This window comes from Halioglobus sp. D3-4 (assembly GCF_055809315.1).
The window spans coordinates 2537548-2595218 of sequence record NZ_CM147907.1; the positions used below are offsets into that span (position 1 = coordinate 2537548).

At 57.2% G+C, this 57671-nt stretch carries 53 protein-coding genes (2 of these 53 only partly in view); 19 read left to right on the forward strand and 34 right to left on the reverse strand.

Annotated features, from left to right (window positions below):
* From AC0L6S_RS10875 to AC0L6S_RS10905, 7 genes are all read right to left on the reverse strand, one after another.
* Positions 1 to 419: the beginning of an efflux RND transporter permease subunit gene (locus tag AC0L6S_RS10875; protein ID WP_473428513.1), read on the reverse strand. Its footprint begins 2668 nt before the window's first position; the window shows 419 of its 3087 coding nt (coding positions 1–419); it begins with the start codon at positions 417 to 419; its stop codon lies off the left edge, out of view.
* Positions 416 to 1561 (reverse strand): efflux RND transporter periplasmic adaptor subunit, encoded by a 1146-nt coding sequence (locus tag AC0L6S_RS10880; RefSeq protein WP_473428514.1) that lies wholly within the window; start codon positions 1559 to 1561, stop codon positions 416 to 418. Before AC0L6S_RS10880 ends, AC0L6S_RS10875 begins: the two co-directional genes overlap by 4 nt.
* A 176-nt stretch (positions 1562 to 1737) precedes the next feature.
* Positions 1738 to 3156 carry an SDR family NAD(P)-dependent oxidoreductase gene (locus tag AC0L6S_RS10885; RefSeq protein ID WP_473428515.1) on the reverse strand — a complete coding sequence of 473 codons (1419 nt, stop codon included), beginning with the start codon at positions 3154 to 3156 and terminating at the stop codon, positions 1738 to 1740.
* Positions 3157 to 3159: 3 nt separating this feature from the next.
* Positions 3160 to 4596 carry a cryptochrome/photolyase family protein gene (locus AC0L6S_RS10890; RefSeq protein WP_473428516.1) on the reverse strand — a complete coding sequence of 479 codons (1437 nt, stop codon included), beginning with the start codon at positions 4594 to 4596 and terminating at the stop codon, positions 3160 to 3162.
* Between the two features lie 22 nt (positions 4597 to 4618).
* Entirely contained in the window at positions 4619 to 5875 is a 1257-nt protein-coding gene (locus AC0L6S_RS10895; protein ID WP_473428517.1) for a class I SAM-dependent methyltransferase, read from the reverse strand.
* Positions 5875 to 6648 (reverse strand): DUF1365 domain-containing protein, encoded by a 774-nt coding sequence (locus AC0L6S_RS10900; RefSeq protein WP_473428518.1) that lies wholly within the window; start codon positions 6646 to 6648, stop codon positions 5875 to 5877. Before AC0L6S_RS10900 ends, AC0L6S_RS10895 begins: the two co-directional genes overlap by 1 nt.
* Complete coding sequence (locus tag AC0L6S_RS10905) at positions 6645 to 7907, reverse strand: NAD(P)/FAD-dependent oxidoreductase (RefSeq protein WP_473428519.1); 1263 nt, start codon at positions 7905 to 7907, stop codon at positions 6645 to 6647. The genes AC0L6S_RS10900 and AC0L6S_RS10905 overlap by 4 nt, the downstream gene beginning before the upstream one ends.
* A 309-nt stretch (positions 7908 to 8216) precedes the next feature.
* Here AC0L6S_RS10905 and AC0L6S_RS10910 point away from each other — a divergent pair, with 309 nt between their 5' ends.
* Together AC0L6S_RS10910 and AC0L6S_RS10915 are read left to right on the forward strand one after the other, a co-directional pair.
* The gene (locus tag AC0L6S_RS10910) at positions 8217 to 8825 is read left to right on the forward strand and encodes a sigma-70 family RNA polymerase sigma factor (RefSeq protein ID WP_473428520.1); all 609 of its coding nucleotides are present in this window, start codon (positions 8217 to 8219) and stop codon (positions 8823 to 8825) included.
* A gap of 4 nt (positions 8826 to 8829) precedes the next feature.
* On the forward strand, positions 8830 to 9480 hold the full coding sequence (locus tag AC0L6S_RS10915; protein WP_473428521.1) for a ChrR family anti-sigma-E factor: 651 nt from the start codon (positions 8830 to 8832) through the stop codon (positions 9478 to 9480).
* Positions 9481 to 9489: 9 nt separating this feature from the next.
* Here AC0L6S_RS10915 and AC0L6S_RS10920 read toward each other — a convergent pair whose 3' ends face one another.
* The gene (locus AC0L6S_RS10920) at positions 9490 to 10266 is read right to left on the reverse strand and encodes an SDR family NAD(P)-dependent oxidoreductase (RefSeq protein WP_473428523.1); all 777 of its coding nucleotides are present in this window, start codon (positions 10264 to 10266) and stop codon (positions 9490 to 9492) included.
* Positions 10267 to 10420: 154 nt separating this feature from the next.
* Here AC0L6S_RS10920 and AC0L6S_RS10925 point away from each other — a divergent pair, with 154 nt between their 5' ends.
* Positions 10421 to 11176, forward strand: a complete 756-nt coding sequence (locus AC0L6S_RS10925) for a sulfotransferase (protein ID WP_473428524.1) — start codon at positions 10421 to 10423, stop codon at positions 11174 to 11176.
* A 14-nt stretch (positions 11177 to 11190) separates the two neighbouring features.
* Complete coding sequence (locus AC0L6S_RS10930) at positions 11191 to 11481, forward strand: 4a-hydroxytetrahydrobiopterin dehydratase (protein ID WP_473428525.1); 291 nt, start codon at positions 11191 to 11193, stop codon at positions 11479 to 11481.
* 269 nt (positions 11482 to 11750) lie between these two features.
* On the opposite strand, the gene AC0L6S_RS10935 is transcribed toward AC0L6S_RS10930, so the two are convergent.
* Positions 11751 to 17156 (reverse strand): alpha/beta fold hydrolase, encoded by a 5406-nt coding sequence (locus AC0L6S_RS10935; RefSeq protein WP_473428526.1) that lies wholly within the window; start codon positions 17154 to 17156, stop codon positions 11751 to 11753.
* A gap of 157 nt (positions 17157 to 17313) precedes the next feature.
* On the opposite strand from AC0L6S_RS10935, the gene AC0L6S_RS10940 reads away from it, so the two are divergent.
* The gene (locus AC0L6S_RS10940) at positions 17314 to 18657 is read left to right on the forward strand and encodes a sensor histidine kinase (RefSeq protein WP_473423937.1); all 1344 of its coding nucleotides are present in this window, start codon (positions 17314 to 17316) and stop codon (positions 18655 to 18657) included.
* Here the strand turns inward: AC0L6S_RS10940 and AC0L6S_RS10945 are convergent.
* The 3 genes from AC0L6S_RS10945 to AC0L6S_RS10955 form a co-directional block, all read right to left on the reverse strand.
* Positions 18650 to 19309 (reverse strand): response regulator, encoded by a 660-nt coding sequence (locus AC0L6S_RS10945; protein ID WP_473423939.1) that lies wholly within the window; start codon positions 19307 to 19309, stop codon positions 18650 to 18652. The two genes, AC0L6S_RS10940 and AC0L6S_RS10945, sit on opposite strands and share 8 nt — an antisense overlap.
* A 99-nt stretch (positions 19310 to 19408) precedes the next feature.
* The gene (locus AC0L6S_RS10950; RefSeq protein ID WP_473423940.1) at positions 19409 to 20347 is read right to left on the reverse strand and encodes a zinc-dependent alcohol dehydrogenase; all 939 of its coding nucleotides are present in this window, start codon (positions 20345 to 20347) and stop codon (positions 19409 to 19411) included.
* A 127-nt stretch (positions 20348 to 20474) separates the two neighbouring features.
* Positions 20475 to 21692, reverse strand: coding sequence for a phosphotransferase (locus tag AC0L6S_RS10955; protein ID WP_473423941.1), 1218 nt, complete (start codon positions 21690 to 21692; stop codon positions 20475 to 20477).
* Positions 21693 to 21815: 123 nt separating this feature from the next.
* Here AC0L6S_RS10955 and AC0L6S_RS10960 point away from each other — a divergent pair, with 123 nt between their 5' ends.
* A complete protein-coding gene (locus AC0L6S_RS10960; protein ID WP_473423943.1) occupies positions 21816 to 23474 on the forward strand; it encodes a phytoene desaturase family protein in 1659 nt (552 codons plus the stop codon).
* Here AC0L6S_RS10960 and AC0L6S_RS10965 read toward each other — a convergent pair.
* Positions 23434 to 24012 (reverse strand): TetR/AcrR family transcriptional regulator, encoded by a 579-nt coding sequence (locus AC0L6S_RS10965; RefSeq protein WP_473423946.1) that lies wholly within the window; start codon positions 24010 to 24012, stop codon positions 23434 to 23436. The two genes, AC0L6S_RS10960 and AC0L6S_RS10965, sit on opposite strands and share 41 nt — an antisense overlap.
* Positions 24013 to 24123: 111 nt before the next feature.
* Between AC0L6S_RS10965 and AC0L6S_RS10970 the strand changes: the two genes are divergently transcribed.
* The 6 genes from AC0L6S_RS10970 (at position 24124) to AC0L6S_RS10995 (ending at position 30563) form a co-directional block, all read left to right on the forward strand.
* Positions 24124 to 25464: a sulfotransferase family protein gene (locus tag AC0L6S_RS10970; protein ID WP_473423947.1), complete on the forward strand. Its 1341-nt coding sequence runs from the start codon at positions 24124 to 24126 to the stop codon at positions 25462 to 25464.
* Entirely contained in the window at positions 25461 to 26576 is a 1116-nt protein-coding gene (locus tag AC0L6S_RS10975; RefSeq protein WP_473423949.1) for a DUF1214 domain-containing protein, read from the forward strand. Before AC0L6S_RS10970 ends, AC0L6S_RS10975 begins: the two co-directional genes overlap by 4 nt.
* Before the next feature lies 1 nt (position 26577).
* Positions 26578 to 27816 (forward strand): sulfotransferase family protein, encoded by a 1239-nt coding sequence (locus AC0L6S_RS10980; protein WP_473423950.1) that lies wholly within the window; start codon positions 26578 to 26580, stop codon positions 27814 to 27816.
* 112 nt (positions 27817 to 27928) lie between these two features.
* Complete coding sequence (locus tag AC0L6S_RS10985) at positions 27929 to 28801, forward strand: TIGR03619 family F420-dependent LLM class oxidoreductase (protein ID WP_473423951.1); 873 nt, start codon at positions 27929 to 27931, stop codon at positions 28799 to 28801.
* Positions 28802 to 28879: 78 nt separating this feature from the next.
* Positions 28880 to 29650 (forward strand): dienelactone hydrolase family protein, encoded by a 771-nt coding sequence (locus tag AC0L6S_RS10990; protein ID WP_473423952.1) that lies wholly within the window; start codon positions 28880 to 28882, stop codon positions 29648 to 29650.
* A 40-nt stretch (positions 29651 to 29690) separates the two neighbouring features.
* Entirely contained in the window at positions 29691 to 30563 is an 873-nt protein-coding gene (locus AC0L6S_RS10995; RefSeq protein ID WP_473423953.1) for a putative RNA methyltransferase, read from the forward strand.
* 88 nt (positions 30564 to 30651) lie between these two features.
* Here the strand turns inward: AC0L6S_RS10995 and AC0L6S_RS11000 are convergent, their stop codons facing one another.
* Positions 30652 to 31905, reverse strand: a complete 1254-nt coding sequence (locus AC0L6S_RS11000) for a sulfotransferase family protein (protein ID WP_473423954.1) — start codon at positions 31903 to 31905, stop codon at positions 30652 to 30654.
* Between the two features lie 10 nt (positions 31906 to 31915).
* The gene (locus tag AC0L6S_RS11005; protein WP_473423955.1) at positions 31916 to 33103 is read right to left on the reverse strand and encodes a DUF1214 domain-containing protein; all 1188 of its coding nucleotides are present in this window, start codon (positions 33101 to 33103) and stop codon (positions 31916 to 31918) included.
* A gap of 211 nt (positions 33104 to 33314) precedes the next feature.
* Between AC0L6S_RS11005 and AC0L6S_RS11010 the strand changes: the two genes are divergently transcribed.
* A complete protein-coding gene (locus tag AC0L6S_RS11010; RefSeq protein ID WP_473423956.1) occupies positions 33315 to 34535 on the forward strand; it encodes a CaiB/BaiF CoA transferase family protein in 1221 nt (406 codons plus the stop codon).
* A 36-nt stretch (positions 34536 to 34571) separates the two neighbouring features.
* Here AC0L6S_RS11010 and AC0L6S_RS11015 read toward each other — a convergent pair whose 3' ends face one another.
* Together AC0L6S_RS11015 and AC0L6S_RS11020 are read right to left on the reverse strand one after the other, a co-directional pair.
* On the reverse strand, positions 34572 to 35126 hold the full coding sequence (locus tag AC0L6S_RS11015) for a PEP-CTERM sorting domain-containing protein (protein WP_473423957.1): 555 nt from the start codon (positions 35124 to 35126) through the stop codon (positions 34572 to 34574).
* Positions 35127 to 35260: 134 nt separating this feature from the next.
* Entirely contained in the window at positions 35261 to 36394 is a 1134-nt protein-coding gene (locus AC0L6S_RS11020; RefSeq protein ID WP_473423958.1) for a serine hydrolase domain-containing protein, read from the reverse strand.
* Positions 36395 to 36634: 240 nt separating this feature from the next.
* Between AC0L6S_RS11020 and AC0L6S_RS11025 the strand changes: the two genes are divergently transcribed.
* The 4 genes from AC0L6S_RS11025 (at position 36635) to AC0L6S_RS11040 (ending at position 40479) form a co-directional block, all read left to right on the forward strand.
* Entirely contained in the window at positions 36635 to 38884 is a 2250-nt protein-coding gene (locus AC0L6S_RS11025) for a fatty acid cis/trans isomerase (protein ID WP_473423959.1), read from the forward strand.
* A gap of 26 nt (positions 38885 to 38910) precedes the next feature.
* Positions 38911 to 39420 carry a shikimate kinase gene (locus tag AC0L6S_RS11030; RefSeq protein WP_473423962.1) on the forward strand — a complete coding sequence of 170 codons (510 nt, stop codon included), beginning with the start codon at positions 38911 to 38913 and terminating at the stop codon, positions 39418 to 39420.
* Between the two features lie 35 nt (positions 39421 to 39455).
* Positions 39456 to 39911, forward strand: a complete 456-nt coding sequence (locus tag AC0L6S_RS11035) for a protein tyrosine phosphatase family protein (protein ID WP_473423963.1) — start codon at positions 39456 to 39458, stop codon at positions 39909 to 39911.
* A gap of 133 nt (positions 39912 to 40044) precedes the next feature.
* Entirely contained in the window at positions 40045 to 40479 is a 435-nt protein-coding gene (locus AC0L6S_RS11040; protein ID WP_473423964.1) for a cupin domain-containing protein, read from the forward strand.
* Positions 40480 to 40702: 223 nt separating this feature from the next.
* On the opposite strand, the gene AC0L6S_RS11045 is transcribed toward AC0L6S_RS11040, so the two are convergent.
* The 3 genes from AC0L6S_RS11045 to AC0L6S_RS11055 form a co-directional block, all read right to left on the reverse strand.
* Positions 40703 to 42088, reverse strand: a complete 1386-nt coding sequence (locus AC0L6S_RS11045; protein WP_473423965.1) for a glycerophosphodiester phosphodiesterase family protein — start codon at positions 42086 to 42088, stop codon at positions 40703 to 40705.
* Between the two features lie 76 nt (positions 42089 to 42164).
* A complete protein-coding gene (locus AC0L6S_RS11050) occupies positions 42165 to 42920 on the reverse strand; it encodes a substrate-binding periplasmic protein (protein ID WP_473423966.1) in 756 nt (251 codons plus the stop codon).
* Positions 42921 to 43013: 93 nt separating this feature from the next.
* Complete coding sequence (locus tag AC0L6S_RS11055; RefSeq protein ID WP_473423968.1) at positions 43014 to 43550, reverse strand: DUF2058 domain-containing protein; 537 nt, start codon at positions 43548 to 43550, stop codon at positions 43014 to 43016.
* A 152-nt stretch (positions 43551 to 43702) separates the two neighbouring features.
* On the opposite strand from AC0L6S_RS11055, the gene AC0L6S_RS11060 reads away from it, so the two are divergent.
* Positions 43703 to 44641 (forward strand): tyrosine-protein phosphatase, encoded by a 939-nt coding sequence (locus AC0L6S_RS11060; RefSeq protein WP_473423969.1) that lies wholly within the window; start codon positions 43703 to 43705, stop codon positions 44639 to 44641.
* Here AC0L6S_RS11060 and AC0L6S_RS11065 read toward each other — a convergent pair.
* Positions 44613 to 45980, reverse strand: coding sequence for a sodium-dependent transporter (locus AC0L6S_RS11065; protein WP_473423970.1), 1368 nt, complete (start codon positions 45978 to 45980; stop codon positions 44613 to 44615). The genes AC0L6S_RS11060 and AC0L6S_RS11065 overlap by 29 nt on opposite strands.
* Before the next feature lie 215 nt (positions 45981 to 46195).
* Here AC0L6S_RS11065 and AC0L6S_RS11070 point away from each other — a divergent pair, with 215 nt between their 5' ends.
* A complete protein-coding gene (locus AC0L6S_RS11070) occupies positions 46196 to 46546 on the forward strand; it encodes a Rap1a family protein (protein WP_473423971.1) in 351 nt (116 codons plus the stop codon).
* Between the two features lie 14 nt (positions 46547 to 46560).
* Here AC0L6S_RS11070 and AC0L6S_RS11075 read toward each other — a convergent pair whose 3' ends face one another.
* The 13 genes from AC0L6S_RS11075 to gspD all read right to left on the reverse strand — a co-directional run.
* Positions 46561 to 48342: an aminopeptidase P family protein gene (locus tag AC0L6S_RS11075; protein WP_473423973.1), complete on the reverse strand. Its 1782-nt coding sequence runs from the start codon at positions 48340 to 48342 to the stop codon at positions 46561 to 46563.
* A 105-nt stretch (positions 48343 to 48447) separates the two neighbouring features.
* The gene (locus AC0L6S_RS11080) at positions 48448 to 48627 is read right to left on the reverse strand and encodes a rubredoxin (protein ID WP_473423974.1); all 180 of its coding nucleotides are present in this window, start codon (positions 48625 to 48627) and stop codon (positions 48448 to 48450) included.
* A gap of 36 nt (positions 48628 to 48663) precedes the next feature.
* Positions 48664 to 49413 (reverse strand): type II secretion system protein N, encoded by a 750-nt coding sequence (locus AC0L6S_RS11085; protein WP_473423975.1) that lies wholly within the window; start codon positions 49411 to 49413, stop codon positions 48664 to 48666.
* A gap of 1 nt (position 49414) precedes the next feature.
* Positions 49415 to 49888 carry a type II secretion system protein GspM gene (gene gspM, locus AC0L6S_RS11090; protein ID WP_473423977.1) on the reverse strand — a complete coding sequence of 158 codons (474 nt, stop codon included), beginning with the start codon at positions 49886 to 49888 and terminating at the stop codon, positions 49415 to 49417.
* Positions 49885 to 51087: a type II secretion system protein GspL gene (gspL, locus tag AC0L6S_RS11095; protein ID WP_473423978.1), complete on the reverse strand. Its 1203-nt coding sequence runs from the start codon at positions 51085 to 51087 to the stop codon at positions 49885 to 49887. The genes gspM and gspL overlap by 4 nt, the downstream gene beginning before the upstream one ends.
* A gap of 62 nt (positions 51088 to 51149) precedes the next feature.
* Positions 51150 to 52208: a type II secretion system minor pseudopilin GspK gene (gspK, locus tag AC0L6S_RS11100; protein WP_473423979.1), complete on the reverse strand. Its 1059-nt coding sequence runs from the start codon at positions 52206 to 52208 to the stop codon at positions 51150 to 51152.
* A complete protein-coding gene (gspJ, locus tag AC0L6S_RS11105) occupies positions 52183 to 52836 on the reverse strand; it encodes a type II secretion system minor pseudopilin GspJ (RefSeq protein ID WP_473423980.1) in 654 nt (217 codons plus the stop codon). The genes gspK and gspJ overlap by 26 nt, the downstream gene beginning before the upstream one ends.
* 38 nt (positions 52837 to 52874) lie before the next feature.
* Entirely contained in the window at positions 52875 to 53354 is a 480-nt protein-coding gene (gene gspI / locus AC0L6S_RS11110; protein WP_473423981.1) for a type II secretion system minor pseudopilin GspI, read from the reverse strand.
* Positions 53354 to 53956 (reverse strand): prepilin-type N-terminal cleavage/methylation domain-containing protein, encoded by a 603-nt coding sequence (locus AC0L6S_RS11115; protein ID WP_473423983.1) that lies wholly within the window; start codon positions 53954 to 53956, stop codon positions 53354 to 53356. The genes gspI and AC0L6S_RS11115 overlap by 1 nt, the downstream gene beginning before the upstream one ends.
* 127 nt (positions 53957 to 54083) lie before the next feature.
* Positions 54084 to 54518, reverse strand: coding sequence for a type II secretion system major pseudopilin GspG (gene gspG / locus AC0L6S_RS11120; RefSeq protein ID WP_473423987.1), 435 nt, complete (start codon positions 54516 to 54518; stop codon positions 54084 to 54086).
* Positions 54519 to 54521: 3 nt separating this feature from the next.
* A complete protein-coding gene (gspF, locus tag AC0L6S_RS11125) occupies positions 54522 to 55742 on the reverse strand; it encodes a type II secretion system inner membrane protein GspF (RefSeq protein ID WP_473423989.1) in 1221 nt (406 codons plus the stop codon).
* A 30-nt stretch (positions 55743 to 55772) separates the two neighbouring features.
* The gene (gspE, locus tag AC0L6S_RS11130; protein WP_473423990.1) at positions 55773 to 57299 is read right to left on the reverse strand and encodes a type II secretion system ATPase GspE; all 1527 of its coding nucleotides are present in this window, start codon (positions 57297 to 57299) and stop codon (positions 55773 to 55775) included.
* Positions 57296 to 57671: the final stretch of a type II secretion system secretin GspD gene (gspD, locus tag AC0L6S_RS11135; protein ID WP_473423992.1), read on the reverse strand. 1661 nt of this gene lie beyond the right edge of the window; the window shows 376 of its 2037 coding nt (coding positions 1662–2037); its start codon lies off the right edge, out of view; the stop codon is at positions 57296 to 57298. The genes gspE and gspD overlap by 4 nt, the downstream gene beginning before the upstream one ends.

Genomic DNA, 57671 nt, shown 5'->3' on the forward strand with positions numbered 1-57671 from the left:
GGTGTCACCGCCGCTGACAGCGATTCAACCAGCGGTTTTTCCAGTAGATCACTGGGCAGCCTTGTCGCTGCTCGATCCACTGCCTGCTGGATATCGCGCATAATGTCCTGTTTGTCAGCGGTGACAAGGTCCAGGTTGAGCGTGATGACAGAGAGGCTTTCCATGCTGTTGGAATACAGCTTTTTGATACCCTCGACTTCCAGTAGTTCTTCTTCCAGAGGCAGGGTGATACCCAGCTCAACTTCTTCAGGGCCGGCACCGGCCTTGATCGTCGTGATATTGACCACTGCCATATCAACATTGGGGTTATACTCATAGCGCATGTCGGCGATGGTCATATAGCCCAACGCAAAGACCATCACCATGATCATATTGACCACCAGTGGTCTGTCGACAAACCAGCCGATCAGGAACTTCACGGCTGCGGATCCGCATCACGCACAGTGACCGCATCACCGTCGAGTAACAAGGATTGCCCGGAAACGACAATCCTGTCACCGGCCTCAAGCCCGGCGAGAATTTGCAACCGGTTGCTGAACCCGGCGGCGAGCAGCGGCTCGCGCTGATGTACGACACCGTTTTCCACCACAAACACCACCCGGCGCCGGTTGCGATCCACCAGCGCAGCCTCCGGTAGCAGCAATGACTCGGGCACGGTAATGCCCTGTAACTCGGCACTGGCTGTCATACCCGGACGCAGTGCATCGGTATCACCCGAGAGAATGAGTTTTACCGGGAAATTGCCTGTTGCCGAGTCCGCGTTGACACCCACCCACTCTATCGTCGCCATAAACGTCCTGTCGGCAACGCCCGATACCGCAACCTGAGCGGGGTCACCTGCGCGCACGCGCGCAATATCGGCCTCGCTCACCCAGGTTTGCACGCGCAAGCCCTTAACAGCCTGCAATGTCACCAGGCTTGCACCGACCTGAACCGGCTCACCCACTTCCACCGCACGGACATCGACCAGTCCCTCTGTTGGACTGTAGATGCGGGTATCGGAGAGCTCGCGTTCCGCCAGTTGTGCGCTGGCAAGAGCCTGCTGGTAAGCCGCACTGGCCAAATCGACAGCCAGTTGCGCACTGTCGAGCACCTCTTTGGAAATAGTTTCCCGCTCCGCCAGATTGCGCCGCCGCTGCAGTTTCAGTTGAGCTTCTTTCAAAGCGGCTCCGGCATGCTGCACCTGCTGCCGCGCTTGTGCTAGAGCAAACTGGCGCTTCTGCGGGTCCAGTTCCAGCAGCAAATCGCCCGCCTCGACCCGGTCACCTTCATTGACATGCACGGCCGCCACCGTGCCGGACAGTTCGGCCGCAACGTTTACTTCCTCCAGCGCCTCCACCACACCAAACGTACTAACGGTGGCTTGCCAGCTCTGTGGCACAAGCTCCTGTACTGTAACCTCTGGAATATGGCTGGCAGGACCGGGCGCTATCGCCGGTTCTCGTGTGTCACCACAGGCAGCAAGCGCCAGCAGGCCGGCAACCGCGAGCACGGGTAACACAGCAGTGGAAAATTCAGCGGCGAGCGAGCACCCCCGACGTCGGTTTCTCAACAAGAGCATAATGCAGCGGATTCCTTTTGACGGTATTTTTCGCATACCGGCAGTATCCTACCGCCTGACAGCAAAGAATCCACACAATAAAAAACACCGGTGGGGCAGATTGCCATGACAGCAGCACATTTGTTGAAGCGTGCAACACCATCGGGGAAGCTAGGGAAGCGTGTCGGTCGAAGCGCTTACGCCTGCGCTTGCTTCTGCGCGATTTTCAGCCCCCGCAGCAAATCGAGCAAGCGCGTGCGCTCACCGTCGGTCTCCCGCGTTGACCCGACTAAATGCACAGGCCGCACTTCGCGGTCGAGAAACAGCTCACCCGTTGCCTCACCCGCCTCGGTAGCCACGGCCAGCCACACAATGGTATCTGCCCCCTCGGCAGCCGAGCGCAGCACACGCCGGGTAATTTTGCGAAACTGTGGCAATGCATCGCGCACACCGGGAGTATCGGCCCAACCCGGGTGCATGGCATTAACCGCAATACCTGCACCGGCCCATTCTTTAGCCCATTCCTGTGTTACTACCATCAGGGCACGCTTTTGCCGCGCGTAGGCCACGCTGCCCGAGTATTCGCTGTTATCGGGCATCTGTAATGCATCGACGTCCAGTTTCTGGCTGTACATTCCACCGGACACTACATTGATTACCCGGGGCGACGAGGCTTTGACAAGCAGCGGCTTCAGGCCTTCGGTCAAACGGTAGGGACTCAGTAGCAAAAGTGCGAAGCTCTGCTCGAAACCTTCAGCGGTCTCTGCGCGAGCATTAAACAACGCGCCGGCGTTATTGATCAGCACGTCCAATGGCTGTCCGCGCCGTTTTAGTCGCGCAACCAGCGCATCCACCTCATGCATCAGGCTCAAATCTGCGATCTCATACTGTACCCTGGTATTCCCGGTTTCGCGCTGGATGTCGGCTACGGTGTTCTGCGCTTTCTGCGGATCGCGCATCACCAGCGTCAGTTTCGCCCCGCGTCCGGCCAACTCCAGTGCTGCGGCATAGCCCAGCCCGGATGACGCACCGGTGATCAGCATATGCTTGGATTTGACGGAGGCAGACATCGGCTTGAAATGCTTGCGGCCCCTCGTGTAGCCCAGCCGTGAGAACAGGGTGACACCGGGCAGAACCAGTCGATCGGCCACGCGTGTGAAACGCGAAGTCTCCTGCAGCGCATAGTTGTCTTCGAGTGCTTCCGCCAGGCCCGCCACCGATTCTCGCCCCATATTCTGCAGCCCTTTACTGGACAGCGATGCGATTCCGGAGACCAGCGGCTTGAACTGAAACTCCGCACGGTAATCAATCAGTGTGCCAGTCGCAGTGCTGGTCAGTGCAATCGTGTCGCGCACCTCGAAAAATGTGCAGCGCCCGTTGAGGACGATGAGGGCATTTTCGTGCAGTTCCTCCACGGTATACTGCAGTGTCACACTCCCCACTGGCAGGGCGCACACCACCTCAAATTGCGTACCTTGCGCAATGGGTCCGGGCGATAACTTGCGAGCGGAGCGGGCAGTGGAATCCCACTCCTCGGTGGTCGTGAAATCGCTGATGTAGTCAAAGACCTCCTCGATAGGCCGACCCACCTCCACCACTTCATGTAAAACTGTCATAGATCACGCTCTCATATCGGCATAGGCAGCCAGTGCAGACTCCCTGGCATTTCGGTGGTCCACCACCGGTTGTGGATAGTGCACATCAAGCTCGATTCCCGCTTCCTGCAGGACCTTCTCGGGCGCCTCCCAGGGGCGGTGCAAATAACGGTCCGGCAGCGCGGCCAACTCCGGCACCCAGAGCCTGACATACTCACCCTGTTTGTCGAACTTCTCGCCCTGCGTGGTCGGGTTAAAAATGCGGAAGTACGGTGAGGCATCGGCGCCACTGCCTGCCACCCACTGCCAGCCACAGGCGTTGTTGGCCAGATCGGCATCGACCAGCGTATCCCAGAACCAGCGCTGGCCAGCACGCCAGTTCACAAGCAGGTGCTTACACAGGAAAGAAGCCACCACCATTCGCACACGGTTGTGCATGTACCCTGTCTGCCACAACTCGCGCATACCGGCATCGACGATAGGATAGCCTGTTTTACCGCGCTGCCAGGCACGCAATGCATCGGCACCGCCGACCCAGGGAAATGCTGCGAAGTCTGCCTTGAAGGGCTCCTCCGGCATCGTCGGAAAGTGAAACAGCAGATGGTGGGAGAATTCACGCCAGCCCAATTCACTCAGGAATTTATCGACTTCCTCCTGCAACTCAGGGTTAGCCAACACGGCCTGCTGTGCGAGGTGGAATACCCTTGCCGGCGCCAACTCACCGAAATGCAGATGCGCGGACAAGCGCGAGGTGGCGCGTCGCGCGGGATAGTTGCGCCCGGCATCATAATCACCAATACCGCCCTTCAAGAAGCCCTGTAGTTTGTCCTGCGCGCTGCGCTCCCCCGGCTGCCAGATATCACCCCAGCTCTTTGCCCAGTTGGGCCGCTCAGGCAGTAACCCCCAGTCGCTCAATTGATCTGTGCGTTCCGCACTGGCGGGCCAGACGGAAAAATGGGCGGGGGTATCCGGCTCCTGCGCCAGCGGAAGATCGCGGCACTTGCGCCAGAACGGCGTGAACACCTTGAACGGTGTACCTGCCTGGGTACTGACAGTTTCCGGCTCCCACAGCAGCGAACCGCCGTAGCGCTTGAACTCAATACCACGCTCGCCAAGGGCATAGTGGAGATCCTCTTCGAGTTGACATGCCCACGGTTCGTACTGGCGCGAGCAACACACCAGATCGGCGCCTGTCTGCTCTGCAAGGCGCATCAGTATTGATTGGGACCGGCCGCTGGCTAGATGTAACTGCCCACCCGCGCGCTCGATGTCTGCTGATAGCGCCGTCAGGCTGTGGTGCAACCACCAGCGACTGGCAGCTCCCATTTGCCACTGCCCCGGGCTCTCCTCGTCGAGGATGTAACAGGCCAGCACTGGCCGCCCGCTAGCGACAGCGGCGGCGAGGCCACGCAGGTCGCGCAGGCGCAGATCCTGTCGAAACCAGTAGATTACAGGATTCATGCGAATGGCCGCGGGGTTACGCTCATTTCACCCGGTAGCCGGGTTTGGCCAGGGCCAGTTGCACCGTGCTGATGATACGCTCGCGAAAGCCGCCCTCGCAGTAGCACAGGTAAAACTCCCACAGGCGCACAAATTCCTCGCTGAAACCCAGAGCGGTCACTGCATCGAGATTGTCGAGAAAGCGCTTGCGCCAGTGCGCCAGCGTGGTCGCATAGTCAGCGGTGATATCGCGCAGATGTACCACCTGCATATCGGTATCGCAGGCGATGTGATCAGCCATCACAGCCACGGACGGGAGGCAGCCGCCGGGGAAGATATAGCGTTTGATAAAATCGACGCTATCCCGGGCACTCTTGTAACGCTGGTCCGCCACAGTGATAGCCTGCAGCACCATTTTCCCTTCCGGCTTGATTAGCAGCGCACATTTCTGGAAGTAGTCCTGATAAAACTCATGCCCCACTGCTTCGATCATCTCGATAGAGACCAGTTTGTCGTACTGGCCGGTCAGGTTGCGATAATCCTCACATAGCAGGGTCACCCTGTCCTCAAGCCCCTCTTCGCGAACCCTGGCGCAGGCGTGTTCGTACTGCTCTTTGGAAATTGTGGTGGTGGTCACGCGGCAACCGAAGTACTTCGCGGCGTGTATCGCCATGCCACCCCACCCGGTGCCAATCTCCAGCAGGTGATCCTCCGGTTGCAACTCAAGCTGGTGGCAAAGCTCGTCCAGTTTCGCTTCCGAAGCCGCCTCCAGGCTCATCGCAGCATCACTGAAGATGGCCGAGGAATACATCATGGTACGGTCCAGGAACAGACGAAAAAAGTCGTTGCCCAGATCGTAATGGGCGGCGATATTTTCCTGTGAACCCCTGCGGGTATTACGGTTGAGTCGATGCGCGATTTTCAGTGCGAGCTTTACCAGCAGCGACTGCTGGGACTCTACGCCTTCCAGCACATCGAGATTGGCGCTAAACAAGCGCGTGACTTCGACCAGTTCAGGTGACGACCAGTCGCCCCTGATATACGCTTCGCCCGCCGCTATCGATCCGCCAGCGAGCATCTGCCCGTAGAGCGCGGGATTGTGCACGTGCACCTCTGCATGCGGCTGGGAGTCCTTGGCCTGCGTCCCGAACTGGTGGCGCTGCTGGCCCTCATGCAGCGTGAGTGACCCCACTTGTAGCCGCCGCAACAGGGAAAACAGTGCTTCCCTGGCAAATCTCTCACCTACTCGTGCGCGCCGTGACTGGGGTACGCGCAGTGCGCCTATGCTGACATCATTCATTATTTGGCTCCTGTAACCGGGCTATCGGGGGTGTTATTTTCAGGGTGGGAATGGACCGGCACGCCTTTCAGATACAGTCGCAGGGCCTGCCAGTAGATGGCCAGCACCACTTTCACCGTCATAAAGGGGTATCGGATAAGTAACTTGTTCATACTGGTAGCCGTCATTGGCTGCCCGGTCAGTGACAGGGTGGCATCGAATACCTTGTCGGCCCCTACACTGTTTTCCATGTGCAGCACCAACCGCTTCGAAGGTGTATTGCTGCGCCAGTGGTAACGCATATTCATCGGGTTGAAAGGTGAGACATGAAATTCCTTGTCGAAAGCCGTTTTCAGCCAACGCCCTGCGCCGGGGCCCGGCAACACGTAACTGTGGCGCTCATCCCAAGGCGTATTGTTGACCTCGGCCACGACGTACTCCAGCCGGGTTTCATCGTCATTGAAACAGTAGTAGCAGGCAATGGGGTTCATCACATAACCGAAATAACGCAAGTTGGCGAGCAAGTAAATGGGCCCGGTCTGACGCGCGCCGGTATCCTCGTAGATGCGGCGACGCACTTCGTCCTGCAACGATACCTCCGGATCACCGAGGAAATCACTGCGCCTGAACTCGGCCAGCGCCGCCCCGCTGGCAGACCAAAAGCGTTGCTTGTCGAAAATCTCCTCGACCTCATCCAGACACAGGTACACCATGGCGACCTGATAACGGAATTCGTGGTGGCGTGGCGACACGCGTCGATGTCGCAGGACGCCCTGGTAAATTCGTGACTTCACGCTACTGCCCGTTGCGTACCGGCCAATGCATCGGCAACGCGCAGGGCGCTCACCACACCGTCTTCATGAAAGCCGTTGTGCCAATAGGCGCCGCAATACCAGGTTCGCTCTGCGCCGTTGATCTCCCCCCAACGCTGTTGCGCGCGCATCCCGCCCAGCGAGAACACCGGGTGGTCGTATTGGAACCGACCGAGGATCATGTTTGGATTGATTGCTGCAGTATTATTGAGCGTCACACAAAAGGTTTCCGGTGCTTCAATACCCTGCAGGATATTCATATTGTATGTGACTACCGCGCGCTCGTTAGCCTGGCCGAGTGTGTAGTTCCAACTCGACCACGCTTTGGTGTTCCTCGGCAACATGCGCACATCGGTATGCAACACAACATCATTCTTCTGATAAGGAATAGCACCGAGTATTTCGCGCTCTGCCTGGGTGGGGGTGTCCAATAGCGCCAGCGCCTGATCTGAATGGGTTGCAAATACGACCTGATCAAACATCTCCTGTTGGCCGTCAGCCAAACACAGTGCAACGCCCCGGCTCGGGTGCCTGACCACCTTCTGCACCGCGTTTCCGGTGGAGATGCGTTGCGAAAAACGTCCGCACAGCGGGCGCAGGTACTCACGCGAACCACCTTTGATCACGCGCCATTGCGGGCGATCGGCAATCGACAGCAGGCCGTGATTCTTGAAGAACCGCACAAAGAAACTGACCGGAAATGCCAGAATCGTCTCACAGTCCGCAGACCAGATCGCCGAACCCATCGCCGCGAGATAATGCCGGATAAACTTGTCGCTATAACCTTTGCGGGCAAGATACACACCCAGTGTCTCTGCATCGCCAACTGCGCCGACCTCGAGATCGGCAATCGCCTCGCGATTGAAGCGCAGAATATCCCTAATCATGCGAATGAAGGACGGAGAAAACAGGTTGCGACGCTGCGCGAACAGGGTGTCTAGATTGGTCCCCGAATACTCAAGGCCGGAGTGTGGGTCACGCACGCTGAAGCCCATCTCGGTAGGCTTGCTGGCCACCCCCAACTCATCCATCAGCGCGATAAAATTCGGATAGGTCCAATCGTTGAAGACAATAAAGCCGGTATCGATCGCATAGCGCTGCGCGCCCAATTGCACGTCCACCGTCGCCGTGTGGCCGCCGATCCTGTTACTGGCTTCGTAGACCCACACCTCGTGGTCAACGCTCAAGTAATGCGCACACGCTAGACCAGAGATGCCCGAACCGATCACGGCTATTTTCATACCACTTACCCTCTATACTCACCGCCTCTGACAACAGAGGTCCCCTGGACATTATTGTCCTTTGACCCGATATACGCAGCGACGGGACGTCTGGATCATTCTTCTGGATAGCCCCATTCTTACTATAGATTATCAACCCCAGTTACACATCTTTGTCGCCAAGGGCAACCCTGCGGCACACTCTCAGACAGAGCACAGCTTTCGGGCAGAATGAGGCCCGACAGGGCCTGACAAACGATTTTTTGATCGAATCGAGTGATCCAACACTGAAATCCTGCGTATACTCTCAAAACATACGCGGAAAAGAGCATGTTGATTGTGGCAGACACCACTGATGGCGAAGGCGGACCGTTAATCGATGCAGACGGCAAGCGCATTGATGAATGGAGTGAATGCCTGACGCTGATAGCGAAAAACCAGGACAGAGCGGCCTTCACGCGACTGTTTCGGCACTTTGCACCATTAATGAAGGCATTCGCCCTGTCCGGCTCCACTTTGTCGGCGAACCATGCCGACGAGCTGGTGCAGGAAGTGATGTTGAAGGTCTGGCAGAAGGCCGGCGCCTTCAATGCCGAAAAAGCTGCCGCCAGCACCTGGATTTATACCATCGCGCGCAACTGCCGCACCGACCTCTACCGCCGGCTGCAGAAGTTCGACACCCCGCTGTCGGCAGAGGACGTTTCCGATTCACAGGAGAGTGAAGAAGCGTTCGTTTTGCTGCACCAGAAGCGCAGCCGCGACCGAATTCGGAACTTGATCAAAGAGCTTCCCAACGACCAGGCACAAATTCTGGGCAAAGTGTACATGGAGGGTAAGACCCACTCAGAGGTATCCGGCGAGCTGAATGTTCCGCTTGGAACAGTAAAATCCCGTGTACGCCTGGCCCTTCAAAAACTGCAAATCCAACTTGAAAGATAACGCCATGACCAACTTCCATCCAGACCTCGAACTTATCACTGAATACACCGCTGGTTCGCTGCCATTGGCTCAGGCGGCCTGTGTCTCAGTCCATGTGAATCAATGCCAGCGCTGTCAGCGCACGGCCGAGCAACTCTCCGAGCTCGGTGCGAGCTTATTTGAGGCCCTTGAGCCCGTGCCGGTAGGCGATGACCTGCTGAATCTGGTGCTGGAAAAGCTGGATGATGAAAAGCCGCTGGAGTACGCCAAGCCACAGAACAGCAACGGCACGCCGGCACTCCTGCAGCGCCTTATGCGCGGCGATTTCAGCGATCTGAACTGGCGAAATATAGGCTCAACCCTGCGTATCAGTCACCTCAAGACCGGCGACCCGAACCACGAGTTCGCGCTCTACCACATTCGTGCCGGTGGCCGCATCCCGGAACATACCCACCGGGGCACGGAGATGACCCTGATTCTGGAAGGCGGCTTCTCTGACGCCAACGGCAGCTACCACAAGGGAGACTTCCTGATCCGCAGGCCGGGTGATGTGCACGCACCCACAGCACTGCAGTCCGAAGATTGCATCTGCCTGGCGGTACTCGATGCGCCGCTGCGGTTCACCGACTGGAAATTTCGCTGGATGAATCCTTTCCTGAAGCTGCACACTGCCTGAGGTGCACGCTCAGTTCCCGAAAGCGGTGCCGCCATCCACCTTGATAACTGCACCGTTGGTGTAGCTCGAGGCATCGGACGCCAGGTACAGCGCAGCTCCGACTATTTCTTCCGGCTCGCCGGCGCGCCCCATCGACACCCGCGAGACCAGTTGAGCGCGTAGTTCCTCCGTCCACGCCTGTGAAATATCGGTCAAAAACGGCCCCGGCATGATGCAATTGCAACGCACGTTTGGGCCCAGCGAATGCGCAAGGCCCTCCGTTAAATTGTTCAAACCCGCCTTGGCCGCCGCATAGGGCAGTTCAGCGGCGCCGGGAGCAACAGCAGCGATACTGCTGATATTAATAATCGACCCTCCATTGCCACGCGCCATCTGCTCTCCGACAATGGCCGAGAGCCGAAAGGGTCCCGCCAGGTTCACCCCGATGACTTTGTCAAATAACTCGCGACTGACTGTCGAGGGCGACTCGTACAGCGGCGACATCCCGGCGTTATTCACCAGCACATCAATGCGGCCATATTCTGCATTGACGGCATCCACCAGCGCGTCGCAAGCCTCCCAATTACCCACATGACACGGTATTGCCAAGCAGGCCCGGCCAGTCTCGTGTTCTATGCGCTGCGCCGCACCCTCACAGCCCTCGGCTTTGCGCGAGCTGACAACCACGCGCGCGCCAGCCTGGGCAAAGGCCAGTGACATCGCATAGCCCAACCCACGACTCCCACCGGTAACGATAATCACTTTGTCAGTGAGATCAAAATACCCGGCCACTCTATCGATTTGCATAATATTCACTCCCGTAGCGCCTTCAGAGTACAAAATATCGGATGCTCTGTCAGGCAAAAAGCAAGGACGGGAGGCCGGTCCAATCTGGACTTGATCCACAGGCCTGCTATAAGCTGGTGTATTACATCGGGTAACACAGGTATGCACCATTAAATTGAATACCTCTTTTGTGATAGTGGGAGCACCACGCACCGGCAGTACGCTACTGGTCAAGACGCTCAACACACTGGACGGCGTCTGCTGTCACGGTGAACTGTTGGGCGAGGATCAGGTACGCGGCTATGAGGATGGCGTCGACCTGATCAACATCAGCCAGCAGGCGCGCAAGAGTCGCGTCCAGCGCCTGTTGCAGGAGCGCGACGCGCACCCGATAGACTTTATCAAACGCGCGCTTAGCACCAACGGCTCAGCGGCGGGGTTCAAAGCCTTATATAGTGCTTTTCTCAACCCCAGATGGAGCGCTGTTGTAAATTGGCTACAACGTCTGGAGGACGTGCGATTCATCCATCTGACACGCAGCAACAGCTTACGACGCTTTGTGTCAGAGCAGATTTTGCTGCAGGGTGGCCCCAATCATTCAGGAGCCGGCGGCAGGAGCGAAATACCGATGGAAATACACTTCGATATAGACCTGTATCTGAGCAGAACCCAGGAGCTAGATACACAGGCCGCTGAGATCAACATGCTGCTTTCACAGCAGCGCGTGCTGCCGTTGAGCTATGAAGCGCTGGCCGCAGATACCAGCGCAGCGGTGCAGCAGGTGTGTCTTTTTCTGGGGCTGGACAATGTGGCATCGACCATAGAGCCCGCGCTGAGGAAAGTCGGTGCTGCTGACTTGAGAGATACCGTCACCAACTATGAGCAACTGCTGGACCACCCTGCCACGCGGGAATTGGCACTTGCAGATTAAGAGAGGTACGTAACGTGAATAGTGAAAAACTGTCGCCAGCCAGCGTCAACAAGAAATTGCTGGAGCTGGAGCACTGGTGCCTGAGCGACAATAAACTGCAGCGAGCGTTCGTATTTGGAGACTTCGTCGAGGCGTTTGGCTTTATGAGCCGCGTAGCGCTGCTGGCAGAAGCGATGAACCATCACCCGGAGTGGTCAAATGTCTACAATCGCGTAGAAATCTATCTCACCACGCACGATGCGTCAGGTATTACTGATCTGGATTTTACGCTGGCGGGAAAAATAAACCGGCTGCTGTCGGAATAGAATTTGCGAAGATAGGAAAAATCACGTCCTTGTGAATTCATATCCCTATGAATGGGTTTCCCGGTCTTCCGTGTGAACCTGGATGCCTCTACCCTGAGAGAGAATATATGCTGCAACGCTCTCAGTTGAGTTAATATTGACAGGTTTGACGGTTTCTACAATAGAACTGAAGACTAGACCAAAAGTTTAGGTGTGAGAGGCAGCTTCTCATCTCCCCGCCTCCCGTGCAGACAGCTTTAAGGGAGTACACAACCCGGCTACGATATGCGTCAGAGCTCAATGCACTTCTGGGCAAGCACGGTGTTGTGGTGGTCGCGGCAGATCACGCGGACGGCACTGTCGCTGGCATCAACCTGCACAAACTGGGAGTAAGCATCAGATAGCAGGGTATTAGTACAGGTAATTGACAGCTGTGTTTTCACGTGCGCGGGCACCGAGTGGGCGACATCCCAGCGGTAATCCTCGACATGCGAATTGGCGAAGGGCATCGGGGCGTAGAGACCTGAACTGACAATCTGCCAGACATCGATCGCCTCATGTCCCGGCAACTTTACCCGCAACCTGGCAACCGCCGACAAGTGTGCATCGCCACCGATGAAGAACACATGTCTGATCCCGTTAGCAACGATATAGTGCAGCACTGCCTCCAGCGTCTCGGGATAACCCGCCCAGCCGTCCAGTCGCCGCCAGGTCATCCCTAGTTCACAGTAGGCTTCCGGTAAGGGCGCCACGATACTCCCGGACACAATAAATTTGGGAGAGTCGGCGGCGCTGTCAGCCGCCTGCTGCAACCAGGCTGTCAACGCCCGAAACTGGGGATCATCCATAAGCAGGCAATCTATTTTGTCGCTGCGACTGCGCAGCTGGCGCTGCGAGCGAGTGTCTGTCACAAAAACAGGAAAATCGCTCTCCCCGGGGCACGCCAGAGGATAGTAGAACGGACCGCTGGTCGTTGTCGTACCCGCGGGTCCCACGGCCACCTGATTCCGCACCGAACTCATATAACACGCTGCCATTTCCCGCGCGTATTGCCAGCGCAGCTGTTCGTCGCGCGATGCCCCCTCGTGCAAGCCCGAGAAGTTGTCGTCAAATTCGTGGTCATCCAGTGCGAAATGCGTGGGAACCTGCCGAACCAGCGCACTGAAATGGGGCGAATCCACCGCTCCGAACGCGCGACGGTAACGGTCAGTAAACCGCGAATTCAGCGAATCGACTTCAAACAGCTGGTCTGTGGCATCGGCGTAAATCTGGTCGCCGACCAGGAACAGCAACTGCGCGCCGGCGGCCCCGTCGATATGCTCACGCATAGCACGGTACACCCCGTCGGACAGCTCGTTATCAATGACAGAACCCGGGAAACGGCAGGAACCCACCAAAAAGCACAAGTGCTTGCGCGCATCGGCCTCGCTATCTCGCAGCCGTGTAAGCCACGCTTCATCCCGGTAGTGCAGCGCGGCGCCACTGTTCACATCGAGGTCTGGGAATTCAGAGCAAATCTGTAGTGCAATCTCGCGGTTTGCCAGCTCACTCTGGACATCGACATACTGATAGTGGGGCCGCGGCTGTACGTGCGGGAAGGGCAGCACAACGCCACCGCGATCAGCACCCTGGATATTGTCACCGCTGACCACCAGGCCCTCAGGCGGGTCGATGGTATCGCCGCGAAGCTCCGCCGTGTAACGTAAATGTATGCGCCCACCTTCGAGCCAGGCAGCGCGCAGTATGGGGCCTATCAATGGTTTTTCACGATGTAACTCAGGCCAGTCATCGGCATTTATCGGATTATTGACGGCGCGGGGTTGACGCAGAAACTCCACGTAATCCGGGAAGCACCTGCGATACGCATCTTTGCCGAAAACAACATCCATGTGGCCATAGCCGGGGTAAATCTGATAGCCGATGACAGGGGTATTCTCACCTGTGCGCTGCTGTAGGTAATCACTGAGCCGCTTCGCCGACCGTCGTGCCGAGTGCGGGTTAAAGACCAGGCTATCACCGCCGTGAACAAACAGGGTGTCGATGTTCCAGTTGCGCTCAATATTGCTGCGCTCCAGATAGATGTTTTCACCCTGTTCACTGGTGATACGCCGCAGTTGTGTGAAGTAGTAAAGGTGTTGATAAACCCGCACTGGTGACGGCCCGAGCATTTGTTCAAAGGATTCATGCGTCGTGTGATGCAGATTTTCATGGTTCCACATGCGGCCATAGAGAAACGTCATGCGATCACATATGCCATTGACCAGCGCGCTGCCACCGTAGCAGACGTGATCGTCTCCCACCTCGCGCATCCGCGCCAGACTGAATGCCACCCGGTCGATCAGGCGGTGCACAGCCGCATTTTCCTTGCGCGGCACAGGATCGAGCAGATCATCTGTAATCCAGTCACGCGAGACATTGCCCAGTTTTGCGCGAAAGCGATTGCCGGGAGACGGCATCACCCAGGGGTGAATCGCATTCGTCACCGCCGCGTGTATTTTATCACTGAGGCCACGATCGCTAAGTACAGCCATCGCCAGCGAACAGGCACCCACGCAATGCGCAAAGATGGCGACTTTTTGCCCGCCAGTTGCGGCATACACCGCATCGATTGCCAGCGGGATATCGAAGCGCGCAATTTCATCGATACTCCACGCCTGATCCATCAGCTTAGGCAGCACGCGATTACTGAGCCGATAATCCAATAGCCACACATCGAAATTCTGTTCGTAGAAATAGCGTGCCATATTGGTGATGCCCTGCGTCCAGAAAATTTCTGAACCTTGGGCAAGACCGTGCAGTAGCAGCACCGGTTGCGCACCTTTGCGACGATAATTACTTAACTCAAGATTGATATATTCTTCCGGTTTACAACCGGGTCGGATCGGCACAGGCAGTGTATGGTTGCGCGCGGGCACAGGGCCTTCGTCCGTCTTCAAATCAGGGAGTGGATTTTCCTCTCGCTCATTCCTGGCAGGCGCCGGCCCCTGTCCTTTCCCGGTGTACTCCAGCCCGCCGAATTCCCAGAAATTGGTCACCACCAATGAGCGCAGAGCGAAAGCTGTCAACCCGCCGGCAAACAGCAGGCTTTGCGGCAGGTGGGGTGATTCGGTTATGGCAACCAGACCAGGCTCGAGCAATGCGTCGGTATTCACTTTCATCCTGGCGTGTGCGCGACGCATATAGCCAGCATCAACTTGTAGATCGAGATTGAACAATCCATCCCACAGCCTGGGAAGCCCACAGCTGTAACCCAACACTTTCTCACCAGTGATCGCTATCGCTTTATCCGCCGACTTGAAATCGTAGCGCAGGCGTCTGCGGCGACTCTGCAAAATACCAATATTGAAAAAGGTGCAAACCTGGTCGCGGATACCCCCCAATGACAGGGTGCCGGAACTCCCTTTTAATAGCCCGCGCAGGCCACGCCATCCACGCCGCCTGACGTAGGTTAGCACTGCCTTCAAACCACCCCAGCTATCGCTGATTGCACTGTGGCGATCCTCTGCAAAAAGGGTGAACGTTCCACGCAAGGACAAAAATGCACCATCCGGATAATGCTCCTTCAGTTGTTGTGCTGTGACACCCACAGGTCGAAAAGTCTCGACTGCGTCAGTCGTGAACGGATTGACATACAAATCAATCTCGGCCTTCAGCGGCGACTTTGCGGCGTTGTCCAGCCAGCCAAGCGCATCCGGACTGGACGCTCTCACCTCCACCACGAGGCCAGCGCTTTGTTCAAGGCGGCAGCATTGCGCTGGCGTAAGCGTCGCAAGCTTTCCAAACACACTGTGTGCGTGACTCAGCGCGCCGGTCAACTGCTCACGAATGACAAACCCTGTAGGGTCTGGGCGTTGGCGCTGACGCGCTGGAACCTCACCGACCTCACTGTATGGCGAGCTCACAAGCGTTCGCGAGGACTCTGCGGCCCCCTCCTTCTCCAGGATCAGCCCCGCATTGCGCCAAGCCAGCGCCGCGATGGTGAGAAACGGGTTCACCTCCAGCGCCGCCGGAATGATCGCCCCGTCGAACACATACAGCCCTTCATGCACGCCACCGGCCAGGTCGAATACCCGGCCCGCATCATCGACGACACCACTGGCAACATCATCGCCCATTGCGCAGCCACCCAGGGGATGAACGGTCAGCACACGTCCATCGGGCAAGTCGCCGAGGATTTTGCTGGCTTTGGGGGGGAGCAACTGCCACAAGGGGTTGGGTACATATTGCCCGCCGTCCAGACCTTCACCGCGATCCTGCTCCTTGAGCAAAGAATCGGCCTTCATCAGAGCCTCGTTGTCCTTGCTTGCCGGAAAAGAGACAAAGATTCTGTCACGTTGCCCGGACAGGCTGAGCTCACCTGCGGCACCATCATCACCCATCACTAGTAATGCCTGGCAGTGGTCAGCCACGTCCATAGAAGCCGCCAGAGGGTCCTGCTCGCCGCCCTTCAGGCTGTCCGGCAACTTGCGATCAGAGAGGCGCTGTAGCATCGCGCCGGTTGTCACCAGCTCAGAGAAGACGCGGGCCAGAGAAGCCGGTATGCCCGCCTCCTCAATAGTGATTTGCTCTGTCTGTACAATCCCGGTGATGGTTGGCCCGATCGCTTGCTGCGGCTGACGTTGCTCTGCGGCAGCGATGGCGCTCACAGGTTTATTCTGGGCATAGCTCATCGCAAGGCCGTCGCCATTGGTCGAGAAACGTTGGCCCAGGACACTTGAGAACTGCGGCGTTTCCCGGGATTCAGAGCGCAGCAATATTTCGGTACTGCCAAGCGTCCCGGCAGCGAGAATCACATTGTGGGCCAGAATCTGGTAGATGTCCGGCTTTATGCCCTTCGACGGCTGCACTGTGGCATGCACATTAACCGACCAGCGATATGCCGCATTTTTAAGCGGCTCAATCGTGTGTACTGTCGCGCCGGTATAAAAGTGTGCCCCGCGGGACTTTGCCAGCGGCAGCAGATTCCGGTCGAGCGTGTTCTTCGCGCCAACATTGCAACCTGTCACACAATTGCCGCAATCCGTACACGGATTCTGTTGCACGCCGACCTTGTTGCGTTCGCTCCCGGTGGTAATGGCGATACAGGCTGGCCGCGCAGTGGCGCCAAGTGACCCACCCAACTGGCGCAGCGCGCGGTACTTCGGGAATTCCCCTGCACTGCCGCCGGTATGTGTGGTGACCCCGAGGTATTCGCGCACGGCATCAAACTCAGCGGCGAGCGGGTTCGGGGTATTGCGGAAGAACCCTGGCCAGGCCGGCTTTTTGAAAACGTGCTCCTTGGGCTCCTCGGCCACATTGGCATTAATCAGGGACGTGCCCCCCAGGCCGCTACCAACCAGCACATCCGTCGCAGCGGGCCGGCGGTGACCGCCTTCGGGATCTATGCTCCCGACATGGATATTGAACAATGCATCGCTATAGCCACTGGCCCCGTTGTCGGCATCACTGCGTAGTATTCGCACATGTGAGGGAATATCTTCGATATCGTAGGGAAAGTCACCCAGACCATACTCACGTCCGCGCTCCAGTACGGCCACGCTACGCGCAGCTCCATCAGCGCCATCGCTGGCTAACCGCATGGCGGCGACCGCACCGCCATAACCCGAGCCGACAATCAGGTAATCGACTTCCAGCAGCTTGCTACCCGCAGCGTGATGCTTGATGAGCGCCTCAATAGGGGAGGAAATCCGTTTCATGCGATACCTCTTCGTTGTACCATTGGGTGTGCATGGTCAGCGTAGTTGTGACGATTCGCTTTGGAACCTCAGCACCTTTCGAATGTAGCAGAAACAACGACACCTGGCGGAGATACCCGTAAATAATCCTATGCTACAGACTTTGAATCATGGCGATATGATTGTTTTGCGCGAATCCATTCGCGCGCGGATCACCGTGGCGCCGGTTTCTATTTTTTCCACGGCATTTGCGATTTTACTGTTCATTCCTTTTCTTCTCGCCCACGGCGCATCGTATGGCGCTATTGCGCTTTGGGCGACCCCCATCCTCACGCTGGTAGCGACGAGAAGCTATGCCTCCAGACGCATTAAGCCGAAGCTGGATACGCTCTCTGCGATGGCGCTGCGCAAGACAGATTGGGCACTGAGGATCAGCAGCATCGTGAATCAGGCGATGGTAGGATTGGGTATCTGGATTATGCAGCCCACAGCGGAAGATCCGTTTATACTGCCCCTGTTCATGACGCTGATTGTGGTCATCTGGTCAATCGGCGTGATGTCCAACCTGTTCTCTGACTTTCCCAGCTTCATCCTCTCCATGACCGTTATGATCGGCGAGGTAGCAGTATTCTGGCTGCTTCAAGGTGGTATCGGCATTTCGATAGGGGTCAGTATGCTACTCGCGATGTCGTTAATGGTCTTACTGGTACTTCAGGGGTCACGCATATTTCGCGACAGTGTGCTGATGCGCTTCGAAAAAGACCAGTTGCTGGAACAGCTGAAAACTGAACAGGACAACACCCGGCAGGCGTTACTCGACGCACAAACCGCGAACGATGCCAAGGCCTACTTCATGGCTGCAGCCAGTCACGACATCAAGCAGCCGCTGTATGCCCTGGGCATTCTCACCGACACGCTGTTAATGTCAGAACCTCCCGAATCCATCGCCGCTGTGTTACGCAACCAGCGGGACAACATCAACCAGATGTCAGAGCATTTCGATGCCCTGATGGACATGGAAAAATTTCCGGGCGGTCGCTTTGAGCTCAACCCGACCACGTTCTGTCTGGCCGAATTCTCCCGGCGGATCGATAATGAGTTCTCTCAGCAATGCAAAAACCGCAACCTTGACTGGCAGCTTACGGTGGATGCCGTCACTGTCAGGACCGACGCTGATCTACTGCTGCGCTTACTGCGCAACCTGCTGGCCAACGCGGTGCACTATACCGACTATGGCGCAGTTCGCTGTTGTGCGTCCGCAGTAGGGGAGCGCGTTGAGTTCAAGATATCGGATACCGGCAGAGGCATCGCGCCAGAACATCAAAAGACTGTTTTTGAACAGTTTGTGCGCCTTCAGCAGACTGACTCCGATATCGCCGGCAGAGGCATGGGACTGTCCATTGTCGATAGAATCAATACGGCCCTTGGCCTAGACCTGCAGATGACTTCAATAGTGGGCAAGGGCACTGAGTTCACCTTTCATCTACCCGTCGTACCCGCCGGTGACCAGGCGCTCACTTGATAATTTGAAGTTGTTGCGCGCGTAGTATTGCCTGCGCGCGATTGCCAACCCGCAGCAGCTGGTAGATGCCGTGCAAATGCGTTTTTACCGTCCCCTCGGCCATATTCAGACGCCTGGCGATCACCTTATTGGGAACACCCTGTATCAGTTGTTCGAACACCTCCTGCTGTTTGGGGGTGAAACGAACCTGTTCCTGTTCCTGTGTCGGCAACAGCTCGGCATCGGCGGTCTGATTGGACTCGAACCCCATCAGGCTTGCAGCCGAGGGCGGGATATAGGTGCTTCCCGCCAATACGATGCGAATAGCGCTGACAAAAACCTGCATGGGAGAATTTTTCGATACGAACCCGTGTACACCATTCTCAAAGCACTGCGCTACGATGTCGACACCGTCGTTACCAGAGAAAATAACCACCGGCAGTGCCGGATAGTGTTCGCGAATGTACAGCATGCCATCAGCACCGGAGACATCGGTCAGACTGAGATCGAGTACCAGTAACTGATACTCTTCATCACGCTCCAGTTTTTCCAGCAGTTCCTGAAAGGATGCCGCCGTTTCGACGCTATCGAATATGCGCAGAGAGACCAGCGATGCCACAAGGGCATCGCGTATGATTGGGTGGTCATCGACGATAAGAATTCTGCTGGGCATCACTGCTTCCTTGTATACCTTGAATACCTTTTACGTCAGCGAGTACATAATAGCAAAGAAATGAGAATCAATTTCTGAGTCACATCAACAATTATGCATTCACGGCTCCAGCACAACCTTGATCGCTCCCGCCTCCCGGTTCGCGGCGATCACAAATGCCTCTGCAGCCGCATCCAGCGGCAGGCGATGAGTAATCATAATATCTGGTAATTCGGGACGCTGTGCGAGTAACTGAGCGGCAATATCAACATCGCGCACCAAGCCGTGCCGGCCGTACATAAAGGACGCGACAATCTTCAATGCCTTCATGGACACTTCAAAGGCCGGGAGTGTGACGCCCTCCCAGTAGGTGGCCAACAGCAAAATGGTCGCGCCCGGCTTACACAAACGCGCCGCCTGTTCCAGCGCGGCGGAATTTCCCGCGCACTCCACGACAAAGTCATACTCACCAGAGGGACCGAGCCCCGCCCCGATGCGCTCTGCAGCCACCATTTGGGTCGCGTGCCGGGCAGCGATATCCACGGTATCGACATGCGGCGTCAGGCAGGCAGCCGCCGCCAGTCCTACCGCTCCCGCGCCAATGATTGCAACCCTGCTGGTGGGATTGATGTTCAGCATTCGCAGGCCATGTGCGGCCACCGCCAGGGGCTCCACCAAACAGGCATCGGATGCACTGACATTGTCCGGCAACGGCACGATACAGCGTGAGGGCACTATGATCTGCTCGGCCATGCCGCCATCGCGGCCGACGCCGTAAACCATACCCGCACTGAGCCGACACAGACTGTAATCTCCCAACAAGCACATATCGCAGTGACCGCAGGGCGCTACAGGCTCCAGCGCTACCGCGCGGCCATCACGCAGCACGCCCGCCACTTCATGCCCCAGCGTAGAGGGCAGATCAAAGCCAGCGTTCACCATGTGCAGATCGGAGCCACAAATACCTGCCGAGCGCATAGCGACAATGACACCCTCCCCGTCGGGTGTCGGTACATCCACCACTCGAACTTGCTTGTCACAACAACGTACCGCTTTCATGCATCGGGCTCCTGAATTGAAAATCCGTGCTTACCAGCCACTCCGGACATCACAGTGTGTGATCATTTAAACAAAATGCCGACCGCAACGCACACCAGCGCCGTCTGGCATGCAGGCACGGGAAAAGTCAGTGCTTCCCGGCGGCGAGGTAGTCTGCTAGCCAGCCGGCGTAGTCGACTCGCTGCACTGCTGCCACAGTACGTCGCAGGACTTCGGCCATCAATTGATCCTGCTCGGAATTGAGTGCCCCAAAACCGATGGACACGGCGATGGTCATCAGGGAGTGAAAGGTGAAACTGCGGTATTCCTGCCACGTCTGTTCCGGGTCTATCGCCTCACCATAATGCGCTCGCCGTTGCACATAGTACGCCACAAGATCCTGCTCGTTGACTGCCAATGTTTCAGCGGGCAGAGAATCAATCAGGAAATACTGCACATCGCGGATACCCTTGCCCCAGTGAGCTGCCTGCCAATCCAGCATGCCCATGTCGTCACCGGATACAAAAAAATTGCCCAGATGGCTGTCACCATGCAGCAGCGACAGCGGACCGGAAAACCAGAACTGCAGCAGTGCATCCCAGTTCTCCATGGAGCGTTTATAAGCCTGTTCCACCTCTGGCGGAATAAAGCCCGGCAGCTTTTTCATGGTGGGCTGCAGTGCCAACCGGTTTAACATACGGGCTGCAAGCCCCATACGTGGCGACAGAAACAGATGATATCGCAGAGGCAGAAGCTTCTCGCGCTCCGTCGCACTCAACCCGTAGTGGCAGGCGTGCAGACGCGCGAAGGCATCGAGGCAGCGATAGGCGAGGTCCAGCGGGGCGCCGGCCATCATATCGGGATTGGTGAAAAGTTGTACGCCCGGGTCCTCACGCAGGTTTTCCTGTATCAGGTAAAAACGCGTTCCCTGACAGCGGGTGGCATAGGTGACAGGCGTGCGCAAAGGCTGGGTGTGCGCGACGTGGCGAAAGAAATGAGATTCTAGCTGCCAGGCATTGATGACGGTAAAGAACCAGCGGGTCAGCAGTGACGCCATAGGGATTTTGACAAACAGGCTGCGCGGCAGCATTTGCTCTCCCTCCTGCTCGACAGTGAGCAACAGGTTCTCGCAGTTGCTGCTCACCGACGGAATGGGCAGGCGTTCAACATGACGGATAGTCACGGGCTGCGTTCCCGCAGACAATGCACCACTATTGATAAGCTGCGCCAACACTGCGGGTTGCGCCACCTGCGATGCCCTGTACGGCAAACTCGTACCGACAACGTCTCCCAGCGCATCTCGCAGCAGCCGTAAACCGCCGACTGTAACGATGCCAGCCATCCTCGCCCCATCGACTACACCCATACCAACCCCTTGTGAACAGACTGACAATGCGAACCAGACACGCTTGCCCGGATAGGACATTTTTAATAATATGTCCGATGACGCGGCTGTACAAGTCACCGCCCTGATTGCGGAGAGAAGGGTATGACCAGGCACACTGAACCGTTTTCCAATACCGGGCGTTCACCCGGGGAATTTGACTGCATTATCGTGGGTGCCGGCCACAATGGCCTGGCAACGGCTCTGGTACTGGCCCGCGAAGGACGACGCGTACTGGTGCTGGAAAAGAACAACTTTGTCGGCGGCATGGGGGGCACCCGCGAGATACTCAAGGGCTGCCGCAATGAAGTGGGTGCCAGCTGCCTGTTTCCACTGTCCGCCGAGATCAAACACTACTTCGATTTCGAATCGCACGGCGTGGAGCTTATTCCGCTACCGGTCATGGCCGTGAACCTTGTCGGTGCTGACGGGCGCCCCCTGATTATCTTCAAGAACCCACTGCGCCTGTCATTCAACCTGCTGCGGACCTTCGGAGTGGGCGGCATGCTGGGCTTTATCAGGTTTTTGAAGTTCTGCCAGTACCCGGCACGCGTGCTGGACCGCTTCACCGCGCGCCAGGCGCCGCGCAAACTTGAAGACCTGATCGCCGAGGCCAAAACGCCACAACAGCGTAAGCATCTGGAACTGGCCTTCAACGGTTCTGCGATGGACATCCTCGACAAGTTTTTCCCCGATGCGGTCAAATACCGTGAGCTACGCGCCAGTATGGCCTTTGCTGCGGTGCAGGCGACCTACAAGGGGCCCTACTCCCCAGGTTCGGGACTGTGCCTGATCTACACCATGGCACAGGAGGGATCTGAGGGCCTGATGCAACGCGTAAAAGGTGGTATCGGGCGCCTGTCAGATTGCCTGGCGGAGCAGATCAATACACTGGGCGGGGAGGTGCGCCTGAAACAGGCAGTGGTGAAAATTTTGGTGGAGAACAATCGTGCCGTGGGCGTAGAGCTCAAAAATGGCGAACAACTCTACGCTGATACAGTGGTATCCAACCTCGATAAACAGGCTACTTTCAACCGGCTATTGGAAGAACATGCACTCACAGCAGTTGAGCAGCAGAAAGTGGACGCTTTCTCGCATCGCGGAGCCTTTGTACACATGCTGTTCAAGTTGCGCGGCCTGCCGACCTATTCCCCCCATCTTGACAAACTCAACGGCATTGAGGGTGCCCGCTTCGGCGGTGCCATCGTACTGGACCCAGAACAACTGCAACGCAGTTATGAAACCTGCCGGCGCGGGGAATTACCGGAGCATATTCCGCTGGCGTTCCAGATACCAACGGTGGTGGACAGCAGTTTGGCGCCTTCGGGACACCATATCGCCAGTGCCTATGGCTTCTATTTCCCCTGTGAGGCGGAGAAAGCCAGACGCGGTAAACTGCGCGACCAGATGGCCGAGAAAATAATCGAGCATATCTGCGTGCATATGCCCGACTTCAGATCACTGATCGTTGATCAGGCGATTTTTTCCTCCGACCACTTTGCCAGCATGCAGGGCGTAACCAATGGCGACTGGACCCACGGCCTGCTCCACCCGAACCAGATGATTGGTGAACGCTGCCTGATCGATGGCACCGGCCACACCACACCGGTGGCTGGCCTGTACCTGTGCGGCGCATCCTGTCACCCCGGGCCTGGCGTCACATTTCTGCCCGGCTACAACTGTGCGCATGAAATCATTGCGGCCGCTACAGCAGCGGGTACGGCTACCTCAACAGCACCGGCACCAGCAGCGCGCGCAGCGTAGCGCGCAGCTGTGCATCGGTGCGAATCCAGTTACTCGGCAGCGTCAGGAAGGACAGCAGCAGGCGATACACCCATTCAACAAGGACTTCCGGGCGCACGGCATCCTGCAACAACCCGGCGTCCCTGGCCGGGGTGATAACGTGATCCATCAACTCCTCGCCAAAACGGACAATGACATCGGAATTCCAGATCGCACGGCGCGCGCGGCTATCCTCATCAGAGGCAAAGACAGCCCGCAGCAAGGGTCGTCTGGGCACCTCCTTGATCGCCGCTATCATACCCTCCACCACCTGATCCGCCGGGTCTGGGTACTTCGACAAGCGCTTGCGCAGCACCTCATTCAGCTGCTCCATCTCGCACTTGATCGTCGCGACCAGCAGGTCATCGCGGCCGGGGAAATAACGGTAAACGGTGGACCTGGCAACGCCGGCGTGATCAGCCACCTCCTGCATGCCGGTGGCCGCAATACCGCTCGCGAGGTAGCAACTTCGGGCTGCATCGACAATTAATTGCACGGGATCTGCCCGGGGTTCAGTCATTTGACCTGACAAGCCTTGAGTACTCAGCGGAAGAATGAGACATTTTCGACTAAATGCCCAATAGCGTAAAGCGCCCATCCACAGTGGAACAATAACAAGGAATACACGATCTTGAGCGGCACAGCACATCTGCAGGCTACCGACTACCACCGCACCCCCATCCGCGTGCTGAATACAGCGCTGCGCAGCGTGAACAAACTGGGGTTGGCAAAAATTTCGCTGGATCGGGACACCCTGATCGCCGCGGCTCGCAAAGCTACTGGCCTGCGTGATTTTGGCGACGAGAGCTTCCTCGAGCCGATGCAGTTGCTGATTACTGCGCTGGAGGAAGAGGCTGACCTGAACCCGCTCGGTCGCTATATGAACCGCACCAATATCCTGCGGCTACTCAAGCACCGCCTGTACGCACACGAATTGCTCACTCGCCACCCGGAAATTCTCGAACGCCGCATTGTCGAGCCCGTGGTGATTGTCGGTCTCGGCCGCTCCGGCACCACCCGCCTGCACCGCTTGCTGGCCAGCGACCCGCACTTCCTGCACCTTGAGTCCTGGGAATCGGTATTCCCTGTGCCCTACCCGGTGTGTTTCACCGCCCGCAATGAGGGCCGTACTGACCCGCGCATCACCTCACTCGATCAGGGATTGAAGGCAGTGCTATACATGAGCCCGCAGGTAGCCGCAACGCATCCACTGGGTACGTTCGAAGTAGAGGAAGAAGTCGGTCTGCTGCAGCACGCCTTTTCCAGCCAGATCTTTGAAATCCAGGCGAAGATTCCCTCCTTCGCCGAATGGCTGATGACACACGACCAGCACGCGGCCTACGAGTATATGGTAGTGCTGATGAAAATTATCTCCTGGTTTCGCGACGACCCGCACGATAAACCCTGGGTGCTCAAAACGCCCCAGCATATGCAGGACCTCGATGCGCTGATGCACGTATTTCCCGATGCCAAACTGGTGTGCTCACACCGCGACCCGATCAAATGTGTCGGCTCGATCTGCTCCACGGCCTGGAATGCGATGGTACGCGACAGCGACAGCATCACGCCGCAGTGGCTGGGGCCGGAGTGGCTCAGCAAAACTGAACGCATGCTGCATAAGACGCTACAGGTACGCGAAGAGATGGTGGCGCAGCAGAACCAGTACGATATCCAGTACGCCGACATCACAGCCGACTGGCGTAGCGCAATGGAGGGCGTTTACGACTTCCTTGGCATGCCCTTGAGCAGTGAGGCACAGCGCGGAATGCAGGCATGGCTGGATCGCAACCGACAGCACAAACACGGCGCACATAAGTACAGCCTTGCCGATTTCGGTGTGGACGAACAACAGGTCGATAAGCGCTTGATGTTCTACCGCCAGCGCTTCGATATTCCCTATGAAAGAACCAACCCGCATCTGGCTGCAGCAGCTGCCCACAACCCCGATGCCAACGCCACGGAGAAACCATGAGCATACAAACTGAAAGTCGTACGGCACTGGCCGAACTCATCGCCCTGCTGCAGGAAATCGATGCGCGCTGGTCGGGGCCCGAGTGGAATCTCAATTCCCCGGAGGATATCGTCGCCTCACACCGCTCCCTGATGCATACACTGGAGACGGCGCTGGTGGGATACTTCGAACAGGACGCCTCGCGACCGGACTTCCGTCGCATCGTCACACCCAGCCGGAAATTGACTGGTGACAACTCCGATGCGATCTATTTTGACGCGCCGATCAGCGGCGACCACGCCTATATTATCCACGGCAGCATGCACGGTGCGGTCTACTTTTCGCTGACCATTGAAGAAGGCGCCGAAGACGGCCTAATGGCGAGCAACACCGCCGGTGTGATTAACGACGAACAACTGGAACTGGACAGCAACGGTAATTTCACCGTCTATCTCGGTGGCGAGCCGCGCGAGCGCAACTGGCTCGCGCTGACACCGGGCGCTTCGCGCGTGACAACACGCCACTATTTTGAACAGGCCGTGTGCGCCGCCAAAGACCCGGCGATGGAACCGCGTATACGTATCGAGTGCCTCACCGCCAAGGGGCTTCCCGAGCCGCCCTGTGATGCCAGTGTTGCCGCCGGCATCCGTCGCGTAGGAAATGCAGTGCGCAGCCGCACACTGGGCATGCCCCCGATGGCCAATGGACCACTGCCGCCGTTTGTTGCTCTCACACCCAACGAATTCCCGACACCGATACCGCCCGGAGACTTCGGGCTGGCGGCCTACGATGCCCACTATTCCATGGCGCCTTTCTTCATCGGGCCGGACGAGGCACTGGTGATTACCGGCCGCTGGCCCGAGTGTCGCTTCGGCAACGTCTGCTTGTGGAACCGCTTCCAGCAGACACTGGATTATCGCAGCCGCAGTGTATCGCTGAACCGCGCGCAAACTGAACTGGAAGCCGATGGCAGCTTCAGGATGATTCTGTCGCACAGCGATCCCGGCCAACCCAACTGGCTGGACACGGAGGGGAATCCGTTCGGGATGGTGTTCTGGCGGTTTTTTCTGGTCACCGGTGAGGTGGAGGCTCCGCAGGCAAAAGTCGTGAAATTGGCCGACCTGACAAACTGAGATGAGCAGCCCTCTGCCGCTACCCGTGCGCCTGATGAACCTCGTAGGGCGGGGTGCGAACACTATCGGCATCCAACCGGTCGACCTCAGCCTCGACAGGCTGTTACAGACCGCAGTGAAAAACACCGGCCTTAGGGATTTTGGTGAAGAGGACTTTCGCCAACCACTGGCACTGCTGCTAGAGAGCCTGGAGAGAGAAGCCGACTTGTCTCTGCTGGGCCGAGTGATTGCCAGAGGAGATCTTATACGAACACTGGAAAACCGGCTCGGCTTTGTCGAGCTGTTCAAACAGCACCCCGAAATCGCCGAACAAACAATAGAACGCCCCATTTTTGTCGTCGGCCCACCCCGTTCCGGCACCACCATTTTTCACGATCTGCTGGTGATGGACCAGGACAACCGCGTCCCCCTGACGTGGGAGACGGCCAGGCCGCTGCCGCCACCGGAAGCAGCGACCTATCGCACCGATGCGCGCATCGCACAGGCGCAGGCCGATCTCGATCAGGTCGACAAGCTGTTACCGGACTTCAAGAAGATGCATCCCATGGGCGCAGAGCGAGCTCAGGAATGCGTGACCATGACAAGCCACGATTTCACCTCGATGATTTACTTCGTGCAGTTTTTTGTACCCAGCTACGACCGCTGGGTGATAGAAAGCGATATGCGCTCTGCCCTGAAGTGGCATCGCCGCTTTCTACAGATACTACAGTGGAAAGCACCGGGTAAACGTTGGGCGCTGAAGTCGCCACAACACCTGTGGCACCTGCAGCACATCCATCGGGAATACCCCGATGCCCTGTTTGTGCAGACCCACCGCGACCCGGTGAAGATCGTCATATCCACCAGTAATCTCGCCGCCCACCTGCAGGGCATGGCCAGTGATCACGCCGATATCGGCAGGGTCACTCGCTATTATGCGAAGGCGCTGGCGCAGGGCTACAACAACACGGTGGCCTATCGCAAATCGGGCCTGCTGCCTGACAACCAGATAGTCGATTTATACTTTCGCGATTTCATGACCGACCAGGTCGGCACAGTACGGCGTGCTTACGAGCACTTTGGCATGACCTTACCCGACAGTGCTGCCACCGCGATGCAGGCCTTTCTCGACGACAACCCGGCGGACAAACACGGCAAACATGTGTACAGCCTGACCAACACCGGTATGCAAGAGGATGAACTGCGGGCGCTATTCAGCGACTACGAAGCGTATTTTAATGTGCCGCGAGAGCCACTTTAGTGCGTACACGGCGACGAGAGGAAGAGCGCCCCAATGATGGGCGCGAAGCGGCTCTTGCCAACGGCTGCAAAGGGGCGGGATAGTTTCGGGCTGGCACCGACATGGAGGCACAATGAAATTCTGGCAGGCCATCACCTGGGCCGAAACCGATCAACTGATCGAAATAGCACGCTTCGCCGAGGAGGTCGGTTTTCACGGCTTGATGAGCGGTGACCATGCGGTGTACCCGGAATCGATTGCACCCGATTATCCGTACTCGGACAACGGCATGCCGCCGATGCAGCCCAGCGATGAATACCCCGACCAGACCGCCATCTTCGCCGCGATGGCTGCGGTTACCCAGAAACTGCACTTCACCTGCGGCGTCTATGTGTTGCCGCTGCGCAATCCCCATGAGGTTGCGCGCGCGGCTGCCACGCTGGCAGTTCTCAGTAACGATCGCTTTATACTCGGCGTTGGCGTGGGCTGGATGAAGGAGGAGTTCGACATTTACGGTGTCGACTTCCACCGTCGCGGAAAAATAACCGATGAGATGATTGAAGTAATGCACACCCTCTGGAGCGGCGAGATGGTGGAATACCACGGGCAGTGTTTCGATTTTCCGCGCGTGCAGTTGAGCCCGGCACCGAAGACAAATCCACCTATTTACATCGGCGGCAGTAGCGACATCGCTCTGCGCCGAGCTGCGCGCATCGGCGAGGGCTACATCGGCGCGGGGACAGCACCCGAAGAGGTCGCGCCGCTACTGCAAAAACTCGATAGCCTGAGACAAGAGTACGACCGCGGTCACCTCCCCTTTGAAGCGATGCTGGGAATTACAGCGGCGCCGGACAGGGATCTGTTTATGCGGTTGTCGGGTGACGGCCTGCAAAGTACGGTGGCGCCGCCGTTTCAGTATGCGCTGGGCAAAAAACACTCCACACTCGATGAGAAAAAGCGGTTTATGGAGCACTTTAGCAATACGATAATTCTTCGTATGCAATAAAGCCTGCCCGGCGGCAGCCGCCGGGTACGCAACACGCTATACTTTCGCCACACCCAGACCATCGCCCGAGGTACGCCCATGAGTGTGGCATTTACCCCCATCGCCGACTACCGCCGCTCACGCTTTACCGCCAGCACCTCAACCGGCAAGCGTATCAGCCACGATGTCTACCAGCGCGGCAGCGGCGCCGCCGTGGTAATCATTCAGGAGCTGCCCGGCATCGGCCCGGAAACCCTGCGGCTGGCGGATGAGTTTGTCGCCAACGGTTTCGAAGTCGTGCTGCCGCACCTGTTCGGTCCGCTGGAAAAAATCAGCATGGCCGGCAATCTGGTGAGAGTGTTCTGTATGCGCAAGGAGCTCAGCCTGTTTGAGGCAAATCGCTCCAGTCCCATTGTCGACTGGTTGAAAGCGCTGTACCGTGACGTGAAAGCGCAGGGTGGCCACCGGGGTGTGGGCGTGATCGGTATGTGCCTCACAGGCAACTTCGCTATTTCCCTTATGGGTGACGACAGTGTGCTCGCCGCAGTAAGTTCACAGCCCTCCATGCCCCTGATGAAATCCAGCGAGCTGCATATGTCAGCCAACGATATCGCAGGGATTCGCCAGCGCATTGATGCCACCGCCCCCATCCACGCCTATCGCTTTGAAGGCGACCCGCTGTGCAACGCTGCCAAGTACACCGCAATCGAGCGAGCGTTTAACGAGGACGGCAACCAGCGCATCCACACCCACACGCTGCCGGGTAAAGGCCACTCTGTCCTCACGATCGATTTTGTCGATCAGCAGGGCCACCCAACGCGAGAGGCTCTGGACGATATCCTGGGGTATTTTTCGGCTCAGCTACAGTGACTAGTCACACCCTCGACAACCCCGCACGGCACCGTACCCGATGAATTTTAAACACAGTGACAAGCTCCGCTGCCCACTGGATCAGGCGGTGCTGGAGTTAAGCGACAAACAGTTGCGCTGTGCCAACGGGCACAGTTTTGACATCGCCCGCCAGGGGTATGTCAACCTGCTGGGCGCGCAGGACAAACGCAGCCGTGACCCCGGCGACAGCAAAGCCATGGTGATAGCGCGGCGCGACTTCCTGAACCAGGGCCACTACCAGCCCATCGCGGCGCAACTCGCAGCTATCGTAGCACCGCTACTGGGCACCGGCGCAGTCATCGCCGATGCCGGCTGTGGCGAGGGTTACTACCTGCAACAACTGCGCGACCGTCTGGAGCCGAAGACCGCCGTCACGACAGAAATGATCGGCTTCGATATATCCAAATGGGCAGCACAGGCTGCCACGCGTCGACTGGAAGCCAGCTGGCTTGTCGCCAGCAATCGCAATATACCGCTGGCAACGGGCAGCGTTGACTGCTTGCTCAGCGTGTTCGGATTCCCTGTTTTTGAGTCGTTCAATACCGTGCTGAAACCCGGTGGCACACTACTGCTTGCAAGCGCGGGGCCACAACACCTGATTGAACTGCGCAAGGTGCTCTACCCCAGTATCAAACAAGCTGACTCCGCGCTTGTGAGGCATGCGGTGGCCGCGGGCTTCGCCGAGGGTAATGCCTCGACACTGGAATTCACCACGGCCCCACTGGGCCAGCAGGAAATCCGTCAGCTGCTGTCAATGACACCACACCTATTTCGCGCCAGCTATGACGGAAAGGAACGGGTGTCACAATTACAACACTTTCCCGTCACAGTACAGGTGCAATTTCAGGTGATGCATAAGCCCGGGCTACCGGCTGACCGTCCGATCCAGTGAGTTTGGAACGGCGGTGATGGTCCGGGGTTCGGTACTTACGGGGTTCATGTGTCAGGAGTTTGCGGGGCTTTGACATCCAGAAGCCAAACTACAATTCGTCCGGAACGTTGTACAGGGTCTGATAGCGCTTAAACAGCGGCCTATCCCCGGCTTTACCTGCATCCACCTGATAATTGTGCTGACCAAATTTTCCCTGCGGTTTGTCCCGCAGGTAGTCCAGCATGCGTTGGCGGGCCTCAACGGACAGAGTCATCCCAAAGTGAGCGTAGATATCGGCGATACAGGCCATCGGATCATCCATCAGATCCTGATAGCGCGAGTCGGCGATATTGGCTGCAGGTACGATGCCCCACTCCCGTTGCTCTATGACATGCTCCAGGCGCTGGGCTGTCGCGCCTCCCATAATGATATTGTCGAACATCTCGGCATTGAATGGCTGGTCGCTGCGCATGTAATACAGCGTACCCATAAGGCTGGTAGTCGAGGCCATGCATTTAATCGGATCACGGTGGGTCTGCACGATGCGGGCATCGGGGTAAACCTGTAACAGGGTATCGAGATGCATTTGGTGTTCCGGCGCCTTCAGCAGCCAGCGTCCACGCGGATTTTTCCACTGCAGTATTTGCAACACGGTTTTGTGGTATTCGTACACCCGCCGATAGTCCGCCTCCATACACCAGGCGCTGTAGCTCCCGGTCTGGTGGAGTGAAGCGCAGTGGTCGCTGATAAACGTACCGGCCATCAACAAACCACACTCCGCAGGTATATCGCCACGCATTTCATGCATACTGGCGAATTCGGGTGCCACACGCTGCCACTGCGTGAACAAATTGTGCGCCTGTTCAATTCGTGGATCACTGGTGTAGGTGCTGGCTTCGGGTGGGGGACAGGGCTGCAGTGCCTCCCACATCAGGGGCACACCGACCTCAGGGTCCTGCGACAGCAACTCATACAAAATCGACGTGCCCGAGCGCGGCAGGCCCACAATGACCATGGGTGCGGTAATTTCTTCATCCAGAATCTGCGGGTGTTGCTTCAGGGTCTCCGTCACCTGCAGTCGGGTACTCAACCACAGGATAAGGTCGCTTCTGGCCATCAGGCGGCCCATCAGCGTAAGCTGTGCCTCCTCCTCCAGTGATTTAATGAGCACCCGAAACGGCTCACGCCACATATCATCGCCGAAATCATTGAGTGCTGTAGCACGACACGCATGATGCAGCAGCGATGATTCATCCAACGGCACCACGGCCTCGAGATTGAGGTAGCTGCCTTCGCGGTTCATTGCCACCAGCCAATCGGGATGTGGCTGCGGCGTCCACAGCGGGCTGTCGGAATCGCTCATCGTCAAACCCTCAGTGGCCAAAGCGCTTGATCACGCCGCGTCGACGCGCCGCAAGTTGCTCCTCACGCTGGGCAGCGGCGATGGTACGCACATTGGCGGGCAGGTACGCAGCAAGGTCCGACTGCTTCATCTGCGTACACTGCGGCACAGGGTAGTCAGTAGCACCGATCCAGCGCACAGTGATATAACCCTCCTGATGACCAGAGGGGTCCAGCCAGTTAGGTAAACCGGGGTCATCGTGGGCAACCACCAGTAACAATTCTCCATCGGCTTCCAATTGGGCAAGATGGCAATTGGTACTGCACAGCCGGTAGCGGTAATCCATCGTTTCCCACCAGTAGTTACCGAACTCCACCGCCCAATAATTGGCCACAGGAGGAGTGACCCGCACCACCAGCACTTCGTCTTCCGGCACCTGCCAATAGCAGATAAGGGGCTCTCCGCCGGGAGTGGCATCGATGGCGTTGTCATCGAGCTGACGATAGGAGAGAAAATGGTTGGGTTGCGCTTTCCACTTGTCGAGCATCTGCGCCCAGTATCGGGTGGAATCCTGTATCCAGGCCACGGCATCCGCCAGCCCGACTGTAAGCTCGTTCACACTCAATACCGGACTGGGTTGCAACTCACCAAGGCGATCGATACGGGCCACCATCGGCGCTTCATTTTCCCAGTCGGCAAAGAATTGCCGGACGGTTACTCGCCAGCTCCCGGGAGTCGTCTTTATCCAGTTTCCAGCATGCTCATGCGGACTCAGGAAAATTTCGAAACTTCCGTCTGCCGCCACCTTGATATCGCTGTCAATCAGGTTTCCCGCCACTCCTCCGCCCCAAGGCGTCGCGCCGTTCTCAACAACAGTAACGGCAAAGTAGCGCGCAGTGCCACGCGTACCGCTGATACGGTAGGTGTGCTCACCATTGATCGGTGCACCCACATACAGCGCATCGGAGTTATCCCCACCCTGCTTGCGCAGCGGATCAAAGTAATGCAGCAACTCGGGGAAATCGGGATCGTTGTTTTCGAGGTGAAACTGCAGCGCTAGAGAGACATTCCTGGCCAGCAGGCGCAACCCCTTCGCGCGATCGATATCATGCGCCGGCGCTCCATCCCTGAACACGAGGTCGCCCGCACTTTTCAACTGATCGCAGAATTCATCCCAGCTCGCACGCAGCGCTGTGTCGTTGGGGTTATCGCCAAACATAGGCCTCTCGCTCGACTGATTTATTATTACAAACTACAAATCCAGTATGCAGAACACCCCATTAAAGGCAAACAGATTCTTCGATCTATACGATGCGGTTTAATTACTCAGCGCTCTCAAGCCCAAACTCCGCACTGTAACGTTGTATGCTCTTCGCAAGACCATGCAACAGCGTGTAAGATCGACGGACAATAAAACGAGGCACATCTCCATGGATATCAAGTTGTCAGACACACCGCAGGGCCCGCTGCAGGGTATCCGCGTTATCGATATAACCTCTATGATCACCGGACCACTGTGCAGTCAGCAGCTCGGTGACCTGGGCGCTGACGTTATCAAGATCGAGCCGACACACGGCGAGATTTCGCGCTGGATGTCACCGCCCCAGAAAGCCGGTCTTACCGGCTTCTACACGCAGATGAACCGCAACAAACGCAGCCTCGCACTGGACCTGAAAAATCCGGAAGGCATCGCCATTGTCAAAAAGCTGGCGGCCACAGCTGATATTCTGGTGGAGAACTTTCGCGGCGGTGTGCCGGACAGACTGGGCATAGGCTACGAGGACCTGCGTAAGCTTAACGAGAAATTGATCTATGTCTCCATTACCGGCTTTGGCCCCACCGGGCCCTACTCCCACAAACCGGCCTATGACCCCATCGCGCAGGGCCTGGTCGGCATGATGCACATTCAGGGCATGCCATTTGGTGGCAAGCCACAGCTGATACAATCTGCCATTGTCGACAAAACGACTGGAACCACTGCTGCCGGGGTGGCCATGGCGGCGCTGTACGCGCGCGACCGTCCCGGTGGCACCGGCAGGGGGCAGCGTGTGGATGTACCGATGATAGACGCCTGGGCAACCAACGCGCTGGCAGATATGATGCCGGTAGACAGCTTTGTGCCCAACGATTTGCGGGATCCAACACCGCTGGCGGTATTGCGCACTTTCGAGACAAGCGACGGTTTTGTCGTGGGTATGGCTTTGCAGGACAACCACTTCACTAATCTGTGCACTGCGTTGGAATGTACTGAGTTGCTAGAGCGCGAAGGCATGCGCAATCTCGGCGAGCGTATCAGTGACTTCGACACCTGGCTGGATGCCATAGGTGAGGTGATGAAACGCTTTACCACCAGTGAGTTACTTTCGCGGCTGGATGCCGCTGGTGTGCCGTTCGGGCCAGTAAAAACGGTGCGCGAATTTGCCGATGACCCACAGGCGAAACACAACCGCACCATCTTCGATGCCGAACATCCGGAGGCGGGGACGCTCAGGTATATACGCTATCCGGGACATCTGTCGGAGACACCCGCTGCGCTGTACCGCCACCCGCCCAGACTTGGAGAACACAGCGAGGCGATTCTGCAAGAGGCGGGCTACGACGACGCAGAGATACAGGCGTTACTCAACGCAAATGTGATCGGCACCCACTAAAAAGCTGAAAACGCCAACGGGCCCGAACCGATGCCGTCACGCGGCTAGTTTGGCACGACGCCTCATGGTGACAACGCCACCGAGCGCAAGCAGGAACATCGATAGCATGGTGGGCTCGGGTACTGCGTCATAAACAGTACTCCCATCGTCCTTGAATACGTAGTTGCGCGCGGCCCCCTGTACAAGGTTATCACGCACGTAAGCCGAGGCAGCATTGGATAAATCAGAAACATTGAAACCCGCTGTTGGGCCGTAATACTGACCTAGGTACTTGTTGGAGTAATCTTCTGCAAATATATGGCCGCCATAGCCAATGATATCGTACCAGGCCATATTGTTGATATTTGCGACAGTATCGTCGACGGTTGAGATCGAGTACTCAGAGGCATTGCCACCGAACAGCAGAGCTGCGGCCTCCTGACCTGTGTATGCCAATGGTCCGTTGGGGGGAGTATCGGACCAGAGCGGCGCATTGGGATCGGCGACATCCCAATAGCCTACATACATCAAGGCAGCATTTGCGGAGTTTACAAACGGGAGTGCTGCCAGTGCAATCACCGCGAAATACCGTTTTATCGAGGCCGTCATCATCGCCATACCCTGTTTGTATGAATAACATGATATTCTGATGCGATATTTATGCCAGCATTATTTTATCCTTATAAATCAATGAAATAGAAAGAATCTCAAGCTTCCAACTGTTGGCATGTAAAGAAAGCGGACGGTCAGGGCCGCCAACAGGCTGCGGCGCGATTGCTAGCGGCCGCACACAGTTGCGCGCTGCGCAGGGGGTTTGCATCCAACCCATTGGTCAACAGGCAGAACGAAATACCACTGACCGGGTCTCCCCAAGCCACCTGCCCACCCACACCCTGATGCCCGAAAGCACGCCCGGAGACCCGGTTTCCCAGCCCCCGATACGGCTGGTAGCGGTCCGTTCCGGCGATCACCACACCGAGGCTGCGATTGGCCGGCGCGCCCGTCATGGGATCGGGGAAATCGACGCGCACCGTACCGATGGCATCGGCCAGAATCTCCGGCTGCCATAGCTCTGCGCTGTTGCGCATGACACCCTGATAAAACAGCGCCACGTCCGCCGCAGTAGACACAGCGCCCCCTCCCGGCACACCCAACGCCCGCACCGCGGGATCGTTGAACATCAATAGCGAGTGATCCACCGTATTGGGCCACTCGATCGCCGCCCCAAAAAGTTCCCGGATCTGCTCAGACGACGGCGGTTCACCGACGTGTTGCACGGTGGTGATATCAGACTGTTCGGACTCGGGGACACCCAGACACAACTGTTGCAGGCCAAGCGGTGCAATGATATTGGCCTGCAGATAGCGCCGGTAGTCGACCCCGCTGACAGTCTCAATCAATTCCGCCAGCACCCAGTGTGCCGACAGCGGGTGATACTCCATTCGGCTACCCGGTTCCCAGTTAAGGTGCCAGTTGCGCATTGCATCAAGGCGAGATGCCCGTGTCCACCACGCTGGCGCGGACAGCGGTGCGCGCGGGAAACCCGCCGTATGGCACAGTACGTGCTCGATCGTGATGTGCTGTTTGCCGTTCTCTGCAAAGGCCGGAATATACTCCGCGACAGGCTTATCGATCAGGATCAGGCGCTCACCCATCAGGCGCCATATCGCAGAGGCCACGACAGGCTTGGTACAGGAAAATATGTTGTAGCGGTTGCTGTTATCGGCGCGACCCAGTGTTTCGAAATGTACCAGGTCTCCATCTTTGGCCAGCGCGAATTGCAGCGATGGCAGCGGTCCTTTTTCGATGGCGTGCTGCAGGCGCCCCCGCAGTTTCCCAATGGCGGCACTGGAAAGCGCTATGTCGTCGTTCTTACTCACTTACACCTCAGCTATCGCGCCACGCGTGACTGCGGATTGTAAAATAGCCACTGCGGAGTCAGTTATTGATCTTGGATACGGCCACCCCGATACCTCCGCTAAGATATCACACCCGGAATCCTGCCCCATTTAAAAACCAGGTGCCTCTGCTGCCATCCTGAGTGCATGCCGCGCGAATACACTGCCTCTACAGGCCTTTGTCTGCTTGCATTCAACAGGTCAAACCCGCAGAATTCCGCCATGAAAATATTCCCCCGATTTGCCCTCCTCCTGTTGGCCATATTGCTCTCACCGGCAAGCTTCGCAGATAGTGATTATCCGCCCGCAGTCAAACCTATTATCGAGCAGCGATGCATGGTCTGCCACGGTTGTTATGACGCCCCCTGCCAGCTGAAACTGGATGCCTGGGCGGGTTTACAGCGCGGTGCCAGTAAGGAACAGGTGTACTCTCTGCGCTTGAAAGCAGCGCCACCGACCCGACTTTTCGAGGATGCACAGACCGTCGAGGAATGGCGCGACAAGGGATTTTACCCAATGATCAATGCGCCATCACCCGAGCAGGGCGTAATGGCGCGTATGCTGGCATTGAAACAGCTGCACCCTTTGCCACAGGGCAACACACTACCCGATACCATTACACTGGGGCTTGATCGCGAGCAGCAGTGCACCAAACCCGAGAATTTTGACACCTTCGCGGCGAATAATCCTCTGTGGGGGATGCCCTACGGGTTGCCGGGACTGAGCCATCAAGAACACAAGACGCTGACCGAATGGCTGCAGCAGGGCGCACAGGGCGTGCCCGTTGCCGCGCCCTCCAAGGCGGCGATGAGTGAGCTGCAGCGCTGGGAGACTTTTTTCAACGGCAACAGCCTGAAACAACAGCTGATGGCGCGATACATGTATGAGCACTTGTTCATCGCCAACCTGTATTTCTCTGACCTAGGCGAAGGCGGCCTGTATTACACACTGGTGCGATCACGCACCCCGCCGGGCCAGCCCATCGACATTATCGCCACGCGGCGTCCGTTCGACGACCCCGGTCAGGCACGGATCTACTACCGTCTGCAAGCCTTGCGCACGGCGGTGCTGGACAAGCGGCACATGCCCTATGCCCTTAATGCGCAGCGTATGGAGCGCTGGCAGCAATTGTTCCTCGAACCCGAGTACAAGATCACAGCGCTGCCCTCCTATGACCCCGCCGTGGCGTCCAACCCGTTTATTGCATACCGCGAACTGCCACAGACTGCACGCTACAAGTTTATGCTGGACGAAGCACAATTCACCATCATGGGCTTCATCAAGGGCCCGGTGTGTCGCGGCCAGGTAGCATTGAACGTAATCGATGATCATTTCTGGGTGGCGTTTCTCGATCCGGACCGCCAGGGCATTCAGGAGAATGCAGAGTTTCTCGCCGCAGAGAGCAAGAACCTGCGCCTGCCGGCCGACAAGGTTGGCGGCGCTCTGGTAACCATCGTTGAATGGCGTAACTACTCGCGCGAGCAACTGAAGTTCCTGAAAGCCAAATTCGAGTATATCCAGAGAATGACAGGCCCTGACGGCACCAAGGTCAATCTCGATCTGATCTGGGACGGTTATGGTGAGAACGACAATGCCGCCCTGACGATCTTCCGTCACTCCAACAGCGCCTCTGTGGTGAAGGGTTTTGTTGGGCAGCAGCCCAAAACAGCATGGGTAATAGATTATTCTTTACTCGAGCGGATTCACTACCTGCTGGTTGCCGGCTATGACGTATTCGGGAATGTCGCTCACCAGCTCGAAACCCGTCTCTACATGGATTTCCTGCGCATGGAAGGCGAGCAAAATTTTCTCTTCTTCCTGCCGCCGCATGAGCGAATCGTGCTGCGCGATTTCTGGTATCGCCAGGCAGAGAAAGAAGCGCAGCAGTTCATGATGACGGACTCTGTCGCATTCGATCGCACATCCGATATTCAGTACAAGACGGACAACCCCAAGAAAGAACTGCTGGATATGCTGAAGAAGCACATACCCGGTTCGGCGGCCAAGCGCTACCAACCCGTGAGCTCGCAATTCGATACGTTGCAACAACTGCAGGGGCCGCCCTTCAGCCTGCTGCCGGAGGTCTCTTTTGTGCAGGTGATCGAAGCGGAGCCCGAGGAATACAGCTACTACACCATCGTACACAATGATGGCTATTTGAATAATGCACAAATGTTCCACGAAGACAAACGTCGCGTTCCCGAGGAAGATTACCTGACCGTGGTCAGGGGTTTCATCGGTTCTTACCCGAATGTCTTCTTTCAGGTAGCGGAAAGTGAACTGGACGATTTCGTCACCGCGCTCAAATCCATGCGCGACGAAACCGATTACGCGACGCTGGTGTCTGTCTACGGTGTTCGGCGTAACCAGGCCGCGTTCTGGCCTCTGTCGGACGCGCTGTATAAGCACTACCTTGCAACGTACCCAAGGGAAGCCGGCCTGTTTGATGTCAACCGCTATGAAAACCGCTGACAGTCGAGCATAGAGAGCAATAACACATGCCTGCAACAAAGCCGAACATCGTACTCATCGGCATGCCCGGCTCCGGCAAGAGCACGGTCGGGGTGGTGCTGGCGAAAATGCTTTCCTACGACTTTCTCGATACCGATTTACTGATCCAGTCTTCGCAGCAGCGCCCACTGCAGGATATCGTCGATAGCGACGGTCACCTTGCCCTGCGAAACATTGAAGAAGAAGTGCTGCTTTCCATCGATGTTGAGCGCACTGTCATTGCTACCGGAGGCAGCGCGGTTTACAGCGGCCGTGCAATGGCTCACCTGTCATCCATAGGGACCATCGTGTTTCTGGAAATTGGCCTGCCTGCTCTTCAGAAGCGCATTCACAACTTTGGTTCCCGCGGTCTGGCCAAGCGTCCCGAGCAGAGCCTGGCGGACCTTTTCACAGAGCGCGAGGCCCTGTACAAGCAGTTCGCTGAGATCACTGTGGATTGCAGCGGCTTGACGCAGGAGGACCTATGCGCACGAATCGTCGACAGAATCACAACCTGAACCTGGTCTGATATTGCCGGAGTGAGGACACGCTCATGAGTGTAACGGACGCTTTTAACTATAAAAAAGTCAGCGAGACCATCGCCACAGCGGGGGTATTGAACAGACAGCAGCTTGAAGCACTCCGACAGGAAGGCTTCAGGGCCGTGATAAACCTGCTGCCTGACGATAGTGAGTACGCACAGCCAGAGGAGCAAACGTGTATTGAACAGCAGGGGCTGAGCTACCACTATATCCCGGTTGACTTCAAGGCACCGCTAGAGAGCGATTATCATACGTTTGCGGCTGCAATGACTGCCCTGCAGGGTCAGAAGCTGATTGTGCACTGCGCGGCGAATTATCGGGTCTCTGCGTTTTACGCAATATTTGCACACCGCAACCTGGGCTGGTCTGAGGAAGAGGCCCGTGCGCACATTGCCTCCCTTTGGAACCCGAGCGAGCACCAACCCTGGGAAGTGTTTATTTCAGTTATGCTGAAGGACGACAAATAATAACAACAGGGCTCGCGAACCATCAGGGTGTGGGATCGGCTCCCGATGCTCCGCTGGAGTTAACGGGCACCGTCCCATACTATCAAGTGCTAGCGAAGGTCTGAAAACTCGCTTATCTGAACGGGGAAATACTATGAAAATAATTAACACATTACTGATCGGCGTGGCGTTGTCTTCAATATCCCAGCTGACACTCGCTATCGAGGCTACTGCAGACGTCAAAGTTACGCCATTATTGAAAACACAGGAAAGCTGGGATGGTGTACCGATTAACTACCCTGCGGGGGTTGCAGAGGTCACCATTGTTGAGGTTGAGGTAGCACCGGGCGGCGAGACCGGCTGGCATCTACACCCGGTAGCCTCGTTCGGCGTGGTGCTGCAAGGCGAGCTAGAGGTGGAACTCCAAACGGGTGAAACCCTGAACCTGAAAACCGGTGATGCCGCCGCTGAAACGGTCAATGTACTGCACAACGGCCGCAATACAGGCACGGTGCCGGTCAAGATGGTGGTATTGTACACCGGTAACTCCGAGAGCGTATTAACAATCAAAGAAACCGCTGCAGACTGATACTGCATCGATTAACGTCCTTTGTCTTTTTTACTCTAGATCATCAGGGGCGGCACTGCGCCAGAGGTGGCGACAAACCGGAATGACAATGCTCCGGCTTTTGGGGAGACATCGGCCGCGTAATTGGGCCATAGTCTAATCTGGTTGCCTCTTTGCTCAATCGCCAAGACGCGCGAATATCAAAGGGCCCTGATGCACTCAGCGCCAATCAAACGGCCCAAACTCAATCACAACTTCGCTCGCCACGCGGTTGCGACAGCAAAGACTCCAATAACAGTGGCCGGTCGGTCATAATGCCGTCAACGCCCATATCTATCATGCGCAGCATTTCCTCGCAGGTATTGATGGTCCATACCTGCACCGCTGTATTGACATCGTGAATGGCCTTAACTAACTCGGGAGAGACAATGGGGATGGGTTCATCACCGGGAATCTGATCCCCTATCTGGCTGGTATCAGGTGGCACCTGCGCGGTGATATGTTCCGGTAAATCGGGAACCGTGCCGGTAATCAGGTATTGGGTAAAGATCTGCAGGCCCTGTCCCAGTGGCAGATAGCTGTAGACGCACGGAGCCACTGCCTTGAAGTTCATGGTGGCCTCGTCGATGAAGGAGCCTGCGATCAGATCCGTATAGCGCCCGTAGCGCTGCAGCAGGTTCGCCATCTGCTGCTCATAGCCTCCAGCACCATCCAGATCAGGTTTGAGTTCCAGATTGATCAGGTTGTGGGGAAAGCGGGCAAGGGCCTCTTCCAGCGTGGGAATACGGAAATCCTCAGCGCTGTAGCCTTCTGGCGGCGGCTTGTCGCCTGTAGCAATCCCACGGAAGACATAATCCTCCTCTGGCCGGTCGTGTGGCGTTCCCGCACCGGGTACGAACCAGTAGGCGGCGTCCAGCGCCTGCAATTCGGCCAACGTCATGCTCGCCACATCTCCCTTGCCGTTCGTGGTTCGATCCACGTCCAGGTCATGCAGAATCACCAGTTCGTTATCGCTGGTCTGGTATACATCCATCTCCAGTACATCGGCACCGGCCAGGGCCGCCTGAGAATACGCGTACAGCGTATTCTCAGGAAAGTCGGTCACGCCGCCGCGATGGGCGAAGTTCAGCGGGTCGGCTCCGTTCATAAGCCAGGGGTTGGGATCCTTGGAAAAGGGCGCATCGCACACCGAGTCATCATTGGCAATGGTACCGGTGATCGCGGTGGCCGTGGGCACCGCATTGTCACTGACGCTAATATTGAGTGCGAAAGTCTCAGCAGTCTCCTCCTGCGCATCGCCAATCATATCAACCGAAATCACGCCTTCGATTTCACCCGCAGGTATGGACACTTCCCCAGCTGTGTCTAGATAGTCTTGTCCCGCGGTGGCGGTCTCGGCGCTGGTGTTATAGGAGATGTTCACCGCACTGGATTGCGGGGCTGTCATAGTCACCCTGAATGATAGGGAGCGCATTTCACCGGGTGCACCTTCAGGTGCCGCTGTCGGTACCACGGTTAGCGAGGAGGGTGTTGAGGCGGCCGCATATTGGCCGGCGCTGTCGGAGCCATCAGAGCACGCCTGCAGCAGTAGCAGCGTGGTCAGGGAAATTGCGAGGTAAGCCTTATTCATACTGTAGGTATCCATAGCAGTTGCGCTGTGATCTTATAGGGTTTTAATGACAGCGAATCGACTTCAGGGCTTCAGCTTATTCGATCCCGCCGTAACGCTCATCCCACTTCTTAGTAATAGCGTCCAGAGAACCGTCCTTTTGACGGGCTGCGAGGGCGCGATTGAATGCGGCAATCATCGCCTCTCCCTCCGGCCATGCGCGGCTTGCAGCCACATGCCGCTCCACGGGGGGCAGCGCTATCTCCGTCACAGCAAACTGCGTGATCTGGTCGCCAAAATATTCATGCAACTGCATAGCCGCCGTACGCTGGTCCGCGATGACAAAATCCACTTTCCCATCAAGGAGGTTTAGAAGGTTTGACACCAACTGATCCTGCTGTACCAGCGTCAAATCGGGGATCGCGGAAAAGTCCACACCGTAGGCGTAATCTGTTCTCACGCCCAAGCGACTGCCTGCCAGCTGATCGAGAGTTACATACTGTCCCTGGTTGGAGCGCAGCTTGAGAATGAGCAGTTCACTGCGCAAATACGGCTTGCTGAACAACAGGGTCTTTTCCCGGTCTTTGGAGTACCACACGGCCGCCAGCGCATCGTAGACATCCACCTCGGTGCCCTCCAGCGCTCTGGACCAGTTTTCTATCGTAATGACGGGTGTGAAGTCAGTGTCTGCAAATACTGTCTTGACCAGTTCCAGCGCCAGCCCCTGATCCGGCAATTTCGCATCCGCGTAGGGCGGCGACGGGTTAGCCATCAGGCGGAATTCCTCATCCGCCTGCACAGCAGCACTACAGAAAATCACCGCGACTAGCGCCGGTAGCATCCATTTCAACATTGCCAAACTCCTTATCCGTAACAATAAATTAAACCTGTTTCATATCATGGCAACCCGGACAGCAGTCGCTATCCCCTTCCTCCGTGCCACTGCTTACCACATCAGATCATCTGGAATCTTGTAATCTGCATACGGGTCGTCCTCATCCACCTCGACCGGCTCATACTGGTTTAACAACACGATCACCTCAGGGTCACGCTGTGCGATTTTGGCCGCCGCTGATGCGGGCAGCAACGCGTAATCATCCGCCAGCTTGGCAATCGCCAAGCGGCCATTGATCAGGTCTGTCTGGATTTTTGGCGTCACATAAATCTTTTTAATCCGGGTGCCGTCTTTAAACTGGTACGCCACATCGCCACCTTCGCGAGCAACACGATTCATTGTAATCAGCTGGACGATCTGCGCGGCTATGGCTTTCTTCTCGGCCTCAGCCTGTTGCGCCTTATTCAGCTGTCGATCTCGCGCGGCCTTTTCCAGTTGCGCACGCCGGGCCAGTTCTTTGGTCTCGTCGATCTGGACCTGGCCTTTCTGACGACCTTTAGCCTGCTTGCGGCTCTCCTGCTTCAACTGTTTAGCCTTCTTCTTATCAACGAGGCCAGATTGGAGGAGTTGGTCTTGCAGCGAAGCCATGGGTTTGCCTGTTTGAAGATTCCGGGTCGCCAATTATGGTTAATCGCATCCCCGCTGGCAAATGCGACCGCAATGGCAGCAGCGGCCACTCTTGTCGGAGGTCATGCAGGTGATATGCTATCAGCTTACAGCGCTCAAACCCGAGGTCTCCCTTGCACAAGAAAACGCTTTTCTGGTCCTTTGTTACTGTGGCGATCGTCGCCATTGGAGCTATTCAGTTTATACCCGCGCCGGCGCTGGTAGTGCCGGCAGAGATCCCAGCGGATCAACGCGATGCCCACCGCCTCCTGAACTTTGAGGGTATTGCCAACTTCCGTGACCTCGGAGGCTACCCTACTGTCGATGGCCGGCAGGTGAAGTGGGGTGTGCTTTACCGGGCAGGCACGCTGGCCGAAAGCTCCAACGCCGATCTGCAAAGCCTGCAAAAACTCAATATCGATGCGCTGATAGATTTCCGTTCGAACTCCGAGAAAGAGGCCGAGCCCAATCGCCTCCCCGAGCCCACCACCATCACTGTGGTTGAAATACCGACACTGGATGATGGGAATCAGGCCATGGTGGAGGAAATCATGGGGCGTATCGAGCGCAGTGATTTCGACGGTTTTGATCCTAACGAACTGATGCTGGAGGGCAATCGGCAGTTCGCCAGCACCTTCACCCCGCAGTTTCGTCAGTTTATCCGCACCGTACTTGAGTCCGGTGGCGCGCCCACGTTATGGCACTGCAGTGCAGGCAAGGATCGTACGGGGTTCGCCTCAGCGATTCTTTTACGTATTCTCGGAGTGCCGCAGGACGTCGTGCTGCAGGATTATATGGCCAGCAAACAGAACGCGCTCGATGCCCGCAGATCGCAAATTATGCTGCTGCGTTTGTTCAAGGGAGATGAAGCAGCCGACAAACTATCGGTCATGCTAGGGGTGGATGAAGCCTGGCTGAAGGCTGCATTCGAGCAGATTGATGACACCTGGGGCAGCTTCGACAACTATGTTCACAGTGGCCTCGAACTGAGCGATGCTGACATCGCACAGTTAAAGGCCAACTTACTGAATCCGGCTGTGAGTGTTACGCAAAAACGCCCATCACAAAGATAACCAATATCGCTGGAGGCACGACGAAACGGATCAGGAAATACCAGATAGCGTGGTCGTTTCCGGCACCTCCCAATTCGTCCTGTGAGGCCTCCCGATTCATAAACCAACCAGCAAAAATGGCTATCAGCAATCCGCCCACAGGCAACAGTATCTGGTTGGAAAAATAATCCATGCTGTCGTTAAAGTTTTTACCATTCAACGTCCAGTGGTCCATGACGTTGTAGGACAGAATGGACAGCACACTAAACACGGCGATAGACCCCACCAGTAGCAGCGCACTCTTATGCCGCGGTATCTCGAAACGATCTTCAACCCAGGCATTTACCGCTTCCACCAGACCAACCATGGAGGTGATCCCCGCGACCGCCAGCATCAGAAAAAACAGTACGCTAAAACCGTGGCCGCCGGGCATCTGCGCAAAGCCCACGGGCAGCGTCTTGAAGATCAGACCGGCCCCGGCTGCGGGGTCCATACCATTGGAAAAGACCACCGGGAAGACCACCAGGCCCGCGAGCAGCGCGACACCGGTATCGAGACTGACGATAATCAGTACGGACCGTGTGATAGACACGGTTTTAGGCAGGTAGGAGCCGTAGACCATCATGCCGGCCATTGCTGCGCTGAGTGAAAAGAACGCCTGGCCCACGGCCGCGAGCACGCTGGCAAAATTGATCTTGCTAAAATCCGGGGTAAACAACCAGGTAAGCGCCCGAGAGAAGCCATGACCCTGCGAAGCGGCCGCGGGCGCAAAGTAATTGTATACAGCCAGCCCCACCAGCAACAGGAACAGCAGCGGCATCAGAACGGTGACCGCACGCTCGATTCCATCTTTCACTCCCGCGTAGATTATCACCCCTGTGATCGCCAGCCCCACAAGTGTCCACCACAGCATGCCGAGGTTATTATCCAGTACCGCCGCAAATTCGGCATTGGCAGAGACATTGTCAAAGCCGACAAACCCGGTCGTCACTGCCTTGAATAAGTACCACAGGACCCACCCCACAACCACCGCATAAACAATCTCAATGGTGTACGCGGCGAGCAGTCCCATACCGCCAACGAGTTGCCAGTGTTTGGAGCGGCCACTCTCCAGTGCGACTGCGGTCATCGACTCCGTCGGGCTGCCCTGACCGCGGCGGCCAATCAGTATTTCCGCTATCAGAATGGGAGCGCCGATACCGAACACACAGGCGAGGTAAATCAGCACAAATGCCGCGCCGCCGTTTTCGCCGGCGATATAAGGGAACCGCCAAATGTTACCCAGCCCAACAGCGAACCCCACTGAGGCCATCAAAAAACCGAACCGCGAAGACCAGTGCGCGCCGCCCACCGCTGCCATATCCCACTCCTGTTGCCGCTGTTATCTATGCAGTCTACACAAATTCACTCGCAGGTGACGAGTCTGCATTACCGTGCACATAATTTTCATCACAAGCGACGCCAAGCCACGGACGGCACATCGCCCGGTGCACGCTGGACATACAGGCACTCATTCTCTATGGTGCTGGAAAATAAGCTTGATCCTCAATGACACTCGATACAGGAAATACTCCAATGAAAGCCCTTGTCACCGCCGTTTTATTCATCGTCAGCATGATAACGACCAGTGCCGCGATGAGCATGATGTCGATCACCGAGTTTACGGCGAACAAAGGCGACAACCAGAAGTGGGGAGCGACCGTAATCTACCTTAACGGAGTCGGTGTGGGTGCGACGGTGGCGGCCGCGACGTTGATTAAACAGAACAAGCCCACGCTATTTTGCCAGCCGGAAGAGATCGTTCTGGGGCAGAAAGATTACATCAAGCTGATCAATGTCTTTATCTCAAAAAACGAACTACCTGATGAAACACCAGTGGAGACAGCACTTATGATGGCGCTGATTACCGCATTCCCCTGCAGTTGAATTGGGGAGAATTCCTATAGAGGGCGCGTTGCCTGACTGAGCCAATCGGCGTCAGCACCGCGCAGCAGCGGGCCGATAGTCTGGGCAACGCGCTGGTGATAGCGGTTCAACCAATCAATTTCTGCGGCATCCATCAGGGCGGGCTCTATCAGGCGTGCATCAAATGGCACCAGCGTGAGTGTTTCAAACTCCAGCATTGGTGTCTCGCCAATGTCACCCATACATTCGCGGACCACTTGCAGATTCTCGCAACGCATACCGAACTTGCCATCGCGATAGTAACCGGGCTCATTACTGACGATCATGCCCGGACGCAATGCCACAGCATTGTAAACCTTGGATATCCGCTGCGGCCCCTCGTGCACACTGAGAAATGCGCCCACGCCGTGTCCGGTACCGTGATCGTAATCAAAGCCCTCACGCCACAAAAACTGCCGCGCCAGTACGTCCAGTTGCGTACCGGTAGTACCGCGAGGAAAACGTACCCGCGCCAACGCGATGTTCCCCTTTAACACCAGCGTGTACAGGCGCCGCACCTCGGGGCCCGGATCGCCAATCGGCACGGTACGCGTAATATCGGTAGTGCCATCGGTATACTGCGCACCGCTGTCGACCAGATAGAGGCTGTCAGGCGACAGGCGCGCCGGTACGGCATTGAGGTGATTGTAATGGCACATGGCTGCATTGGCGCCGGCGGCAGAAATCGTACTGAAAGAGACTGCGTGAAAGTATTGTCCCTGCTGCCGAAAACTGAGCAGTTTATCCGACAGCGCAGCCTCATCATGCCATTGACCGGCAGCCACCTGTGCATCCAGCCAGGCCAGAAAACGCACTTCGGCCACAGCATCGCGGCAGTGGGCATTGCGCGCACCCGCCAGTTCAACAACATTTTTACAGGCTTTTTCGAGCTGCACCGGGTCTTCACCGTCAACCAGAATGGCATCGAGGCGGGATAGTTCCAGTTGTATCCAGGCACTTGCATTTTTCGCATCGGCCAGTACACGGCGTGAGGTATAAGCCCCGAGTGCACCGCAGGCATCAGCCTCACCGAGCACGCGCACCCCCTCTCCCACGTGCGCATCAAAACCGTCGGGCAGTCGGCGCGCGTCGACAAACAGCGTTACGTCCCCCGTGTCCTCCAGCATCGCGAAACTCTGTACTACCGGAAGCTGTGGCAGGTCCGTGCCACGTATATTGAGCAGCCAGCTGACAGAGTCGGGGGCAAAAATCAGCGCAGCATCACACCCGCGCGCTGCGACCATTGCGGCGATACGCCGACGTTTGTCACGGCTGGATTCACCGGTGAACGCCTCGTCCAACAGCAACGCCGGGCGGCAAACCGCCTCTGGCCGGTCCTGCCAGCAACGATCAATCAGGTTGTCAGTGTCGGCAACCAATGCAATGCCCGCATCGGCCAGGGTACTCTCTGTATCGCGGTACCACTGCAGGCTATGCAGGCGGGAATCACAGGCTACAGTGGCTCCGCGTGGCAGGGCTGCCGCCAGCCATTCTGCCGCCGGCTCGTCAACCAGGTGGTGATAGGCATAGAGCTCGGCAGGCACCTCGTTGCGCACCTGCACGGTGTAACGCCCGTCGACGAAGATTGCAGCCTGCTCCTGCAGCACCAGCGCCGCTCCAGCCGAGCCGGTAAACCCGCTGATCCAGCGCAGTCGTTCCTTATTCTCGGGGATATATTCGCCGAGGTACTCATCTGCCCGGGGCACGACCAACGCATCGTAGCCAGCCTGGGCCATCAGTTCCCTCACGGCGGTCAGGCGTGCGCGCGTGGTCGTCATAGTGTGTCCCTGTGTACCTTTACCAGCGGTGCTTGGCTGGCGCTAATGCAGCCACCACCCGTTCGCTATATAACACCGGGGAGGCTGAAGGCATCGGAGCCGGCGCTACTCTAAGTATAAATCGAAATCGGCTTTGGAGATTCCGCAATCCGGGCACTCCCAGTCCTCGGGAATGTCGTCCCAGCGAGTGCCTGGAGGAATACCGTCATCGGGCAGGCCCTCGGCCTCATCGTAAATAAAACCGCAAATTACACACTCGTATTTTTTGTAATCGGAACCACTCATTTGCCAATCTCTCAGGTAAAAATAGTCTCAAATAAATTACACGTCACCCGCCAGGGTAAGACGGAAGCCCGCTCCATCAGGTTGCGCAATCAGGGACAGCATCTGCTTGACCTGCTCATCCAGCGACGTATCACTGCTGAGCTGAACATCGACTTCATAGCGACGCTGCTGTAACTGCAATATGCCGCTAGCTTGCAGTGGGCCCGACAACGTCAGGACATCACCTGTCACCGCGCCGCCTTCCGGTTGCTGGAAATCCAGCGCATAGCTCCCCAGCGGCACCAAACCGCGCGGGGAATTCCAGCCCGCATTCTGCCACACCAGACGACCTTTGCCACTGTAGGGCATACCATCGCGCAATTGCAGGTGCTGCGCTTGCAAACTGAAAAATCCGTCGACTGCCACTGGTGCAAAACGGCCCAACAGATTCGCCGCGACCTGTACTTCCAGATCGAGCAGATCCAGATCCCGCTGGCCGCGCAAAATAATATCGCCCGCCAATGTTTGCTTTCCCCAATGGCTGCTCAGGGTAAGATGAGGCGACAGCGTTAGCAGGGACAGAGGATGCAGCGACCAATTCACCGCGCCCAGCTGGAAGTAGCCTTGCGGCAAACGCAGCAGAACCCCGCTAGCACTGCCATTCCACACAGTGCCGGACAAACCGCGAAGCACTACCATCTCACCTGGCACAAACAGGTAGAACAGGCGTGCGGGGGCGCTTACCAGCAGCGTTATAACAAGCAGTAGTGCCAGAGCAGCAGCGCCGACGAGGCGGGTCAATTTCATGCTATCCCGCCTCTGCGATTCGCGCTGTGACGTTGACGAGGCCAGCTTTATTGGCCTGGGTCAGGGACACCTCACGCACCAGCATATGCTCGGTGTATTCCATCTGGTAGAGCCACTGCAGCACATCGTCAAAAGCCGCGTTCTCCAATCTCACCTGTATCTCGCCACGGCTATTGGGCTGCAGCCGAATGACAGGCAATTGCCAGCGTCCGGTTGATTCGTTGATCACAGACGTCAGGTTGCGCCGGGTGCCGGTCTTAGCCCCACTTTTGCGCAACTGCATCAACTCGGACACCATCGCATCAACCCGGACCTGGGATTCCGCGATGGCTGCATTCTGCAGCGCCAATTGCTCGCGCTGTTCGTCTAGCGGGGACCAGACGAATATATACAATAGATACAACACCAGAGCCAGACCCAGTGCCAGCAGGCTCATCTGCTCACGCTGATTGAGTTGTGCAAACCACTCCTTCATGATCGCTCCGTCACCCGCAGACGGGCACTGACCCGCTCACCCTGCGTGGTACTACTTTCCATAATGGCGTCCAACCCGGCCTCACTCATACGACTGCGCAACTGCTCCACGCCTTCGAAATCCGCCGCTACAATATTGAGGCGCATCTCGTTCCCCTTGTCGTTGTAATTGATACTGGCGATGCTGGTGTCGGGCATACCGGCAACCGCACCACCGACACGCTCGATGAGCCCGATAAAACCGCTGGCCTGCCCGGTCCCCCCAAGCACATCCAACTGTCGCCGCAACTGCTTTTCAGCATCCACGACAGCGCCCTGGGGCATTGCGCGCCGATAGCTCTCCTCTATAGCGCCGCGCAGTGCCAGATTCTGTGCCGACAGGTTGCGATAGTCTGCGTAGATGCCCGCCAGTTGAATAATGCAGGCCGCAGCAAAGACCGCGGCCACTGCCCGCCACTGCCGCCACCACAACTCCAACGGCAGGCGCGGTGCGTAGTCTCCCTGCAACAAGTTGACCTTGACCTCCGGTAATTCGCTGAGCAGGAGTGCCGCGCACAAGCTGCCGCGCCGCCATTGCACCCGGTCGCGCAAGGCCTCCGGGAGCAACTGCGTGTCCGCGTCCTGATCCGTGCCATACAGGATGACAGCCTCGGGCTCATCGTTATCAGCGAGTACGCTCTGCAGCAGGGTCACCACCAGATCGCGCTCGACCGTAAAGCCCTCACACTGCCCTGTGCGCACAATCGCCTTATCGCCCTCCAATACCAGACTCCACTCACCGGCATGCCAGGGCAACACCATGGGTTCAGGCAACCATAGCTGTATGCCCGGAAAATCGGCCAGAAGTGCCTGCCATTCCTCCATCTTCGACCTGGCAGCTATTGCAATGGCATAAGTATCCGCTTCCAGCGGGCTATAGGCGAAGTGCAGGTTGTCGACATCGGCAGCGACCTGCTCCTCCAGCATGTAAGGCAGCGATTGATTGAGGTGTTTCTTCTCCTCCGGCGCGACGGTCAGGGTCAGCAGGCGAGCATCCGCACCGGGTGCAGCGAAACACACTTTGATGCGCCGCTGAGCCAGGGTGGCGTGCAGGCTATCGCGCGCGCTCTCTTCATCCAGCCACTGCGGCTCGGCACCCGCGCCGGGCGGATACCAGGCGAGGCGACCCTCGACCAGACGGACTACAGCAGATTCGCGCAAAACGGTGTCTTCCTCACTGGGTAATTCTCACTGCGACTCTCATTTGTCATATAAATAACCAATTACAGACTGCCACTGGCTCTGACAAGGGTTTCGATCTGGCGATTATGGCGATGGAGCACACTGTACAAGCGCAGGTTCCTGTCGGCAACCTCCGCTGTGGCATCCAGCAGAAAGTACTCGCTGCTTTGCCCCAGTTGGTCCCTGACGCCGGTCATGGTCTCCCGCCTTCCCTCAAATAGGGCATTGGAGAGAAAATCATTGATATCCTTGAACCCTACCTCATCCCGGAACTCAACCAGTGACAGGCCTTCCGCCGCGCTCAACGGGCTGAGATTCTTGTCGGAATTCAGGGTGCGCAGTACCATTGCCGGTGCCGTGTGTATATTGATCGGTTTCGGCTCCTGCGGCCAGACGGTCACATAGGGCACCAGTGCCTCGTAGATTTCAGGCGTCATGTAGGCCACAGCGCGCAACTCGCTGACACTGCCCATGGCGCGATTGGCAGCGCGATAGGACGGCGTCTGTCCGTAATAGTAATCGTCTTCCACGCCATTCGCCGAGGGCACGGTATCGGTGTCCAGCCAGTCGCTCACCGATTCGGTAATGGCCCTGGCCTCCTGTTCGCTGACGACCGGCTCTTCCAGTGCCTGTAACAGCCGAATAAATTGCTCCTGTGCTGCGGTATAGGAGGTGGTCGCTCCCGTTTGATCGGACTCGCGCGCGCGCACGCCCAGTGCATTCAGGTTGAATCGCCCCTGCAAATCCTCGATCGAACCGCGCATCCAGCCGATGTCATCCAGCGGATAGTCGGTCGCTTCCTGCGCCCACAATTCCTGCAAATCATCGCGAACCAAACCTTCAGACTTATCTTCGTCGTAGTCCATGATCAGCACCATGGCGGCCAGATCCTCCGCCCCGCGCAGATAGGCGTGCGCCTGCTCATCAAACAGCAGGTTAACGCTGCGTTGGAAAAAACGATCGAAATCACCTTTCATCGCCACCACCAGTGCTGTCGCCAGGGCAAACACCAACATAGCGACAATCAGCGCTGCGCCACCCTGGGTGCGCCGCGCATGGATTGCAGCGCCTGAATTACAGCGGAGGCAATGTATAGACACGCTTCATTTCTCCCCAGTCCTGCAGCATCAAGGTCATTTCGAGAGCCACTGGCGGCACCAGCTCCTCATCCGGCGCACCGCTATCTGCGACCCAGTTTTCCTGCCAGTTAGCGGTATCGATAGAGGAGCCGCCGGTCTGCACTTGCAACAACTCCAGTGTTGGCAGAAATGTCAGGCGCAGATCATCCACGTCATCCAGCAGCAGCACCGTCTGCGGCTCTGTATCTGCTGCGCGGTCCAGCACAGCGTAGGAATCCCGCCACAAGCCATTGTCTTCGAGGCGATAATTGATCCGCTGCAGATTGCTGCGCGGATGGTCGTTGGGATTATGCCAGCCAGTGCGGGTAAAACTGAGCGTAAAACGCGCCAGCATGCCGCCTGTCATCGCCGGCTCCACCTCGCCGAACTCATCGCGTACCGGCCGGTTGGTGAACTGCCGCAGATCGCGCGAAATAATCATCAGGGCGCGGTTCACCTCGTAGATGCGGTCGGTATTCTCACGCAGGCTCTCGACACCCGACATCACTGTAGACAAACTGGTATAGGCGATCATAGACACAAAGGCGGTAATCGCCATCGCGATCAGAACTTCGATCAGGGTGAAGCCTGTGGACGCTTTAGTCGCCATCAGGCACGCAGTCTTTTTGGCTGGATGTTGGCAAAGTGTCATGCGTCCGATACCCCCGGAGACGGATCGGGATCGGGGTCGGGATCTGGATCAGGGTCTGGGTCTCCCTGGGACTGATCCTCCAGCCCATCGGGATCAATCGTCAGATCGCCGAATATAAACGCCGACAGCTTGTACAGTGGTTGCTCCCGCCGCTCCTCACTGAGCGCCACGCTGAGTTCCACACGGTAGAAATTCGCGACTTCGGTGGTTTTTGTCTCGACCCACCAGTACCAGTCACGATCGACAAACATCGCCTCGCCGTTGTCCTTACCGGCCTTGATACTGCGCGTGGCGGCAACCACCAGCCTCATCTCGGCCAGTCTATTCACCGCCACCATCTCGGCCAGGGTTTTATCGCGTAGATAGGCAGCATCATCCACCTGCTGGTAGAGCGCCATCAGCAGGGCCGGCAGTGTAATTGCAACGATGGCCAGTGCCACCATCACTTCCACCAGTGTGAAACCGCGAGCGCGCACTACTGGTAGTCCTCCTCATCTGCGGGCTGACCGCGCCGCAACAGTTTGAAACGTCCCAGCAGATCCCATTCTATACGCCACAGCAGATCACCGCTCTCCACTCGGCGCACATTGATCGCGCCCACCGTGGTTTCACCGCTTGAGTAAAAAACAATCTGCGGACGGACGCGATCCTCGTCCTCTTCATAGTCGTTGTCTTCCAGCGACAACTCCACTACAGGCGCATCCTCCAGCTCCAGTTCTAACTCGACGCCCGGCACAAACTCCTGCGAGGCAAACATGTCGCCGCCCCGTGTCGGCTCTTCCCACCCATCGAGCTGACGTTCCAACCAGTGATAACTGTAGACTGTCTCGCTCGATCCCTCCTCTTCCTGCAGCAGCAGCCCGTAATCAATACCCGACATCTGCGCTTCATCCAGTGCGTAACTGGCCACGTCAGCCAGGCCGCGAACCTGTGCTTCGAGCTGGATATCCTGGCCGCCGGAGCTGACAGAAAGGTTCACCAGAGTGGTCACCAATACGACAACCATCAGGGCCACCAGCAGTTCCAGCAGGCTGAAACCGCGTTGACGCGCGCCCGACGAAGCGCCGGCCCACGTCATGGAAGATTGCGGCATACGATCACAGTGCGTAACAGCACTGCCTATAGCCTGGAGTTAGCGGGAAACTGCTTGCGTCGCGGCCCTGCACAACGGCTCGAAAGTCCAGCGTGGCTAGGAGCCATTGCTGTCAGCCCTCTGATTTCCAGTTGCCGATGTCGGCGGCTTGACCTTCACCACCGGAAAGACCGTCAGCACCCAGCGAATAGATATCCACCTCGCCGTGCTCACCCGGACTCAGGTAAAGATAAGGGCGACCCCAAGGGTCTATCGGCAGTTCCGAGAGATAGCCGCCCTCCTTGAAATTACGCGGCTCGGGGCTGAGCGTACTGGCTTCCACCAACGCTTCGAGGCCCTGCTCGGTAGTCGGGTAGACGTAGTTATCCAGACGGTAAATCTTCAACGCGGTCTCTATCGCCTTGAAATCCGCCTGCGCCTTTTGCACACGGGCTTCGTCGGCGCGATTGAGCACCGTGGGTGCAACCACGCTGATCAACAGACCCATAATTACCAGTACCACCAGAATTTCCACCAGGGAGAACCCGGCATTGCTTCGTTGTTTCATTATTCAATTCACCATTGTATTCAGATCAAATATCGGTAGCAGAATCGCCAGCACGATTGTGAGCACCATGCCGCCCATGAACACTACCATCAGCGGTTCAAACAGACTCATCAAAGTACCCATGGTCATTTCCAACTCACGCTCCTGGTTCGTCGCCGAGCGCTCCAGCATGCTTTCCAACTCCCCACTGGCCTCACCGCTGGCCACCATATGCACCATCATTGGCGGAAAGCGGCCACTTTCCTTCAGTGCCCGGTTCAGGCTACTGCCCTCCTGCACATGCGCTGCCACGGCGACACTGTCCTCCCGCAACACCAGATTAGTCAATACCTGGCCGGCGATACGCAGTGATTCCAGTAGCGGCACACCACTGGCCATCAGTATGCTGAGCGTGGATGCGAAACGGGCGGTATCCATCGCTGTCACCACGCGCGATACGCCCGGCACGCGCAGCAAAAAACGGTGCCAGCGCTTTTTGCGTGCCGGGTTGCGCAACAGGTGCTGGATCGCAAAATAAACCACCAGTAACCCACCCAGCAGCCAGAGGCCATACTCCTGAAAAAAATCACTCGTGGCAATTAGACCGCGCGTCAGGGCCGGCAGTTCCCGGTGACTGTGCGCGAAAATACCAACCAGTTCCGGCACCACAAACACCAGCAACAGCAGCACTACCGCTATCGCGACACCGAGCAGTATAAAAGGGTAGATCATCGCCATTTTCAGCTTCTGTCCAGTGTACTGGCGCTGTTCTGTGTAATCGGCCAACTGCTGCAATACTGGACCCAGAAAACCCGCGTGCTCACCGGCGTTGACCATGGCACGATACATTTCATTGAAAACGCGCGGAAATTCACCCATCGCGTAGGCCAGCGTATGGCCCTCGGCGACTCGCGATCGCACCTGTAACAACATGCCCTTGATCCGGTTGCTGCGACTCTGCTCGGCTGCGGCCTGCAGGGCCTCGTCCAGCGGGAGATTAGCCTCCACCAGCGTCGCCATCTGGCGGGTAATCAGCGCCAGATCGCTGATGCTGATACGTGAAAAGAGGTTGGTCGGACGAAAACCCGGCGCACTGGACTCGGCCTTGTTGGCCTGCGCAACCTCCACCGGGCGCAACTCCTGCCCGCGCAACTGGGTACGGATCTGGCGCTCGGAGTCCCCCTCGAGCACGCCCTTGACGATTTTCCCCTGGGGGTTCAACGCCCGATAACGATACGCCGTCACGATTCAACCCTCGACATCGGCAACACGGGCTCAGACGATGGAAGTCACACGCATGACTTCCTCGATACTGGTCTCACCGGCCAGAATGCGGCGCCGGCCATCGCTCTCGATACCCGGGTACTTGATACGCGCGACTTTCAAAATATCCTGTTCGTTGGCGCTCTCGTATACCATCTGGCGCACGTCATCATCGATTTCCACCATTTCGTAGATGCCGGTACGCCCGTGATAGCCGGTATATTTACATTTCTCGCAGCCCTTGGCGTGGTATATGCTCACCGCCCTCGCGTCATCACCCAGGCGCAGCAATTCGCGCTCTGCCGAGTTGGGCTCGGCCTGTTCCTTGCAATGACTGCACAACAGCCGCACCAGACGCTGAGCCATCACAGCTATCAGACTGGAGGACAACAGGAAGGGCTCTATGCCCATGTCTTTCAGCCGGGTGATCGCACCCACTGCTGTATTAGTGTGCAGTGTCGACAACACCAAGTGCCCGGTGAGGGATGCCTGTACCGCAATTTCTGCAGTCTCCAGATCGCGAATCTCGCCCACCATCACCACGTCCGGGTCCTGGCGCAGTATCGCGCGCAGGCCGCGCGCAAAGGTCATATCGACCTTGGAATTGACCTGCGTCTGGCCGATTCCCGGCAACATATATTCAACGGGGTCTTCTATCGTGAGGATGTTGCGGGAGGTCTCGTTGATCTCCCCCAACCCGGCGTACAAGGTAGTGGTTTTACCCGAACCCGTTGGGCCGGTCACAAGGATGATGCCATGGGGGCTGTGCAGGTGTTTGGTAAAGGCTGCCAGCACCTGCTTGTTCATCGCCAACTGAGCCAACTGCAACTGCCCCGCCGCTGTATCCAATAATCGCAACACCACGCGTTCGCCGTGCGCGGAGGGGATAGTCGACATACGGATATCCACCGCGTGCCCGGCAATTTTCACCGAAATCCGGCCATCCTGTGGCACTCGCTTTTCTGCGATATCCAGCCTCGCCATCACCTTCAAGCGCGACACCAACAACGGCGCCAGCATGCGTTTGGGCGACAGCACTTCGGAGAGCACACCGTCGATGCGGTAGCGCACACTGAGCCGATCCTCGAAAGTCTCAATATGAATATCCGATGCCTGCTCCCGCACTGCCTGTGACAGTATCGCGTTGATCAGTCTGATGATGGGCGCATCATCTTCCGTGTCCATCAGATCTGCAGCATCGGGGATGGCGTCAGCGAGACGGCTCAGATCACTGTCCGCGCCGATATCCTCAGCCATCTGCACCGCTTCGTTGTTGTTGCGCTGGTAGGCCAGCGTAAGGCGCCGTTTGAAATCTCCCTCGGGAACGGCCTGCAGGACAAAGGGCGCTCCGAGCAGGCGGCGCAGCTCGGTCAACACCGCGGTTCTTGGCTCGCCCTGATGCACCACCAGCGGGGCACCTTCATCGGTGGCATCCAGCAGCACGCCGTGCTGCTGGGCAAACGTAAACGGTATGGCCGGCCTGGCAGGGGCACTTGCTACAGGCGCCTCTGCTGCCACCAGTTCAGTAGACTCAGTCACCGGCCATCCACCGGCGGAGCCGGCGCACCCGGGCCGTAACTGCCAGATTGGACTTCCTTGAGCGAATCCAGCTCTTTCAGCGTCTCCTCCCACTCGTCCATCACAGGCAAATTGGCATCGTCGAGATACGTCAGCCCCCTATCCTTACGCAGTGCCTGTTGGTCGCGAATGTAACGATATTTCTCGGCGGATGCGCCGGCCAGCGCCGCGTTATCCCTGATGATTGTGGTGCGGATAAATATCATCAGGTTTTGCTTGGTGACCTTTTCTGCATCGCTGCGAAACAACCTGCCCAGATAGGGGATATCGCCCAACAGCGGTACCTTCTGTTGGGCGTCTTGTACATCGTCCTTGATCAAGCCACCCAACACG

Excerpts from the sequence above, each read along its gene's own strand:
- AC0L6S_RS10880 (WP_473428514.1), bottom strand. The coding sequence starts at position 1,561 with ATGCTCTTGTTGAGAAACCGACGTCGGGGGTGCTCGCTCGCCGCTGAA.
- AC0L6S_RS10885 (WP_473428515.1), bottom strand. The coding sequence starts at position 3,156 with ATGACAGTTTTACATGAAGTGGTGGAGGTGGGTCGGCCTATCGAGGAG.
- AC0L6S_RS10890 (WP_473428516.1), bottom strand. The coding sequence starts at position 4,596 with ATGAATCCTGTAATCTACTGGTTTCGACAGGATCTGCGCCTGCGCGAC.
- AC0L6S_RS10895 (WP_473428517.1), bottom strand. The coding sequence starts at position 5,875 with ATGAATGATGTCAGCATAGGCGCACTGCGCGTACCCCAGTCACGGCGC.
- AC0L6S_RS10905 (WP_473428519.1), bottom strand. The coding sequence starts at position 7,907 with ATGAAAATAGCCGTGATCGGTTCGGGCATCTCTGGTCTAGCGTGTGCG.
- AC0L6S_RS10910 (WP_473428520.1), top strand. The coding sequence starts at position 8,217 with ATGTTGATTGTGGCAGACACCACTGATGGCGAAGGCGGACCGTTAATC.
- AC0L6S_RS10915 (WP_473428521.1), top strand. The coding sequence starts at position 8,830 with ATGACCAACTTCCATCCAGACCTCGAACTTATCACTGAATACACCGCT.
- AC0L6S_RS10920 (WP_473428523.1), bottom strand. The coding sequence starts at position 10,266 with ATGCAAATCGATAGAGTGGCCGGGTATTTTGATCTCACTGACAAAGTG.
- AC0L6S_RS10935 (WP_473428526.1), bottom strand. The coding sequence starts at position 17,156 with ATGAAACGGATTTCCTCCCCTATTGAGGCGCTCATCAAGCATCACGCT.
- AC0L6S_RS10940 (WP_473423937.1), top strand. The coding sequence starts at position 17,314 with ATGATTGTTTTGCGCGAATCCATTCGCGCGCGGATCACCGTGGCGCCG.
- AC0L6S_RS10945 (WP_473423939.1), bottom strand. The coding sequence starts at position 19,309 with ATGCCCAGCAGAATTCTTATCGTCGATGACCACCCAATCATACGCGAT.
- AC0L6S_RS10950 (WP_473423940.1), bottom strand. The coding sequence starts at position 20,347 with ATGAAAGCGGTACGTTGTTGTGACAAGCAAGTTCGAGTGGTGGATGTA.
- AC0L6S_RS10955 (WP_473423941.1), bottom strand. The coding sequence starts at position 21,692 with ATGGGTGTAGTCGATGGGGCGAGGATGGCTGGCATCGTTACAGTCGGC.
- AC0L6S_RS10960 (WP_473423943.1), top strand. The coding sequence starts at position 21,816 with ATGACCAGGCACACTGAACCGTTTTCCAATACCGGGCGTTCACCCGGG.
- AC0L6S_RS10965 (WP_473423946.1), bottom strand. The coding sequence starts at position 24,012 with ATGACTGAACCCCGGGCAGATCCCGTGCAATTAATTGTCGATGCAGCC.
- AC0L6S_RS10975 (WP_473423949.1), top strand. The coding sequence starts at position 25,461 with ATGAGCATACAAACTGAAAGTCGTACGGCACTGGCCGAACTCATCGCC.
- AC0L6S_RS10980 (WP_473423950.1), top strand. The coding sequence starts at position 26,578 with ATGAGCAGCCCTCTGCCGCTACCCGTGCGCCTGATGAACCTCGTAGGG.
- AC0L6S_RS10985 (WP_473423951.1), top strand. The coding sequence starts at position 27,929 with ATGAAATTCTGGCAGGCCATCACCTGGGCCGAAACCGATCAACTGATC.
- AC0L6S_RS10990 (WP_473423952.1), top strand. The coding sequence starts at position 28,880 with ATGAGTGTGGCATTTACCCCCATCGCCGACTACCGCCGCTCACGCTTT.
- AC0L6S_RS10995 (WP_473423953.1), top strand. The coding sequence starts at position 29,691 with ATGAATTTTAAACACAGTGACAAGCTCCGCTGCCCACTGGATCAGGCG.
- AC0L6S_RS11000 (WP_473423954.1), bottom strand. The coding sequence starts at position 31,905 with ATGAGCGATTCCGACAGCCCGCTGTGGACGCCGCAGCCACATCCCGAT.
- AC0L6S_RS11005 (WP_473423955.1), bottom strand. The coding sequence starts at position 33,103 with ATGTTTGGCGATAACCCCAACGACACAGCGCTGCGTGCGAGCTGGGAT.
- AC0L6S_RS11010 (WP_473423956.1), top strand. The coding sequence starts at position 33,315 with ATGGATATCAAGTTGTCAGACACACCGCAGGGCCCGCTGCAGGGTATC.
- AC0L6S_RS11015 (WP_473423957.1), bottom strand. The coding sequence starts at position 35,126 with ATGATGACGGCCTCGATAAAACGGTATTTCGCGGTGATTGCACTGGCA.
- AC0L6S_RS11025 (WP_473423959.1), top strand. The coding sequence starts at position 36,635 with ATGAAAATATTCCCCCGATTTGCCCTCCTCCTGTTGGCCATATTGCTC.
- AC0L6S_RS11030 (WP_473423962.1), top strand. The coding sequence starts at position 38,911 with ATGCCTGCAACAAAGCCGAACATCGTACTCATCGGCATGCCCGGCTCC.
- AC0L6S_RS11035 (WP_473423963.1), top strand. The coding sequence starts at position 39,456 with ATGAGTGTAACGGACGCTTTTAACTATAAAAAAGTCAGCGAGACCATC.
- AC0L6S_RS11040 (WP_473423964.1), top strand. The coding sequence starts at position 40,045 with ATGAAAATAATTAACACATTACTGATCGGCGTGGCGTTGTCTTCAATA.
- AC0L6S_RS11045 (WP_473423965.1), bottom strand. The coding sequence starts at position 42,088 with ATGAATAAGGCTTACCTCGCAATTTCCCTGACCACGCTGCTACTGCTG.
- AC0L6S_RS11050 (WP_473423966.1), bottom strand. The coding sequence starts at position 42,920 with ATGTTGAAATGGATGCTACCGGCGCTAGTCGCGGTGATTTTCTGTAGT.
- AC0L6S_RS11055 (WP_473423968.1), bottom strand. The coding sequence starts at position 43,550 with ATGGCTTCGCTGCAAGACCAACTCCTCCAATCTGGCCTCGTTGATAAG.
- AC0L6S_RS11065 (WP_473423970.1), bottom strand. The coding sequence starts at position 45,980 with ATGGCAGCGGTGGGCGGCGCGCACTGGTCTTCGCGGTTCGGTTTTTTG.
- AC0L6S_RS11070 (WP_473423971.1), top strand. The coding sequence starts at position 46,196 with ATGAAAGCCCTTGTCACCGCCGTTTTATTCATCGTCAGCATGATAACG.
- AC0L6S_RS11075 (WP_473423973.1), bottom strand. The coding sequence starts at position 48,342 with ATGACGACCACGCGCGCACGCCTGACCGCCGTGAGGGAACTGATGGCC.
- AC0L6S_RS11080 (WP_473423974.1), bottom strand. The coding sequence starts at position 48,627 with ATGAGTGGTTCCGATTACAAAAAATACGAGTGTGTAATTTGCGGTTTT.
- AC0L6S_RS11085 (WP_473423975.1), bottom strand. The coding sequence starts at position 49,413 with ATGAAATTGACCCGCCTCGTCGGCGCTGCTGCTCTGGCACTACTGCTT.
- gspM (WP_473423977.1), bottom strand. The coding sequence starts at position 49,888 with ATGAAGGAGTGGTTTGCACAACTCAATCAGCGTGAGCAGATGAGCCTG.
- gspJ (WP_473423980.1), bottom strand. The coding sequence starts at position 52,836 with ATGGCGACTAAAGCGTCCACAGGCTTCACCCTGATCGAAGTTCTGATC.
- AC0L6S_RS11115 (WP_473423983.1), bottom strand. The coding sequence starts at position 53,956 with ATGACGTGGGCCGGCGCTTCGTCGGGCGCGCGTCAACGCGGTTTCAGC.
- gspG (WP_473423987.1), bottom strand. The coding sequence starts at position 54,518 with ATGAAACAACGAAGCAATGCCGGGTTCTCCCTGGTGGAAATTCTGGTG.